The sequence below is a fragment of the Paracoccus sphaerophysae genome (genome assembly GCF_000763805.1).
Lineage (GTDB): Bacteria > Pseudomonadota > Alphaproteobacteria > Rhodobacterales > Rhodobacteraceae > Paracoccus > Paracoccus sphaerophysae.
In genome coordinates this window covers 1-55,543 of sequence record NZ_JRKS01000008.1, presented here as the reverse complement: position 1 = coordinate 55,543, position 55,543 = coordinate 1, and the positions used below count along the sequence as shown (strand labels likewise).

At 69.2% G+C, this 55,543-nt stretch carries 57 protein-coding genes and 4 pseudogenes (1 of these 61 cut by a window edge); 40 read left to right on the top strand and 21 right to left on the bottom strand.

Annotated features, from left to right (window positions below; genetic code table 11):
- The 4 genes from ugpB to ugpC form a co-directional block, all read left to right on the top strand.
- A protein-coding gene (gene ugpB, locus IC63_RS04390; RefSeq protein ID WP_052041873.1) for a sn-glycerol-3-phosphate ABC transporter substrate-binding protein UgpB crosses the window boundary here: on the top strand, window positions 1–298 show its 3' portion. The gene continues 1,022 nt to the left of window position 1, outside the view; the window shows 298 of its 1,320 coding nt (coding positions 1,023–1,320); its start codon lies off the left edge, out of view; it ends in the stop codon at window positions 296–298.
- Between the two features lie 73 nt (window positions 299–371).
- Window positions 372–1,250 (top strand): sn-glycerol-3-phosphate ABC transporter permease UgpA, encoded by an 879-nt coding sequence (ugpA, locus tag IC63_RS04385; RefSeq protein ID WP_036717224.1) that lies wholly within the window; start codon window positions 372–374, stop codon window positions 1,248–1,250.
- On the top strand, window positions 1,250–2,098 hold the full coding sequence (gene ugpE, locus IC63_RS04380; protein WP_036717222.1) for a sn-glycerol-3-phosphate ABC transporter permease UgpE: 849 nt from the start codon (window positions 1,250–1,252) through the stop codon (window positions 2,096–2,098). Before ugpA ends, ugpE begins: the two co-directional genes overlap by 1 nt.
- Before the next feature lies 1 nt (window position 2,099).
- Window positions 2,100–3,107, top strand: a complete 1,008-nt coding sequence (ugpC, locus tag IC63_RS04375) for a sn-glycerol-3-phosphate ABC transporter ATP-binding protein UgpC (RefSeq protein ID WP_036717221.1) — start codon at window positions 2,100–2,102, stop codon at window positions 3,105–3,107.
- 148 nt (window positions 3,108–3,255) lie between these two features.
- Here the strand turns inward: ugpC and IC63_RS04370 are convergent, their stop codons facing one another.
- The 7 genes from IC63_RS04370 to IC63_RS17895 are packed head-to-tail and all read right to left on the bottom strand — an operon-like array spanning window position 3,256 to window position 9,413.
- Complete coding sequence (locus IC63_RS04370; RefSeq protein WP_036717219.1) at window positions 3,256–4,983, bottom strand: ABC transporter substrate-binding protein; 1,728 nt, start codon at window positions 4,981–4,983, stop codon at window positions 3,256–3,258.
- A 36-nt stretch (window positions 4,984–5,019) separates the two neighbouring features.
- On the bottom strand, window positions 5,020–5,418 hold the full coding sequence (locus IC63_RS04365) for a DUF2160 domain-containing protein (RefSeq protein WP_036717218.1): 399 nt from the start codon (window positions 5,416–5,418) through the stop codon (window positions 5,020–5,022).
- Window positions 5,418–6,239 carry a carbohydrate ABC transporter permease gene (locus IC63_RS04360; RefSeq protein WP_036717216.1) on the bottom strand — a complete coding sequence of 274 codons (822 nt, stop codon included), beginning with the start codon at window positions 6,237–6,239 and terminating at the stop codon, window positions 5,418–5,420. Before IC63_RS04360 ends, IC63_RS04365 begins: the two co-directional genes overlap by 1 nt.
- Window positions 6,239–7,105 (bottom strand): carbohydrate ABC transporter permease, encoded by an 867-nt coding sequence (locus IC63_RS04355; protein WP_036717215.1) that lies wholly within the window; start codon window positions 7,103–7,105, stop codon window positions 6,239–6,241. The genes IC63_RS04360 and IC63_RS04355 overlap by 1 nt, the downstream gene beginning before the upstream one ends.
- Window positions 7,105–8,184 carry an ABC transporter ATP-binding protein gene (locus IC63_RS04350; protein ID WP_036717213.1) on the bottom strand — a complete coding sequence of 360 codons (1,080 nt, stop codon included), beginning with the start codon at window positions 8,182–8,184 and terminating at the stop codon, window positions 7,105–7,107. The genes IC63_RS04355 and IC63_RS04350 overlap by 1 nt, the downstream gene beginning before the upstream one ends.
- A 3-nt stretch (window positions 8,185–8,187) precedes the next feature.
- Window positions 8,188–9,261 carry an ABC transporter ATP-binding protein gene (locus tag IC63_RS04345; RefSeq protein ID WP_036717212.1) on the bottom strand — a complete coding sequence of 358 codons (1,074 nt, stop codon included), beginning with the start codon at window positions 9,259–9,261 and terminating at the stop codon, window positions 8,188–8,190.
- Window positions 9,258–9,413, bottom strand: coding sequence for a hypothetical protein (locus IC63_RS17895; RefSeq protein WP_156965352.1), 156 nt, complete (start codon window positions 9,411–9,413; stop codon window positions 9,258–9,260). Before IC63_RS17895 ends, IC63_RS04345 begins: the two co-directional genes overlap by 4 nt.
- 128 nt (window positions 9,414–9,541) lie before the next feature.
- Between IC63_RS17895 and IC63_RS04340 the strand changes: the two genes are divergently transcribed.
- Window positions 9,542–10,330, top strand: coding sequence for a DeoR/GlpR family DNA-binding transcription regulator (locus tag IC63_RS04340; protein ID WP_036717210.1), 789 nt, complete (start codon window positions 9,542–9,544; stop codon window positions 10,328–10,330).
- Window positions 10,331–10,568: 238 nt separating this feature from the next.
- On the opposite strand, the gene IC63_RS04335 is transcribed toward IC63_RS04340, so the two are convergent.
- Window positions 10,569–11,504 carry a TPM domain-containing protein gene (locus IC63_RS04335; RefSeq protein WP_198026248.1) on the bottom strand — a complete coding sequence of 312 codons (936 nt, stop codon included), beginning with the start codon at window positions 11,502–11,504 and terminating at the stop codon, window positions 10,569–10,571.
- The gene (locus tag IC63_RS18430; protein ID WP_198026247.1) at window positions 11,386–12,147 is read right to left on the bottom strand and encodes a hypothetical protein; all 762 of its coding nucleotides are present in this window, start codon (window positions 12,145–12,147) and stop codon (window positions 11,386–11,388) included. Before IC63_RS18430 ends, IC63_RS04335 begins: the two co-directional genes overlap by 119 nt.
- Window positions 12,148–12,662: 515 nt before the next feature.
- Here IC63_RS18430 and IC63_RS04325 point away from each other — a divergent pair.
- Together IC63_RS04325 and IC63_RS04320 are read left to right on the top strand one after the other, a co-directional pair.
- Window positions 12,663–14,645, top strand: coding sequence for a PhoX family protein (locus tag IC63_RS04325; protein WP_036717206.1), 1,983 nt, complete (start codon window positions 12,663–12,665; stop codon window positions 14,643–14,645).
- Window positions 14,646–14,717: 72 nt separating this feature from the next.
- Entirely contained in the window at window positions 14,718–16,664 is a 1,947-nt protein-coding gene (locus IC63_RS04320) for a hypothetical protein (RefSeq protein WP_036717204.1), read from the top strand.
- Window positions 16,665–17,135: 471 nt separating this feature from the next.
- Here the strand turns inward: IC63_RS04320 and IC63_RS04315 are convergent, their stop codons facing one another.
- Window positions 17,136–17,831 (bottom strand): GntR family transcriptional regulator, encoded by a 696-nt coding sequence (locus tag IC63_RS04315; RefSeq protein ID WP_036717202.1) that lies wholly within the window; start codon window positions 17,829–17,831, stop codon window positions 17,136–17,138.
- Window positions 17,832–17,987: 156 nt separating this feature from the next.
- Here IC63_RS04315 and IC63_RS04310 point away from each other — a divergent pair.
- From IC63_RS04310 to IC63_RS16885, 5 genes and pseudogenes are all read left to right on the top strand, one after another.
- Window positions 17,988–18,956 (top strand): annotated as a pseudogene (locus IC63_RS04310) (ABC transporter permease).
- A gap of 4 nt (window positions 18,957–18,960) precedes the next feature.
- Window positions 18,961–19,818 (top strand): ABC transporter permease, encoded by an 858-nt coding sequence (locus IC63_RS04305; protein WP_232222507.1) that lies wholly within the window; start codon window positions 18,961–18,963, stop codon window positions 19,816–19,818.
- Between the two features lie 3 nt (window positions 19,819–19,821).
- Window positions 19,822–21,289: pseudogene (locus IC63_RS04300) on the top strand (ABC transporter ATP-binding protein).
- Window positions 21,290–21,415: 126 nt separating this feature from the next.
- Window positions 21,416–21,562 (top strand): M14 family metallopeptidase, encoded by a 147-nt coding sequence (locus tag IC63_RS19045; protein WP_198026246.1) that lies wholly within the window; start codon window positions 21,416–21,418, stop codon window positions 21,560–21,562.
- A gap of 2 nt (window positions 21,563–21,564) precedes the next feature.
- Window positions 21,565–21,810: a M14 family metallopeptidase gene (locus IC63_RS16885; RefSeq protein WP_052041872.1), complete on the top strand. Its 246-nt coding sequence runs from the start codon at window positions 21,565–21,567 to the stop codon at window positions 21,808–21,810.
- Here the strand turns inward: IC63_RS16885 and IC63_RS04290 are convergent.
- Window positions 21,743–22,546 carry a LysR family transcriptional regulator gene (locus IC63_RS04290; protein WP_052041871.1) on the bottom strand — a complete coding sequence of 268 codons (804 nt, stop codon included), beginning with the start codon at window positions 22,544–22,546 and terminating at the stop codon, window positions 21,743–21,745. The two genes, IC63_RS16885 and IC63_RS04290, sit on opposite strands and share 68 nt — an antisense overlap.
- 338 nt (window positions 22,547–22,884) lie before the next feature.
- Between IC63_RS04290 and IC63_RS04285 the strand changes: the two genes are divergently transcribed.
- The 5 genes from IC63_RS04285 to IC63_RS04265 all read left to right on the top strand — a co-directional run bounded on the left by IC63_RS04285 (window position 22,885) and on the right by IC63_RS04265 (window position 28,717).
- Complete coding sequence (locus IC63_RS04285; RefSeq protein ID WP_052041870.1) at window positions 22,885–24,228, top strand: ABC transporter substrate-binding protein; 1,344 nt, start codon at window positions 22,885–22,887, stop codon at window positions 24,226–24,228.
- 262 nt (window positions 24,229–24,490) lie between these two features.
- Complete coding sequence (locus IC63_RS04280; RefSeq protein ID WP_084115481.1) at window positions 24,491–26,026, top strand: circularly permuted type 2 ATP-grasp protein; 1,536 nt, start codon at window positions 24,491–24,493, stop codon at window positions 26,024–26,026.
- Window positions 26,023–26,994: an alpha-E domain-containing protein gene (locus IC63_RS04275; RefSeq protein ID WP_198026245.1), complete on the top strand. Its 972-nt coding sequence runs from the start codon at window positions 26,023–26,025 to the stop codon at window positions 26,992–26,994. Before IC63_RS04280 ends, IC63_RS04275 begins: the two co-directional genes overlap by 4 nt.
- Before the next feature lie 3 nt (window positions 26,995–26,997).
- The gene (locus tag IC63_RS04270) at window positions 26,998–27,831 is read left to right on the top strand and encodes a transglutaminase family protein (RefSeq protein ID WP_036717200.1); all 834 of its coding nucleotides are present in this window, start codon (window positions 26,998–27,000) and stop codon (window positions 27,829–27,831) included.
- Window positions 27,832–27,865: 34 nt separating this feature from the next.
- A complete protein-coding gene (locus tag IC63_RS04265; protein WP_156965351.1) occupies window positions 27,866–28,717 on the top strand; it encodes a peptidase in 852 nt (283 codons plus the stop codon).
- Window positions 28,718–28,897: 180 nt separating this feature from the next.
- Here the strand turns inward: IC63_RS04265 and IC63_RS16880 are convergent, their stop codons facing one another.
- On the bottom strand, window positions 28,898–29,536 hold the full coding sequence (locus tag IC63_RS16880) for a TetR/AcrR family transcriptional regulator (protein ID WP_052041869.1): 639 nt from the start codon (window positions 29,534–29,536) through the stop codon (window positions 28,898–28,900).
- 198 nt (window positions 29,537–29,734) lie between these two features.
- Between IC63_RS16880 and IC63_RS16875 the strand changes: the two genes are divergently transcribed.
- The 3 genes from IC63_RS16875 (at window position 29,735) to IC63_RS18415 (ending at window position 30,769) form a co-directional block, all read left to right on the top strand.
- Entirely contained in the window at window positions 29,735–29,947 is a 213-nt protein-coding gene (locus IC63_RS16875) for a catalase family protein (protein WP_052041868.1), read from the top strand.
- Between the two features lie 89 nt (window positions 29,948–30,036).
- On the top strand, window positions 30,037–30,501 hold the full coding sequence (locus IC63_RS18420) for a catalase family protein (RefSeq protein WP_198026244.1): 465 nt from the start codon (window positions 30,037–30,039) through the stop codon (window positions 30,499–30,501).
- 52 nt (window positions 30,502–30,553) lie between these two features.
- Window positions 30,554–30,769 (top strand): hypothetical protein, encoded by a 216-nt coding sequence (locus IC63_RS18415; RefSeq protein ID WP_198026243.1) that lies wholly within the window; start codon window positions 30,554–30,556, stop codon window positions 30,767–30,769.
- Here IC63_RS18415 and IC63_RS18410 read toward each other — a convergent pair.
- A complete protein-coding gene (locus IC63_RS18410) occupies window positions 30,766–31,926 on the bottom strand; it encodes a hypothetical protein (protein WP_198026242.1) in 1,161 nt (386 codons plus the stop codon). The genes IC63_RS18415 and IC63_RS18410 overlap by 4 nt on opposite strands.
- A gap of 49 nt (window positions 31,927–31,975) precedes the next feature.
- On the opposite strand from IC63_RS18410, the gene IC63_RS16860 reads away from it, so the two are divergent.
- Entirely contained in the window at window positions 31,976–32,185 is a 210-nt protein-coding gene (locus IC63_RS16860; protein ID WP_052041865.1) for a hypothetical protein, read from the top strand.
- A 75-nt stretch (window positions 32,186–32,260) separates the two neighbouring features.
- On the opposite strand, the gene IC63_RS17890 is transcribed toward IC63_RS16860, so the two are convergent.
- The 3 genes from IC63_RS17890 to IC63_RS19040 all read right to left on the bottom strand — a co-directional run bounded on the left by IC63_RS17890 (window position 32,261) and on the right by IC63_RS19040 (window position 32,899).
- On the bottom strand, window positions 32,261–32,437 hold the full coding sequence (locus IC63_RS17890) for a hypothetical protein (RefSeq protein ID WP_156965349.1): 177 nt from the start codon (window positions 32,435–32,437) through the stop codon (window positions 32,261–32,263).
- A gap of 33 nt (window positions 32,438–32,470) precedes the next feature.
- Window positions 32,471–32,668: a hypothetical protein gene (locus tag IC63_RS04235; RefSeq protein ID WP_036717198.1), complete on the bottom strand. Its 198-nt coding sequence runs from the start codon at window positions 32,666–32,668 to the stop codon at window positions 32,471–32,473.
- A 99-nt stretch (window positions 32,669–32,767) separates the two neighbouring features.
- The gene (locus tag IC63_RS19040; RefSeq protein WP_269634669.1) at window positions 32,768–32,899 is read right to left on the bottom strand and encodes a hypothetical protein; all 132 of its coding nucleotides are present in this window, start codon (window positions 32,897–32,899) and stop codon (window positions 32,768–32,770) included.
- A gap of 17 nt (window positions 32,900–32,916) precedes the next feature.
- Here IC63_RS19040 and IC63_RS04230 point away from each other — a divergent pair, with 17 nt between their 5' ends.
- The 3 genes and pseudogenes from IC63_RS04230 to IC63_RS17880 all read left to right on the top strand — a co-directional run bounded on the left by IC63_RS04230 (window position 32,917) and on the right by IC63_RS17880 (window position 35,457).
- Entirely contained in the window at window positions 32,917–33,117 is a 201-nt protein-coding gene (locus IC63_RS04230) for a hypothetical protein (RefSeq protein ID WP_036717197.1), read from the top strand.
- A 27-nt stretch (window positions 33,118–33,144) separates the two neighbouring features.
- Window positions 33,145–35,199, top strand: a pseudogene (locus tag IC63_RS18685) (tripartite tricarboxylate transporter permease).
- A gap of 108 nt (window positions 35,200–35,307) precedes the next feature.
- A complete protein-coding gene (locus IC63_RS17880) occupies window positions 35,308–35,457 on the top strand; it encodes a hypothetical protein (protein WP_156965347.1) in 150 nt (49 codons plus the stop codon).
- A 170-nt stretch (window positions 35,458–35,627) separates the two neighbouring features.
- Here the strand turns inward: IC63_RS17880 and IC63_RS04215 are convergent, their stop codons facing one another.
- Window positions 35,628–36,578, bottom strand: coding sequence for an NAD(P)-dependent oxidoreductase (locus IC63_RS04215; RefSeq protein WP_036717196.1), 951 nt, complete (start codon window positions 36,576–36,578; stop codon window positions 35,628–35,630).
- A 248-nt stretch (window positions 36,579–36,826) separates the two neighbouring features.
- Here IC63_RS04215 and IC63_RS04210 point away from each other — a divergent pair, with 248 nt between their 5' ends.
- From IC63_RS04210 to IC63_RS04200, 3 genes are read left to right on the top strand one after another with little or no spacing between them, the layout of a single operon-like run.
- A complete protein-coding gene (locus IC63_RS04210) occupies window positions 36,827–37,714 on the top strand; it encodes an NAD(P)-dependent oxidoreductase (protein WP_036717194.1) in 888 nt (295 codons plus the stop codon).
- The gene (locus IC63_RS04205) at window positions 37,714–38,046 is read left to right on the top strand and encodes a hypothetical protein (protein ID WP_036717192.1); all 333 of its coding nucleotides are present in this window, start codon (window positions 37,714–37,716) and stop codon (window positions 38,044–38,046) included. Before IC63_RS04210 ends, IC63_RS04205 begins: the two co-directional genes overlap by 1 nt.
- Window positions 38,047–38,077: 31 nt before the next feature.
- Window positions 38,078–39,163, top strand: coding sequence for a LacI family DNA-binding transcriptional regulator (locus IC63_RS04200; RefSeq protein WP_198026239.1), 1,086 nt, complete (start codon window positions 38,078–38,080; stop codon window positions 39,161–39,163).
- Here IC63_RS04200 and IC63_RS04195 read toward each other — a convergent pair.
- From IC63_RS04195 to IC63_RS04185, 3 genes and pseudogenes are all read right to left on the bottom strand, one after another.
- On the bottom strand, window positions 39,132–40,112 hold the full coding sequence (locus IC63_RS04195; RefSeq protein ID WP_036717191.1) for a DctP family TRAP transporter solute-binding subunit: 981 nt from the start codon (window positions 40,110–40,112) through the stop codon (window positions 39,132–39,134). The genes IC63_RS04200 and IC63_RS04195 overlap by 32 nt on opposite strands.
- Window positions 40,113–40,142: 30 nt before the next feature.
- Window positions 40,143–41,387: pseudogene (locus IC63_RS04190) on the bottom strand (TRAP transporter large permease); the annotation flags it as partial.
- Between the two features lie 31 nt (window positions 41,388–41,418).
- Window positions 41,419–41,916: a TRAP transporter small permease gene (locus tag IC63_RS04185; protein ID WP_232222506.1), complete on the bottom strand. Its 498-nt coding sequence runs from the start codon at window positions 41,914–41,916 to the stop codon at window positions 41,419–41,421.
- A gap of 299 nt (window positions 41,917–42,215) precedes the next feature.
- On the opposite strand from IC63_RS04185, the gene IC63_RS04180 reads away from it, so the two are divergent.
- The 13 genes from IC63_RS04180 (at window position 42,216) to urtE (ending at window position 53,862) form a co-directional block, all read left to right on the top strand.
- Entirely contained in the window at window positions 42,216–42,995 is a 780-nt protein-coding gene (locus IC63_RS04180; RefSeq protein WP_232222505.1) for an urease accessory protein UreD, read from the top strand.
- 9 nt (window positions 42,996–43,004) lie between these two features.
- Window positions 43,005–43,307: an urease subunit gamma gene (locus tag IC63_RS04175; protein ID WP_036717186.1), complete on the top strand. Its 303-nt coding sequence runs from the start codon at window positions 43,005–43,007 to the stop codon at window positions 43,305–43,307.
- Between the two features lie 10 nt (window positions 43,308–43,317).
- Window positions 43,318–43,878, top strand: a complete 561-nt coding sequence (locus IC63_RS04170; protein ID WP_052041861.1) for a HupE/UreJ family protein — start codon at window positions 43,318–43,320, stop codon at window positions 43,876–43,878.
- Window positions 43,875–44,189, top strand: coding sequence for an urease subunit beta (locus IC63_RS04165; RefSeq protein ID WP_036717185.1), 315 nt, complete (start codon window positions 43,875–43,877; stop codon window positions 44,187–44,189). The genes IC63_RS04170 and IC63_RS04165 overlap by 4 nt, the downstream gene beginning before the upstream one ends.
- Window positions 44,179–45,882, top strand: coding sequence for an urease subunit alpha (gene ureC / locus IC63_RS04160; RefSeq protein ID WP_036717183.1), 1,704 nt, complete (start codon window positions 44,179–44,181; stop codon window positions 45,880–45,882). The genes IC63_RS04165 and ureC overlap by 11 nt, the downstream gene beginning before the upstream one ends.
- Before the next feature lie 15 nt (window positions 45,883–45,897).
- On the top strand, window positions 45,898–46,362 hold the full coding sequence (locus tag IC63_RS04155; RefSeq protein WP_036717181.1) for an urease accessory protein UreE: 465 nt from the start codon (window positions 45,898–45,900) through the stop codon (window positions 46,360–46,362).
- Window positions 46,334–47,023: an urease accessory protein UreF gene (locus IC63_RS04150; RefSeq protein WP_036717180.1), complete on the top strand. Its 690-nt coding sequence runs from the start codon at window positions 46,334–46,336 to the stop codon at window positions 47,021–47,023. Before IC63_RS04155 ends, IC63_RS04150 begins: the two co-directional genes overlap by 29 nt.
- An 11-nt stretch (window positions 47,024–47,034) precedes the next feature.
- Window positions 47,035–47,670, top strand: coding sequence for an urease accessory protein UreG (ureG, locus tag IC63_RS04145; RefSeq protein WP_036717178.1), 636 nt, complete (start codon window positions 47,035–47,037; stop codon window positions 47,668–47,670).
- Between the two features lie 263 nt (window positions 47,671–47,933).
- Window positions 47,934–49,220: an urea ABC transporter substrate-binding protein gene (gene urtA / locus IC63_RS04140; RefSeq protein WP_036717258.1), complete on the top strand. Its 1,287-nt coding sequence runs from the start codon at window positions 47,934–47,936 to the stop codon at window positions 49,218–49,220.
- Between the two features lie 59 nt (window positions 49,221–49,279).
- Window positions 49,280–51,181: an urea ABC transporter permease subunit UrtB gene (gene urtB, locus IC63_RS04135; protein WP_036717177.1), complete on the top strand. Its 1,902-nt coding sequence runs from the start codon at window positions 49,280–49,282 to the stop codon at window positions 51,179–51,181.
- 15 nt (window positions 51,182–51,196) lie between these two features.
- A complete protein-coding gene (gene urtC / locus IC63_RS04130) occupies window positions 51,197–52,420 on the top strand; it encodes an urea ABC transporter permease subunit UrtC (protein ID WP_036717176.1) in 1,224 nt (407 codons plus the stop codon).
- Window positions 52,417–53,157, top strand: a complete 741-nt coding sequence (gene urtD, locus IC63_RS04125; protein WP_036717175.1) for an urea ABC transporter ATP-binding protein UrtD — start codon at window positions 52,417–52,419, stop codon at window positions 53,155–53,157. Before urtC ends, urtD begins: the two co-directional genes overlap by 4 nt.
- Window positions 53,158–53,160: 3 nt before the next feature.
- Window positions 53,161–53,862: an urea ABC transporter ATP-binding subunit UrtE gene (gene urtE / locus IC63_RS04120; protein ID WP_036717173.1), complete on the top strand. Its 702-nt coding sequence runs from the start codon at window positions 53,161–53,163 to the stop codon at window positions 53,860–53,862.
- 75 nt (window positions 53,863–53,937) lie between these two features.
- Here the strand turns inward: urtE and IC63_RS04115 are convergent, their stop codons facing one another.
- Window positions 53,938–55,200, bottom strand: coding sequence for a hypothetical protein (locus IC63_RS04115; RefSeq protein ID WP_156965346.1), 1,263 nt, complete (start codon window positions 55,198–55,200; stop codon window positions 53,938–53,940).
- Between the last annotated feature and the right edge of the window lie 343 nt (window positions 55,201–55,543).

The following is a 55,543-nucleotide window of genomic DNA, read 5'->3' as shown; positions in this document are numbered from 1 at the left end:
CTGGCACCAGTTCTCGGGCTATCTGCCGATCACCCGGGCGGCGGAGGACCTGACCAGGCAGCAGGGGTTCTATGAAAAGAACCCGGGTTCGGACGTCGGCGTCCGGCAGATCACGCTGAACGAGCCGACCGAGAACTCCAAGGGCCTGCGCTTTGGCAACTACGTGCAGATCCGCACGATCATCGACGAGGAGTTCGAGCAGTTGCTGGCCGGCAAGAAGGACGCCCAGGGCGCGCTGGACGCGGTCGTGGAACGCGGCAACGCCCTGCTGGCCGAGTTCGAGGCGCAGAACAAGTAACGCGGCACCTCGCCCTGTTCCGGGCCGGCGCCCCCGCGCGCCGGCCCCTTCCTTCGCAGAAGGCTCCCTCCGGATGAAGCGCGCGCTGTTTGGCAACCGACTGCTGCCGTGGCTGCTGCTGGCGCCCCAGCTAGCGGTGACGGCGATCTTCTTCCTGTGGCCCGCAGCGCAGGCGATCCGGCAAAGTTTCCTGCGCGAGGATGCGTTCGGGCTGAGCACCAGCTTCGTCGGGCTCGCCAACTATGCCGCCTTGTGGGGCAGCGCCGAGTATCTGAACGCGGTCCGCGTCACCGCGATCTTCGCTGTCGCGACCACCTTGCTGTCGCTGGGCGTTGCCCTGGTCCTCGCGTTGGCCGTCGACCGGCTGGTGCGCGCCGGCAAGGTCTATACCACGCTGCTGGTCTGGCCCTACGCGGTCGCCCCGGCGGTCGCGGGCATTCTGTGGTGGTTCATCTTCAACCCGACCGTCGGCCTGCTGCCCTATGTCCTTGACCGCGTCGGCTATGACTGGAACCACCTGATGCGTCCGCGCGACGCCATGATCCTCGTGGTCCTCGCCAGCGCCTGGAGCCGGATCAGCTATTGCTTCCTGTTCTTCGTCGCCGGCCTGCAATCGATTCCGCAAAGCCTGCACGAGGCAGCGGCCATCGACGGCGCCGGGCCGGTCAAGCGGTTCTTCACCATCACCCTGCCGCTGCTGTCGCCGACGACCTTCTTCCTGCTGGTCGTCAACATCGTCTACGCGATGTTCGAGACTTTCGGCGTGATCGACGCGACCACCGAGGGCGGCCCGGCGCAATCGACCAACATCATGGTCTACAAGGTCTGGTTCGACGGCTTCATCGGCCAGAACCTCGGCAGTTCCGCCGCGCAGTCGGTGATCCTGATGCTGATCGTGATCGCCCTCACCGTCATCCAGTTCCGCTGGATCGAAAAGCGGGTCGCCTACTGATGGTCGAGGATCGCCCGCTGCTGAACCTGCTGGCTCATCTGGTGCTGATCGTCGGCGTCGCGGTCGTCGCCATGCCGCTGTGGATCGCCTTCGTCGCCTCGACGCATGGGCCGAACGATTTCATGTCGGGCGTGGTCCCGATCCTGCCGGGGCCCCACCTGGTCGAGAACTATTCCCGCATGTTCAGCACCGGCGTCAGCACCTCGGGCATGCCGCCGGTGGGGCGGATGCTGCTGAACAGCGCGATCATGGCCCTGTCGATCTCGATCGGAAAGATCGCCATCTCGATCCTGTCGGCCTTCGCGATCGTCTATTTCCGCTTTCCGCTGCGGATGCTGGCCTTCTGGGTGATCTTCGCCACCCTGATGCTGCCGGTCGAGGTGCGGATCGTGCCGACCTACAAGGTGGTCGCCGACCTTGGCCTGCTGAACACCTATGCCGGGCTCTCTATCCCGCTGATCGCCTCGGCCACCGCGACGTTCCTGTTCCGCCAGCTGTTCCTGACCATGCCGGACGAGCTGACCGAGGCGGCCCGCATCGACGGCGCCGGCCCGATGAAGTTCTTCCGCGACATCCTGCTGCCCCTGTCGCGGACCAACATCGCGGCGCTGTTCGTCATCATGTTCATCTACGGCTGGAACCAGTATCTGTGGCCGCTGCTGGTGACGACCAGCAGCGACAAGTACACCATCGTCGCCGGGATCAAGCGCATGGCCGACGTCGCCGACGCGCAGCCGCAATGGCACCTGGTGATGGCGACCGCGATCCTCGCGGTGCTGCCGCCGCTGCTCGTCGTCGTCCTGATGCAGCGGCTGTTCGTCAAGGGCCTGGTCGAGACGGAGAAGTAGATTGGCGCGCATCACCCTCAACGGCGTCGGCAAGGTCTATCCCGGCGGCACCCGTGCGGTCGGCGGCGTCGATCTCGACGTCGCGGATGGCGAGTTCGTGGTCCTCGTCGGCCCGTCGGGCTGTGGCAAGTCCACGCTGCTGCGGATGATCGCGGGGCTGGAGACGATCACCGAGGGGACCGTCTCGATCGGGGACCGGGTGGTCAACGACATCGAGCCCGCCGGCCGCGACATCGCCATGGTGTTCCAGAACTATGCGCTTTACCCGCATATGAGCGTGCGCCAGAACCTCGCCTACGGTCTGAAGAACCGTCGCACCCCTGCGGCCGAGATCGCCCGCCGCGTGGACGAGGCCGCGCGGATGCTTGAACTCGCCCCCTATCTCGACCGCAAGCCGCGTCAGCTGTCGGGCGGCCAGCGTCAGCGTGTCGCCATGGGCCGCGCCATCGTGCGCGAGCCGGCGGCCTTCCTGTTCGACGAACCGCTGTCGAACCTTGACGCCAAGCTGCGCGGGGTCATGCGGTGGGAGATCAAGACCCTGCAGCGGCGGCTGGCCACGACCGCGATCTATGTCACCCACGATCAGGTCGAGGCGATGACCCTGGGCGACCGGCTGGTGGTGCTGAACGGCGGCCGGGTGGAACAGATCGGCACCCCGCTCGAGGTCTATCGCCGCCCGGCCTCGGTCTTTGTCGCAGGTTTCATCGGGTCGACGCCGATGAACCTGGTGCGGTCGGACGTGCTGCCCGGGCTGGCTCGGCCCGGCACGACCGTCGGCATCCGCCCCGAGGATCTGGTGCCGTCCCCGGACGGCGCGCTGTCCATGCAGGTGAGCGGGATCGAGGAACTGGGCGTAAGCCGCCTGGTCCACGGCGTGATCGGCGGCGAGCGCGTGTCGGTGGTGGTGCCGCCCGATTTCCAGCCGTCCGAGCCGCTGAGGCTTTCCGTGCGGCCGGGTGCGATGCACCTGTTCGATGCCGCCACCGGCCTGCGCCGTGAGGGCTCCTGATCGATCGCAAGGCGGACGCGGACCCCGGTCCTCGCCCCTGGGGCGGGCCCGCGGGGTTTTGACAGACCGTCCGGTCGGGTCACAAACGCGAATGCCGGGGCCCGGTATGGGCCCCGGCGGACAGGTCGCGGATCAGCAGGTCAACCGATCACTTCTGCCAGCTTTTCACCAGCTCGTCATAGTTGACGGTCTGCGGCTCCGGGTCCTCGTTGTCCAGCTTCAGCTGGGGGGCGATGCCACCCGCCTTGACGGCCTCGGCGTTCCACCAGGCGAGGTCATGCTCTTCGGCCAGCTTGGGGCCGATGTCGCCCTGCACCCCGGCCTTTTCCAGCCGCGCCATCACCTTTTCCTGTTCGGCGCACAGGCTGTCCATCGCCTCTTGCGCGGTCTTGGCGCCGGAGGACGCGTCACCGATCGCCTGCCACCACAGCTGCGCCAGCTTGGGATAGTCGGGCACGTTGGTGCCGGTCGGCGACCACTGCAGGCGGGCCGGCGAGCGATAGAACTCGATCAGGCCGCCCAGCTTGGGGGCGCGGTCGGTGAAGGACTGGTGGTCCAGCGTCGACTGGCGGATGAAGGTCAGGCCGGTGTGGCTTTTCTTCACGTCGACGGTTTTCGAGGTGACGAACTGCGCGTACAGCCAGGCGGCCTTGGCGCGGTCGTCCGGGGTGGACTTCAGCAGGGTCCACGACCCGGCGTCCTGGTAGCCCAGCTTCATGCCGTCCTTCCAGTAGGCGCCGTGCGGCGAGGGCGCAAAGCGCCACTTCGGCGTGCCGTCCGCGTTCACCACCGGTAGGCCGTCCTTGACGAAATCGGCGGTGAAGGCGGTGTAGGTGAACATCTGCTGCGCGACCTCGCCCTGGCTCGGCACCGGGCCGCTTTCCGAGAAGGTCATGCCCTGTGCGGCCGGCGGCGCGTACTTGCTCATCCAGTCGAGGTATTTCTGGATCGCATAGACCGAAGCCGGCCCGTTGGTGTCGCCGCCGCGCGCGACGCAGGACCCGACCGGGCGATCGTTCTCGTCCACGCGGATGCCCCATTCATCGACCGGTTTGCCGTTCGGGATGCCCTTGTCGCCGTTTCCGGCCATCGACAGCCACGCATCGGTGAAGCGCCAGCCGAGCGAGGGGTCCTTCTTGCCATAGTCCATGTGGCCGTAGACCTTCTTGCCGTCGATCTCGCGGCCGGTGAAGAACTCGGCGATGTCCTCGTAGGCCGACCAGGTGACAGGGACGCCCAGGTCATAGCCGTACTTGGCCTTGAAGTCGTCCTTGTTTTTCTGGTCGTCGAACCAGTCCTTGCGGAAGAAATAGAGGTTCGCGAACTGCTGGTCGGGCAGCTGGTACATCTGCCCGTCGGGCGCGGTGGTGAACGACTTGCCGATGAAGTCGTCGATGTCGAGTTTCGGATTGGTCACGTCCTTGCCGGCATTGGCCATCCAGTCGGTCAGGCTGCGGGCCTGTTGATAGCGCCAGTGGGTGCCGATCAGGTCGCTGTCGTTGACATAGGCGTCATAGACGTTCTCGCCCGACTGCATCTGGGTCTGCAGCTTTTCGACGACGTCGCCCTCGCCGATCAGGTCGTGGGTCAGCTTGATCCCGGTGATCGCGGTGAACGCCGGGGCGAGGACCTTGGATTCGTATTCATGGGTGGTGATCGTTTCCGACACCACGTTGATCTCCATCCCCGCGAAGGGCTTGGCGGCGTCGATGAACCATTGCATCTCGGCTTCCTGGTCCGCGCGGGACAGGGTCGAGAGATCGCCGATCTCCTTGTCGAGGAAGGCCTTGGCCTCCTCGATCCCGGCCAGCGCCGCGCCGGGCGCGCCGGTGGCCATCAGCGCCAGCGCGATGGCCGTCGTCAGGTGCAGTTTCATGTTCCGTCCTCCCTGATGGGCCGTTCCGGCCCGTTGTCACACCCAGCGGAACACCGCGAGGGCGTAGATGCAAGAAATAGCCAGCCCGCCCCAGTCCGGGCTTCCCCCGAACCCGACCCAGGCGAGATTGATGAAGGCGCTGCCCAGCAGGCTGATGAACAGCCGGTCGCCGCGCGTCGTGGCGATCCCCAGGATGCCGCGGCGGGGGGGTTCGGGGTCGCGGATGGCCAGCCATGTGAAGGCCAGCAACAACGCCGCGATGATCCAGTAGAACAGCGCGGTCGGAAAGGTCCATGCCATCCAACCGCCGGGGTTGAGGCTGCCGAACCAGTCCCGCTCGCCGTCCTCGGCCGGCACGATCGAGACGAGCCAGCCGAGAACGCCCAGCATCGCAAGGGCGGCGACGGCGAAGCCGGTGTTGACGGCGCGGGTCATCACACCCTCCCCAATGCAAAGCCCTTGGCGATGTAGTTCCGCACGAACCAGATCACCAACGCGCCCGGAATGATCGTCAGCACGCCCGCCGCGGCCAGTACCCCCCAGTCCAGCCCCGAGGCCGACACGGTGCGGGTCATCGTCGCGGCGATCGGCTTGGCGTTGACCGAGGTCAGCGTGCGCGACAGCAGCAGCTCGACCCACGAGAACATGAAGCAGAAGAACGCCGCCACCCCGATTCCCGAGGCGATCAGCGGCATGAAGATGCGGACGAAGAAGCGCTGAAAGGAATAGCCGTCGACATAGGCGGTCTCGTCGATCTCGCGCGGGACGCCCGACATGAAGCCTTCCAGAATCCACACCGCCAGCGGGACGTTGAACAGGCAATGCGCCAGCGCCACGGCGATATGGGTGTCGAACAGGCCGACCGCCGAATAAAGCTGGAAGAACGGCAGCGCAAAGACCGCCGGCGGCGCCATCCGGTTCGTGAGCAGCCAGAAGAACAGGTGCTTGTCGCCCATGAACCGGTAGCGGCTGAACGCATAGGCCGCCGGCAGCGCGACGGCGACCGAAATCACCGTGTTCAGGCCGACATAGATCATGCTGTTGACATAGCCCATGTACCAGCTGGGGTCGGTCAGGATGGTGCGATAATTGGCGAAGGTCAGGTGGCGCGGAAACAGGCTGAAGTCGCCGGTGATCTCTGCGTTCGTCTTGAAGCTCATGTTCACGAGCCAGTAGATCGGGACCAGCAGGAACAGCAGGTACAGCGTCATGACCAACGCCGATCCCCAGCCCTTGTGATCGCGCGGGGCAGCCATCACAGCGTCTCCTTCTGGGCGGTCATCACGGTGTAGAACACCCAGGAAATCAGCAGGATCACCAGGAAATAGATCAGGCTGAAGGCTGCGGCCGGCCCCAGGTCGAACTGGCCGATGGCGGTCTTGACGAGGTCGATCGACAGGAAGGTGGTGGCGTTGCCGGGACCGCCACCGGTCAGCACGAACGGCTCGGTATAGATCATGAAGCTGTCCATGAACCGCAGCAGCACGGCGATCAGCAGCACGCCCGACATCTTGGGCAGCTCGATATAGCGGAACACGCTCCACCGGCTGGCCTGATCGATGCGCGCGGCCTGGTAATAGGCGTCGGGGATGGATTGCAGCCCAGCATAACACAGCAGCGCCACAAGGCTGGTCCAGTGCCACACGTCCATTACGATGATCGTGACCCAGGCGTCGACGGGGTCGTTGACGTAGTTATAGTCGAACCCCATCGCCGCCAGCGCCCGGCCCAGCAGGCCGATATCCACCCGTCCGAACACCTGCCAGATGGTGCCGACGACGTTCCACGGGATCAGCAGCGGCAGAGCCATCAGCACCAGGCAGAGGCTTGCCCAGAAGCCGCGTTTCGGCATGTTCAGCGCAACGAAGATGCCAAGCGGGATCTCGATGGCGAGGATGATGGCCGAGAACAGGATCTGCCGGCCGAGCGCGGCGCGGATGCGGTCGCTGCCCAGCACCTCGCGGAACCAGTCCAGGCCGTTCCAGAAGAACTGGTTGTTCCCGAACGTGTCCTGCACCGAGTAGTTCACCACCGTCATCAGCGGGATGACGGCCGAGAAGGCGACCAGCAGCAGGACCGGAAGGACGAGCAGCCAGGCGCGGTTGTTCAGCGGCTTGTCCATCAGGCGGCCCTTCCCTGCGGCTCGACGCGCCAGTCGTCGACGAAGACTCCGACCCGGGCGGGATCCAGGATGACGCGGTCAGGCGCCGCCGGGATCGTTCCGCCCTCGGGCACTGTGACGTTGAAGGGCTGGCCGGCGACCTGCCCGCGGACGATGCGGTGACGGCCCACATCCTCGATGCGGGCCGCGTGAAACGGCAGGCCCGGCCCGCCCTCGGCCAGCCGCACGGCGTCCGGGCGGATGCCGATCTGGCCCTGGGCCGGGGCGTAAAGGCCGTCCAGCGGCACGCTCGTCCCCGCCACGATCGCCTGCGCGCCGTCGATCCGGGCGGGCAGCAGGTTCATCCCGGGCGAGCCGATGAAATAGCCGACGAAGGTATGCTCGGGCCGGTCGAACAGCGATTGCGGCGTGCCGGCCTGCACCACCCGGCCCTCGGACATCACCACCACCTCGTCGGCAAAGGTCAGCGCCTCGGTCTGGTCGTGCGTCACATAGATCATCGTGTGCCCGAATTCGCGGTGCAGCGCCTTGAGCTGGGTCCGAAGCTCCCACTTCATGTGCGGGTCGATGACCGTCAGCGGCTCGTCGAACAGGATCGCGTTCACGTCCTGGCGGACCATGCCGCGGCCGAGGCTGATCTTCTGCTTGGCGTCCGCCGTGAGCCCGCGGGCGCGGCGGTCCAGCTGCGTCTCCATCCCGATCATGCGAGCGATGGCGTCCACCCGCGCGGCGATCTGGGCGGCAGGAACGCCGCGATTCCGCAGCGGAAAGGCGAGGTTCTGGCGCACCGTCATGGTGTCGTAGACGACCGGGAACTGGAACACCTGGGCGATGTTGCGGTCCGCCGTTGGCAGCCGCGTCACGTCGCGGTCGCCGAACAGCACCCGCCCCCGCGACGGGGTCAGCAGCCCCGAGATGATGTTCAGCAGCGTCGTCTTGCCGCAGCCCGACGACCCCAGCAGCGCATAGGCACCGCCGTCCCGCCAGGTCATCGTCATCGGCTTCAGCGCATAGTCGGCCTGCGACCGGGGGGTGGGCAGATAGCTGTGGGCGAGATCGTCAAGGGTGATGCCGGCCATCGCTCAGGCTGCCTGTGCATAGGGGGCGGGGCGGGCCAGAAGCCCGTCCGAGCCGAACAGATAGACATGGGCCGGATCCAGCCAGACGGTCAGCGCCTGGCCCGGCTCGGGCCGGTGGACGCCGTCCACCAGCGCGATCCAGCGATCGCCCGAATGGTCGAGATGCAGATAGCTTTCGGCCCCGGTGACCTCGCTCGCCCGCAGCCGGGCCGGCAGGGCGAGTGCCCCCGGTGCGCCTCCCGAAAGCCGGAGGTGGTTCGCCCGGAAGCCCGCCTGATAGGTCCCGTCCGGCAGGCCCGGCACGTCCCATTCGGCCTCGCCCAGACGCGCGCGACCGTTGCGGATCACGGCCTGGGCAAAATTCATCGGCGGGTCGGAAAACACCCGCGCCGTGGTGGCGTCGCGGGGGGCGCGATAGACCTCGGGGGTGGGGCCGAACTGGGTGATGCGCCCTTCCCACAGGGTTGCGGTGTTGCCGCCCAGCAGAAGCGCTTCCTCGGGCTCGGTCGTGGCATAGACGAAGATCGCGCCGGATTCCGAGAATATCCGCGGGATCTCGGCCCGCAGCTCTTCGCGCAGCTTGTAGTCGAGGTTTGCCAGCGGCTCGTCCAGCATCACCAGCCCCGCGCCCTTGACGAGGGCGCGCGCCAGCGCGGTGCGCTGCTGCTGGCCGCCCGACAGCTCCAGCGGCCGGCGTTCCAGCATCGGGGTCAGGCGCATCATCTCGGCGGTCTGGCGCACGCGGCTGTCGACCTGCGCGCGGGGCACCCCCTGCAGCCGCAGGGGCGAGGCAATGTTGTCGTAAACGCTCATCGAGGGGTAGTTGATGAACTGCTGATAGACCATCGCCACCCCCCGGTCCTGCACCCGGACCCCGGTGACATCGGCGCCGTTCCACAGGATGCTGCCGCTGGTCGGCGCGTCCAGTCCGGCCATCAGCCGCATCAGCGTGGTCTTGCCCGCGCGCGTCGGACCCAGCAGCACGTTCATCGTCCCGGGCAGCAGCCGAAGATCGGTCGGATGGATCCAGACCTCGTCGCCGATTGCGCGGCTGATGCCCTGCAGTTCCAGCGTCATGCCGCCGCCCTCAGCCGAAGCGGTCCGGAAAGCCGGCAAGCGGTCATGGCCGTGTGCTTTCTTCCGGGCCTGCAGGCGCCGGCGGCGTTGCGGGCGATGCCGCATCCGTCGATCCCGCCTGGGGTGATGAACAGGTCCGTGGTGTCGCGCATTCCAGCCCCTTCTGATGAGCAGATCGATCACGAGTGCGGGCGGGCTTGTCAACGGTTTTTCGTTTTCGCGCGCAAATTTTCGTTTGCACGCGGAGGATCCCCTGCTAACGGTCGGCAGGGGAGATCACATGGTGCACAGCCTCAGACAGCTCGATATCCTCAAGCTTGCCCGGGCCGCTGGCTGGGTCGAGGTCGAGGATCTTGCACAGCGTTTCGAGGTCTCGGCCCAGACGATCCGCCGCGACCTGGGCGAGCTTGCCGATCAGGGGCTGCTCGACCGGGTGCATGGCGGGGCGGTTCTGGTCGCCGGGGTCAGCAACCTGGGCTATGAGGCGCGCCGCGTGATGCACGAGTCGGCCAAGGACCGGATCGGCCGGTCCTGCGCCTCAATGATCCCCGACAACTCGTCGCTGATCCTGAATATCGGGACCACCACCGAAGCGGTGGCCCGGGCGCTGCTGGAGCACCGGAACCTGACGGTCGTGACCAACAACATGAACGTCGCCAACACGCTCATCGACAACGAAAGCTGCGAGGTGATCGTCGCCGGCGGCATCGTGCGACGGTCGGATGGCGGACTGGTGGGCGACCTGACCAGCGAGTTCCTGGCCAACTTCAAGGTCGACTTCGCCGTCGTCGGATGCTCGGCGCTGGAGATGGACGGCGACGTGCTGGATTTCGATCTGGCCGAGGTGCGGGTCAGCCGCACCATCCTGCGGCAGGCGCGCACCCGGCTGCTGGTCACAGACCTCAGCAAGCTGACCCGGACGGCGCCGGTGCGGATGGGGTCGCTGGCCGACATGGACGCCGTCGTGACCGAAGCGCCCCTGCCCGCGGAACTGCAGGACCGCTGCGCCGGCTGGGGCACGCAATGCGTAACCGAGGCTGTGCACAACGGCGAAACCGATGCGGGGTGACGCCCGCGGCGACAGTTTGGACCGCGCCGTGAGCCTTCGCAATATGGCAGCGGTCCGGTGAACGATCGCGTAAACATCCACCCACCCCGTTCCGGCGATGAGAACGGGCGATGCTCCGGTCTTGTCGGATGGCAAGTCTAGAGAAGACTGTCGCGGTCCACGCGGCTATCCTCGGCCAAAGCCGCCCTGCCGTTCTCCGAGCCCCCCCTGATCCCTACCTCTCGCCGGTGAATCCCCGTCACTCGAGCAGGTCATAGCTGATCACGGTGAAGCTTGGCGGGTTGCCGTCGATCGTCTCCTCGCGGACGATCATCGAATAGCGGCGGCCCTCGCCAAGGGGCGCCGTCATCAGCGGTTCCACGCTGGGCGGGACATACAGCATCAGCGTCTCGTCGGCGGTCGAGCGGGCCAGCATCGGGGGCGCGTCCTCGGCCATGGTCGGGCTGATCCGCTTCGCCCATTCGGCGTCGCCCTGCGCGGAGCGGTTGGTCACGGTGACCTCGATGCGGGCGAGCTGGCCCGAGACGGGATCGCGGGCCGGGTCATAGCTCTCGCCGGTCGCCTCGCGCCGGGCCTTTTCGTCGGCAAAGGCCGTCTGCATGGCGGCGAGGTTCGGAAAGCGGACCTCCCAGTCCTTCACCGACTGGTCGCGGATGATGCGGTCCGCACCCAGCCCGGCCTGCTCGCTGACCAGCGGCGCCGCGGGATCAGCCCCCGAGGCGACGCTGTCAAGAAAGCCCTGCGCATAGCCGCGCAACTGTTCGGCGCCGGCGGCGTCGCCGTATTCGGTGGCCATCCCCGGCCCCAGCGCCAGGCCGACCTTGCCGCCCTTGGGGTCCATGACGAACACGGCCCCGTTGCCCACGTCCATCTTGCCGACCCGCAGCTGGCGCAGCATCGCGGCGGCGAAGGCGTCGGGCTTCATCCCGTGCAAATCGTCGGTGACGATGCTGACCACCTCGATGCCGTGATCGCGGGCTGCCTCGAACGCCTGCTTTTCCATCCGCCCCTTCACCTCGGGGTTCAGGATGCCCAGCGTGTCATAGACGAAGCGGTCAGTCTTGCGGGGGATTGCCTGGGGGTCGGGGGCCGGCAGCAGGTCGCGCGGCGCGGTCGCCTCCAGCCGGGGGGCCGCCTGCACGACCTTGACGCCGCTCTGGTTCGCGATCGCCACGGTGACCGCCTCCATCCGCGCCCCGATGACCCCCGATCAGCTCGGCCTCGAGCTGTTCGGGGGTCATCGCCAGCAGCGCCGGATCGGCAACGATCTCGGCGCCCGGCTGGGCGGGCGGAGCGGCCGCCACGTCGGGCGCCGTAGCCGCGCCGGCCGGCTGCCCGCTGTCGCCGGGGGCGGCCATCTCGGGCGGCGGCGCAGCCGCCCCGGACCCGGCGGCCCCCGCGGGCTCGCCCCCGCCGGCAGCGGGTGTGTCGCCGGCCACGGCCGGGGGTTCCGCCCGCGCCGCCGATGCGCCGCAATCCGTGCCGCCCGCCTGTTCGCAGCTGTCGGTCCAGCCCGATTCAACCTCCGCGAGGCGGCGGGCCCGACCGGGGTGGGTCTCCCCGTCCTGTTCTGGGGTCAGGGTGCGGATCGCCTGCTTGGTCTGGTCGAGATCCGCGCCCATCTTGTGCAGCACGAAGCCCGAAAAGCGGTCCGCCTCTAGCTCGATCGGCGGTTGACTGCCGCCCGGCACGAGCGTGTGGCCGCCGAGATGGTGGCCGAAAGACGATGCAGCTGAGCAAGAGCTTGAACGGGTGGACATAGCGGTCCGCGCGCCCAGCACATAGGCCCGGGCGGCGCAGCCTGGCGCCAGCGCCACCGCGCCCATCGCCTTGAGCAGGCTGTATTCGAACCGGCGGACGTTTTCCCACGCCAGCGCGGTGACGTCCTTGCGCCCCAGCCGGGCCGCCCGCTTCTGCCCGCAGGCGGCGCAGTATTTTCCGGCCAGCTCTGCACCGCAGTTGCGGCACGAGTCGGTGTGGACGGCGTGGTGTCCGCCTTGTCCTTGGGCAGGGATTGAAGCGGAACGCGCGCCACGCCGGATCTTCCGTGGAAAGAGAGCGCCATCGTCGCATCGACGGGGCGGCGCCCCAACATCTCGTCGTCTGAAGCGCCACTTCTCACGCCTGGGCGGGTCGCCTGCCTTGCAGGACCTCCGGGACTGCCCCCCAAGTGCGCCGGTGCTGGCGATGATCGGGCGCTGGCGGCCCCTGCGCTACCTGCCGAGGGCCCTGCCCCGGCCAAAGCCGTCATCGTGACATCCTAGCGTCGTATTCCTGTCACCTGTTCCGGCTACGCGGGCCGGGAAGCGGACCAAACGCGAAAGGGCCTCCGATGTTCATCCCCTCCCGTCTTTCCATCCTGCTTGGCAGCGCCGCGCTGGTGGCGTTGCCCGGCCTGACGATGGCGGCCGACGTGACCGCGGTCGAATTCAGCAGCACGCCCGCCCCCGCGACGGACGAGGCGATGCTGCGGCCGGTCACCTCGTCGGTCGCCAAGGTCACCTATGCCGACGGCACCACCAGGGATTTTCCGCTGACCTACAACGTGATCTTCAAGAACACCGACGCGTTCGACGGCAAGGCGGCAGGGCAGCTGTATGACGTCAAGGGCGAGCCAATCAAGGACCCGAACGGCGACCTGGTGATCGCCGAGACGCCCGACGCCAACAGCCTGCTGTCGGTGGACGGCAAGCCGTTCCTGGTCACCCATTACGAATACGACTGGATTCTCGGCAATGGCGAGGAAGGCCGCAAGGCCGAAGGCTGGCACGGCCGCATGCCGATGAGCATGACCGTCGCCGCGCTGGCCCAGGGAGAGGACGGCAAGCTGACCCCGACCAGCGTCAAGCCGATCGACTTTTCCAGCGTGGACGGGCTGTGGATCCCCTGCGCCGGCGGCCCGACGCCCTGGGGCACCCACCTGGGGTCGGAAGAGGACTATGACCTGTATTTCACCGTCGCCTCGGGCGAGAAGGAGCTGAAGAAGACCACCGCCGGCGTCAAGGCGCTGAGCGAGGTCTATTTCCGCGGCGAGAAGCAGGCGAACCCCTATGCCTACGGCTTCATCCCGGAAGTCACCGTCAAGGGCGACGGCTCGGCCGCGGTGGTCAAGCATTACTCGATGGGTCGGGCGACGTGGGAACTGGCCCGGGTGATGCCCGACAACCGCACCGCCTATTACGGCGATGACGGCACCAATGTGGGGCTGTTCATGTATGTGGCGGACGCGGAAAAGGATCTGTCGGCGGGAACCCTCTATGCGGCCAAGTGGACGCAAACCTCGGCCGACAACGGCGGTGCCGCCGACATCACCTGGATCAAGCTGGGCCACGCGACCGACGCTGAGGTCAAGGCGCTGATCGACAAGGGCATCACCTTCGACGACATCTTCGAAAGCAAGGCTCCGCCGGCGCCCGTCGAAGAGAAGACGGCCGAGGCTGCCGCAGCCCCCGCCGCCGCCCCCGCCGGCGAGGCGCCCAAGGCCGAGGCTGCAACCGACGCCACCGCCCCGGACCATGCCGCCGAGGGTTTCACCCGGATCCGCGCCGGTCATGGCGGGGACGAATGGCTCAAGCTCAAGCCGGGCATGGAACAGGCCGCCGCGTTCCTCGAACCGCGCCGCTACGCCGCGATGCTGGGTGCGACGACCGAGTTCAACAAGATGGAAGGCGTGGCCGCCGACGACCGGAAGAAGAATCTCTACGTCGCCATGTCCTATATCGAAAAGGGCATGACCAAGGACGAGACGGGTCCCCGGGACGACATCCAGGTCGCCAAGCTCAAGGCCGGCGCGGTCTATGAACTGCCGATGGCCGGCGGGCAGAAGGACCAGAACGGCGAGGCGATCAATTCCGACTGGGTCGGCAACAAGATGGCCGTTCCCGCCGCGCTGCTGGGCGTGGACATCGAGGCCGACGCGCTGGGTAACGTCGCGGACCCGACGAAGATCGCCAACCCCGACAACCTGTTCTTCTCGCCCAAGATGCGGACGCTGTTCGTGGGCGAGGATTCGGGCACTCATGTCAACAACGCGGTCTGGGCCTGGAACGTCGATACCGGGGCGCTGGCGTCGATCCTGTGGCAGCCGTCGGGCGCCGAGGCGACCGGGCTGCAGGTCGTCGACGACATGAACGGCCACGCCTACATCATGGCCAACAACCAGCATCAGGGCGAATGGATCGAGTCGATGCCCGAGGAAGTGTCGAAGCGGCTGGAGGAGCTGGCCCGGACCAGTTTCGGCAGCAACGACAAGGGCACGGCCAAGTTCATGCTCGAGGCCAATATCGGTTATCTGGGCGGCCTGCCGGGGCTGTGATCGCCTGACCGCACGACGGCCGGGCGCCCTTGGGGGCCCGGCCCCTGCCATTTCCGAACCGGGGATCCGTCCATGCTGCGCGCGCTGATCGTCTTTACCGCCCTTGCCGCCGTGCCGGCGCTTGCCGAGGACCCGCCGCGCCCGCCGTTGAAGGGCACGCATCTGTCCCGCGCGCAGATGCCGAACCCCTATGCCCATATCCCGGCCCAGTGCCATGTCGAAACCGCGGGGGGCACCCAGAACGCCTGCCAGTACTGCCACACCGACGGGCTGGCCGGGCGCCGTTTCGGCAACAACGTGCCACAACGGGGCGCCTCGAACGTGCTGGGCGACCTGACGGCCGATTACGCCTTTGCGGCGATCAACTGGCCGTTCACGCCCAACGGCTCGATCAACCCGTGGGAAAACACGCTGCACCCGGAACGGCTGGACGCGGCGCTGGCGGCGACGGGCCAGGACGCGGCGGCCTGGGACATGGCCGCATGGGTGCGTCAGGACAACTGGACCGCCGCGCGGGCCAGGCGCCCCGGCGATCCGCGCCAGTGGGACGGGGCGCGGCTGGACGACCCGTTCCGGCTGTTTCCGGCGCTGAACCCGGCCGACCTGCCGGCGGGCGACGACGGCTTCGTGCGCAGCGCTACCCCGGCCGGGGCGTTCTTCGACGACGGCCGGGGCTGGATCACCGGCTGGCGGTCGGTGAACTTCACCCCCTACGGCATCTTCACGCCGCTGACCGGTTCGGTCTCGGGGATCTATGTCCGCCTGCCGGAACGCTTCATGCGGGACGCGGGCGGGCGGTTCGACCTGGCGACCTATGCCGCGAACCTTGACCTGCTGTCGCAGGCGGTCCAGGACCGGCTGACCGACGCCTCGCCCCGGACCTATGCCGGCGGTGCCGCGGACGATCCGCTGCTGCCCGGGATATACCCGATCGGCACCGAGTTCGCCCATCCGCTGCATTACGTCGACGTCGCGGCCGACGGGTCAAAGGGCGCGCCCTCGCGCTATCCCGGCGCGCGGGCCGAGCGGGTCAAGGAAATCCGCTACATGTACAAGATCCGCCGCTTTGACCCCGAATATGGCGGCCCGCAGATGAAAGAGGAATCCGCCCCTGCCTATGCCAACAGCCGCGAAGGCTGGATCGACAACGGCGCCGGCTGGATGCTGGCCGGCTGGATCGAGGACGCCGGCGGCGCGCTGCGCCCGCAGACACCGTCCGAGCTGGTGCAATGCGTCGGCTGCCATTCCGGCCACATGCCGCAGCCGGAAACCGGCGGCTGGCCGGATTTCCAGTCGGGCGTGGGCGTCACGGTGGACAGCACCTGGGCCCTGCCCCGCCGCCTGCCCGGCGCCGACGGCTGGCGCGAGATGGACTCGATGGGCTACCGCGCCCCCCCCGAGGGCGACGGCATCGGCACCGCCGGCCGGTCCGACCCCGTCAACCGCAAGCTCGGGGTCGGCGAGTTCCGGCATTTCCTCGAATCGGTCGTCGGCGTCAGCCTTTACGGCGACATGCCCGCCAGCGTCGAGCGCTGGCTGGCGGCCACGATCCGCGCGGATGCGGGCTACAGCGCCGATTGGCCCCGCCTGCCGCTGGACGACGCTGCTGCCTATCAGGCCGCGCAAGCCGCCCGCGCCACGCTGCTGCGCGAACTGACCGCGCGCGGCGGCCATCTGGACGCCCGCGGCAACCTGCAGGGTGTGCTGCTGTATCCCCCCGAATCCCAGGCGCTGGAGGCCGCCCGCCGCTATCGCAAGGTGGTGGCGACGCAGCGCCATGATTTCGGCAAGGATGTCTTTCCCGCCACCCCCGCCAGCTTCCGGTATTTCCGCACCGATGACGGGTTCGCCCATCAAGACGGTAGCGCCTATCGCGTCGGTGAGGTCATCACCGACCGCGAGATCGACGGCGACAGGGTCAGCCTGACCTGGGGCGTCGGCATCACCCCGACCGGCATCGACGATTCGCCGGATTACGAGCCGCTTCTCGATTGGCTCGAGGGGGTCGATAACGACTGAAGACGCCTGGTGGGCCGGGCTGCTGGGCTCCCGCACCTGCTCTCCGAACGCTTGCCGGCGACCGCGCCCTGCCTCCGATCGCGCCCTGCCAGCGATCGCGCCCCACCCACGATCGCGTCGGCCAAGGGCGCGCCCCCCCCGATCGGACACCGCCGCCGTCACCGCAGGCCGGTTCAGTAGTTCCCCGGCCGGTCCGCCCGCGCCTCGCCAGACCGGCACCCGACCGAGGCGCATCGACCCGGGCCCGGCGGATATCTGGAAAAAGCATCACCCAAGGATGATGCCGCGGGTCGGCGGCCGGACGCTGCCACCGGCACTGGCCGGCCCGCTTGCGCGATGCGGCCTTGCGGCAACGTGGGTTCAGGGACACCCTTCGCCGCCCCCTCCGGCAGGCAGCCGGCGCGGCGGCCTGATAGCGTGTCGTCATTCGATAGCCACGGTGATAGGTCAGCCGGAAGAAGGTCAGGCAGCCTAATAGCGCGCCGTCATCCGATAGCCGCGGTGATAGGTCAGCCGCACGAAGGTCAGCTCGCGCCCGTCCCACGAGGTCTGGCGCTCGACCCGGAACAGCGCGTCGCCCAAGGCGCAGCCCAGGTGCTGGGCCTGCTCGGCGTCGGCGGCGGTGGCGGAAAAGCTGATCTCGACATTGCTGTAGGGCACCTGCCGGACCAGCCACTCGTTCGGCCCCTCGGCGGTGAAATCGGCGGCGCGGGCGTCGGGCGCCGAATCGAGGCTGATCCAGCGGTCCTCGAACTGATAGGGCTGGCCGTCGGCGAAATGCATGCACAGGATGTGCCGGACCTCGCCGCCCCCCGGCAGCCCCATGCGGGCGCGCAGCCAGTCGGGCGCCGCCCCGACATGCGAGGCGACCAGCGCATAGCGATAGACGGCGCCCTGATCCTCGACCTCGACCCGGACCAGCGGGATGTCCAGCCGTGCCTGGCGCAGCGGCATCTTGCGCACGCGGGTGCCGGCCTTGCGCTTGCGTTCGACCAGGCCATCCTCGACCAGGTCCCGCATCGCGCGGCTGACGGTGGCGCGGGCGGTGCCGAACTCGGCGGCGAGTTCCACCTCGCTGGGCAGCAGCGCCCCGGGAGGCCACGCGCCCCCCTTGATGCGATCGAGGATCGTCGCCTTGACCTCGCGATAGGTGACGTGTCCCGCCATCTTCGCCCTCCCCTTCCCCCAGCCGCCGATCTGGCTTAACCCAAACCATCCGCAGCGGCGCTAAAGAATCGGACAGACGCCCTAAGCAGACGCCGCTGGACGGACCGCCCGGCTTCACGGTTATATCTAGTCATAAACCGGGGCTTGTGCAATCATATGACATCTCGCCGCTCTCTGCTTCTGCGCCTCGTGCTGCGTAGGCTGGCCATCGGCCTGCTGACCCTGCTGCTGGTCTCGGCACTCATGTTCTGGGCGGTCGAGCTGCTGCCCGGGGACATCGCCACCGAGATCCTCGGCCAGTCCGCGACGCCCGAGACGCTGGCCGCGTTTCGCGACCGCTTCAACCTGAACGATCTCGCGCCGGTGCGCTATGTCCACTGGCTGGGCGGGGCCCTGACCGGAGATTTCGGCCTGTCGCTGGCCAACCAGCGGCCGATCACCCAGCTGATCTCGGACCGGGCCTTCAACACCTTCTTCCTCGCCGCCTATGCCGCCGCCATCGCGGTGCCGCTGGCGGTGGTGCTGGGGCTGGTCGCGGCGCTGTATCGCGGGTCGGTGCTGGACCGCTTCATCTTGTGGTCGACGCTGGCGGTGATCTCGTTTCCGGAATTCTTCGTCGCCTACATCCTGATCCTGATCTTCGCCCAGCACCTGCACTGGTTCCCCAGCCTGGCAACGATCCGCCCCGGCATGGGGCTGGCCGACCGGCTGTATGTCACCTTCCTGCCGGCGATGACGATGGTGCTGATCGTGACCGCCCACATGATGCGGATGACCCGCGCGGCGGTCGTGAACCTGCTGTCGCTGCCCTATATCGAGATGCCGCATCTCAAGGGCCTGCGCCGCTGACGGGTGATCGCGGTCCACGCGCTGCCGAACGCGGTCGCCCCCATCGTCACGGTGGTCGCCCTGAACCTCGCCTATCTGATCGTCGGCGTGGTGCTGGTCGAGGTGGTGTTCGTCTATCCCGGCCTCGGCCAGCTGCTGGTCGACAGCGTCGCCAAGCGCGACATCACCTTCGTGCAGGCCGCCTGCCTGATCTTTGCCGCGACCTATATCCTGCTCAACCTGGCAGCGGACATCCTGGGCATCCTGTCCAATTCGCGCCTGCTGCATCCGAGGTGACGGCGTGGGACGCTGGCTGACACTTCTGCGCACGGCGCCGCTGTCGGCGCGGGTCGGGATGGCGCTGATCGTGCTGTATGCGCTGACCGCGATCCTCGCGCCTTGGATCGCGCCCTACCCCGAGGCCGAGGTCGTCGGCCCCAAGTACCTGCCCTGGGCCGGTCCGCACTGGCTGGGCACCGACGCGCTGGGGCGCGACGTGCTGTCGCGGCTGATCTATGGCGCCCGGAATACCGTCGGGATCGCCCTGCTGACGACCGTGCTGGCATTCGTGATCGGGACCGTGGGCGGGTTGCTCGCCGCGACGCTGGGGGGCTGGTTCGACATGGTCGCCTCGCGCGTCGTCGACGTGCTGATGGCGGCGCCCTCGCTGATCTTCGCGCTGCTGCTCCTGACCATCACCGGCACCTTGGTCACCGCGCTGGTGCTGGTGATCGCGGTGCTGGACAGCACCCGGGTGTTCCGGCTGTCCCGCGCTGTCGCGCAGGGCGTGCTGACGATGGACTATATCGAGGTCGCGCGGATGCGCGGCGAGGGGCTGGGCTGGCTCATCGGCCGCGAGGTGTTGCCGAACGTCACCGCCCCGCTGATCGCCGAATTCGGGCTGCGCTTCTGCTTCTTCTTCCTGTTCATCTCGGCCCTGTCCTTCCTGGGGCTGGGGCTGCAGCCACCGACCGCGGACTGGGGCTCGATGGTGCGCGAAAGCGCCAAGCAGATCGCGTTCGCCAATTTCTCAAGCTGGAAGGCGGCGAGCTTCGGCCTCGCGCCGCTGCTGCCCGCCGGGGCCATCGCCATGCTGACGGTGGCGGTCAACATGGTCGTGGACTGGGTGCTGCGCCTGTCCAGCGGGCTGAAGGACTGAGCCATGACGCATCTGCTGGACATCACCGACCTGCATATCGGGGGCCGCTCCGGCGACACCTGGCACGAGATCGTCAAGGGCGTCGACCTGACGCTGGACCGCGGCGAGATCGTCGGGCTGTTCGGTGAATCGGGGGCCGGGAAATCGACGCTCGGGCTGGCCGCGATGGGCTATGTCAAGCCGGGCTGCCGGATCACCGGCGGGTCGATCCGCTTTGACGGGCAGGAACTGGTGGGCACGCCCGCCAGCCGCCTGCGCGACCTGCGCGGCCGCCGGATCGGGCGGGCAGTTGCAGCGGGCGATGACGGCGATGGCGATGGCCTGCAAGCCCGACCTCATCATCTTCGACGAGCCGACCACGGCGCTGGACGTGACCACCCAGATCGAGGTGCTGGCCGCGATCCGCGACGTGGTCCGCGAACACCACACGGCGGCGATCTACATCACCCACGACCTGGCCGTGGTCGCCCAGATGGCCGACCGCATCAAGGTGCTGCTGAAGGGCTCCGAGGTCGAGGAGGCGCCCAGCCGCCAGATGCTGTCCGCCCCGCGCGAGGCCTATACGCGCTCGCTATGGGCGGTGCGCGACTTCCGCCCAGCGCCGCGGACGGGCGAGACCGCCCCGGCGCCGATCCTGCGGATCGAGAACGTCTCGGCCAGCTATGGCGCCGTGCCGGTGCTGCATGACGTGTCGATCGCGGTGCCGCGCGGGCGCACCGTCGCGGTGGTGGGTGAAAGCGGGTCGGGCAAGTCCACGACGGCGCGGGTGGTGATGGGGCTGCTGGCCCCGACCCGCGGACAGGTGGTCTTCGACGGCCGGCCCTTGCCTCCCGCCAGCCGCGCCCGGCCGCGCGACCTGCAGCGGCGGATGCAGATGATCCACCAGATGGCCGACACCGCGATGAACCCGCGCCAGCGTATCCGCGACATCATCGGCCGGCCGCTGGATTTCTTCCTGGGGCTACGCGGCCGCGCCCGCCAGGACCGCATCCGCGAACTGCTGGCCGAGATCGAGCTGGAGCCCGACCGCTTCATCGACCGCCTGCCGGGCGAGCTGTCGGGCGGGCAAAAGCAGCGGGTCTGCATCGCCCGCGCGCTGGCCGCCGAGCCGGACTTCATCATCTGCGACGAGGTCACCTCGGCGCTCGACCAGCTGGTCGCCAAGGGCATCCTGCGCCTCCTCGACCGGCTGCAGCGCGAACGCGACCTGAGCTATCTCTTCATCACCCACGACCTCGCGACGGTGAAGTCCATCGCCGACGAGGTGGTGGTGATGCAGCAGGGCCGGGTGGTGGAAAGCGGCCCCAAGGAGGCGATGTTCACCCCGCCGCACCATCCCTATACCGAGCTGCTGCTGTCCTCGGTCCCCGAGATGGACCCCGACTGGCTGACCGGCCTGCTGGCCGAGCGCGCCGCCGGGCGGATCGCCGACGCGGAGGCCGCGGCGCAGGCATCGCTGGGCGGGGCATGAGCGGCTGTCCTTTGGCCCCGTTTCCTGCGCGCTGGACCTCGGCAGTCCCGGCAAGCGCGCCGGCTGGGTCGATCTGGGCCATCCGACGACCGCCACGCCTTTTCCGCGATCCGCAGCCCGATCGGCGTGATCCGCGGAGGCGAGGGCCCGGTGGCGCTGGTCACCGGCGGCAACCACGGCGACGAATACGAGGGGCAGTTGATCGCCCGCCGCCTGTTCGCCCGGCTCGAGCCCGCCGACCTGCCCGGCACGCTGATCGTGATGCGGCGCTGAACATGGCCGCGGTGCTGGCGGAAAGCCGGGTCTCGCCGCTGGACGGCGGCAACATGAACCGCGCCTTTCCGGGCGGCGCCGATGCCGGCCCGATCCGCGGGTTGGCGGGCTTCGTCACCGCGCATCTGCTGCCGGGGGCGGACCTGGTGCTGGACATGCACTCGGGCGGGGCGGGCATGGTCAGGCTGTGCGGCGACAGCCGCACCAGCCGCCCGCTGCGGATATGGTCGTCGGCAAAGGCGGCCTGAGCCAGCACCGCCCCCTGCCCGTCCACCGCCGCATCCAGCGCCAGCGCCGACAGCGAATAGACCGCGACCAGCCGGACCGGCGGCGCCGGGCGCACGCCTTGGGATTCGAACCATTCGCGCCATTGCGGCTCGCTGGTATAGCCGCGCCCCAGTCGATGCCGACCAGCGGCACGGCGGCCAGCCCCTCGGGCGTCACGGCCTCGGGGAAGCGCTTGAGGAAATCGGGCGAGCAGGCCGGAAAGCAGTGATCGGTGAACAGCACCCGCGAATAGGGATAGGGGCGCGCGGCGTCGCCATAGGTCAGGCGGAAGTTCTGCTCCATCAGCTGCGGATCGGATTCCTGGTGGGTGGCCACGACCCGCACGGCGACCCCGTCGCTGCGGCGCTGGAAGTCGGGCAGCAGCGGGTTCAGCCAGCGCTGCATCAGCGTCGGCATCCCCGAGATGGTCAGCTCCTCGACCTGGCGCTGGGTGGACAGGTATTCCTGCGCCTGCATCAGCCGGCCGAAGCCCTGCACGATCAGCTCGTGGTATTTCCGCCCCGTCGGGGTCAGCGTGGCGCGCCGGCCTTCCTTGACGATCAGCAACAGCCCCGCGTGATCTTCCAGCAGCCGCAGCTGCTGGCTGACCGCGCCGGGGGTGACGCCAAGCGCCCGCGCGGCGGCTGTGACCGAGCCCAGCCGGCCGAACGCCTCGAATGTCTGCAGGGCGCGCAGGGGCGGCAGGGTGCTGGTCATCGGGGCTCGCCTTTGGGCCAACGGATCGTGAGTCTTGGTTTAGGGAAGCTGTCGCATCGGTCAACCAATCTGATTTGTCGCACTCCCCGCCCTCGCCCTAGTATAAGACTAGACATAAGGACCGATCGGGTCAACGTCGCCGCAGGACGCATCCTGCGACCACAGCAGGGAGAGCACCCATGACATTGCTGACCACACGCCGTTCGCTGCTTGTCGGCGCGGGCGCGTTTTCCGCCGTGGCGGCACCTTCCGGCTGGCCGTCGCGGATTTCGACACCGCAGACACGTTGGACCCGCAGGTCAACGAGACGCGGTTCATGATGGCAGCTGCAATACCAGTTGCGGAACTGCCTGATCGAGGTCGGGCCGGGCGGCAAGCTGGTCCCGGAACTGGCGACCGAATGGGGCTCGAACCCCGACCTCACTGCCTGGACCTTCAAGATCCGCCCCGGTGTCGAATTCCACAACGGCAAGACGCTGGATGCCGAGGACTTGGTCTATTCGATCAACCTGCATGGCGGCGAAAAGACCATCTCCGAGGCCAAGGCGCTGCTGACCGAGATCACCGGGGTCAAGGCGACCGCGCCGGGCGAGGTCACGGTCACGCTGGCCGCGCCGAATGCGGGCTTCCCGTCGCTGATGAGCCTCGTGAACCTGCTGATCGTGCCCGCGGGCGACGCCGAGTTCGACAAGGGCATCGGCACCGGCGGCTATACGCTGGAAAGCTATGAGCCGGGTGTCGGCAGCGAGGTCAAGCGCTTTGCGAACTACTGGAAGGAAGGCCGCGCCTGGTTCGACGAGGTCGAGACGCGCTGCATCGCCGACGTGAACGCCCGCACCGCCGCGCTGCAGACCGGCGAGATCGACGCGGTGGCCTTCGTCGACACCACCACCGTCGACCTGCTCGCCTCGGCGCCGGGGCTGAAGCTGATCCAGACCAAGGGCAAGCAGCATTATGCGTTCTCGATGAACTGCAAGGACCCGCTGTTCATCGACCCGAACGTGCGGATGGCGATGAAGCTGGCCATCGACCGGCAGGAGATGCTGGACAAGATCCTGTCCGGCCGTGGCTCGATCGCCAACGACCAGCCGATTTCCGAGGCCTACGAATACCACAACCCGAACCTGGAACAGCACAGCTACGACCCCGAAAAGGCCAAGGCGCTGCTGGAAAAGGCCGGGGTTGCGGGCCTGACGGTGCCGCTGCACGTGGCCGACACGCCGTTCACGGGCGCCACCAACATGGCCCAGCTTTACGCCGACCAGGCCGCGAAGGCCGGCATCACCATCGAGGTCAAGCGCGAGCCCGATGACGGCTACTGGTCCTCGATCTGGGGCAAGCGGCCGATGTTCGCGACGAAATGGTCCGGCCGCGTGAACGAGGACGTGATGCTGACCACGGCCTATGCGCGCGAGGCCATCGGCGGTTGGAACGAGACCAGCTGGGACAACGCGGCCTTCAACAGCGCGCTGGTTGCCGCCCGCGGCGAAAAGGACGAGGCCAGGCGCAAGGAGCTGTACTGGGAATGCCAGCGGCTCATCAGCGAGGACGGCGGCATGGTGGCGCCGGTCTGGGCCGACTTCCTGGACGCGACCACCGACAAGGTCGCCCACGGCGAGCTTGGCAACGACTGGGAGCTTGACGGCGCCCGCGCCTCGGAACGCTGGTGGTTCACCGAGTGACCCGGCTGGGGCGTGCGGCGGTCCGCTGCCGCGCGCCCACATGTTTGGCGGGAGGCCATAGGCTCGGGCGCTGGTCGAGGAAGACGCCCGCCATAGCGCCGCCGTGCTGCTGCCGGACCCGTCCTGCGCCAGACGCCCCCCGCACGGACCGCACACCCACCGCCCACATCTTGGGCACTGACGCGATGAAACCCCCGCAGTGCCCGATCGCTCTTTTCACCCCGCCGAAAGCCGGGCTAGGCTTTTCGTGATGAGGTGACAGATGACCGCTTTCGACGAGATGATGGCCGGTGACGGTACCCGCCCGCCCTATGCCGAGTTCCACCGCTGGCTGTCGGGCCAGCCCGACGACCTGCTGGTGACCAAGTCCAGCGACGCCGAGGAGGTGTTTCGCCGCACCGGAATCACCTTCGCCGTTTACGGCGAAGAACAGGCCACGGAACGGCTGATCCCCTTCGACATCCTGCCGCGCATCCTGTCGGCGGCGGAATGGGCCCGGCTCGCGGCCGGGATCGAGCAGCGGGTCCGGGCCATCAACTCGTTCCTGCATGACATCTATCACCGGCAGGAAATCATCCGGGCCGGCATCGTCCCGCTGGACCTGATCGCCACCAACGACGCCTTCCTGCCGCAGATGATCGGCCTGACCCCGCCCGGCGGCATCTACACCCATATCGTCGGCACCGACATCGTCCGCACCGCCGAGAACGAGTTCCAGGTCTTGGAAGACAACTGCCGCACGCCCTCGGGCGTCAGCTACATGCTCGAGAACCGCGAGACGATGATGCAGCTGTTTCCCGAGCTGTTCATCCAGAACCGGGTCGAGCCGATCGAGGATTACCCCAAGCATCTGCGCCGCTCGCTGGCCGCGGCCCGGCCGCAGCGGACGACGGACCATCCCACGGTGGCGGTCCTGACGCCGGGGGTCAACAACTCGGCCTATTACGAACACGCCTTCCTGGCCGACCAGATGGGGGTGCAGCTCGTCGAGGGACGCGACCTGCGGGTGGTGGACGGCCATGTCGCGATGCGTACCATCGAAGGCTATCGCCGGATCGACGTGCTGTATCGGCGCATCGACGACGACTACCTAGACCCGCTCAGTTTCCGGCCCGACAGCGTGCTGGGGGTGCCGGGGATCATGGACGTCTATCGCGCCGGCAAGATCACCATCGCCAACGCGCCGGGAACCGGCGTGGCCGACGACAAGGCGGTCTATTCCTACATGCCCGACATCATCCGCTTCTACACCGGGGATGCGCCGATCCTGTCGAACATCCCGACCATGCGCTGTTCGGAACCCGACACGCTCGCCCATGTGCTGGACCGGCTGGACGAGCTGGTGGTCAAGGAGGTCCACGGCTCGGGCGGCTACGGGATGCTGGTGGGGCCGGCGGCCAGCTCGGCCGAGCGCGCGGCCTTCGCCGAAAAGCTCAAGGCCCGGCCGGCAAACTACATCGCCCAGCCGACGCTGGCGCTGTCCACCTGTCCGGTGCTCACCAAGGCCGGGCTGGCGCCGCGGCATGTCGACCTGCGGCCCTTTGCGCTGGTCGGGGACGGGATCCGGATCGTGCCCGGCGGGCTGACTCGGGTGGCGCTGAAACCGGGCTCGCTGGTGGTGAACTCGTCGCAGGGCGGCGGGACCAAGGACACCTGGGTGCTGCGCGACGGCCCCGGCGGAACGGCGACCGCCGCCGCCAGCGCGCCCGGCATCCGCTTTCCCGCCCCGCAGCAGCCCGACTTCCCCGATCCCGCGGCAGCCCCCGCCCCGCCAAGCCAGACGGAGGCCGGACAATGACCGCGACGCGCACGATCCTTCTGGGCCGCACCGCCGACGGGCTGTTCTGGATGGCCCGCCATATCGAGCGCGCCGAGGCGATGGCGCGGCTGATCGACGCGGGCCTGCACATGGCCCTGACCCGCGGCGCGGCCGAGGCGAACTGGCGTTCGGTCCTCGACAGCGCCGGCATGGCGGGGGCCTTTGCCGCCCGCCATGGCGAGGCCGAGGGCGAGCCCGACCCCGCCGCCGCCATCGACTTCCTGCTGCGCGACCCCGACAACCCGTCCAGCGTCAGCAACGCGCTGACGCAGGGGCGCACCAATGCCCGGATGGTGCGCACCGCGCTCAGCCGCGACGCGTGGGAAGCCGTGAACGAGGCCTGGCGCCGGGTGTCGGCCGACCTCGCCCGCCCGGTGCCAGAGGCGAACCTTCCCGCCGTGCTGGCGCGGGTGAAGCAGGCGACCGCGCTGATCCGCGGCATGGTCGAGAACACCATCCTGCGCACCCCCGGCTTTCAGTTCATGCGGCTGGGGCTGCATCTGGAACGCGCTGACACCACCGCGCGCATCCTCGACGTCAAGTATTACCACCTGCTGCCCTCGTCGTCCTGGGTCGGATCGGCGCTGGACCAGACCCAGTGGGATTCGCTGCTGCGATCCGTGTCGGCGCACAAGGCCTATAAATGGCTGTACGATGCCGACATCTCGGCGGCCAACACCGCCGATTTCCTGATCCTCAACCCGCGGATGCCGCGCTCGCTGGCCTTCTGCCACGCAGAAATCTCGGCGGCGCTGGACCAGCTGGCCCGCGATTGCGGCGCCCGGCCACCCTGCCATGACGAGGCCGACGCCATCCGGCGGATGCTGACCGAGCGTGACATCGACGAGGTGTTCGAGGAAGGGCTGCACGAATTCCTGGTGGGCTTTCTCGCCGACAACGCGCGGCTCGCCGCGGGGATCGCCCGCGACTATCGCTTTACGGAGTAAGCCATGCTGCTCACCATCGCGCATCGCACGACCTATCGCTATGACGCGCCGCCGCCCTACGGGGTGATGCGCCTGCGCGTCTGCCCCCGCAGCCTCGGCCCGCAGCGGGTGCTGGACTGGCAGATCGACATCGAGGGCGCCGACCGACAGGTGAGCTACCGCGATCACATGGGCAACGAGGTGTGGCTGATCTCGACGACGGGCGCCTCCGACCGCATCGACGTCACCGCCCGCGGCCGCGTCGAAACGCGCGAGACGCATGGCGTCTTTGGGCCGCACCGGTCGCTGGCGCCGCTGTGGCTGTTCACCCGGCAGACCCGGCTGACCGCGCCCGGCGACGGCGTGGCGCGGCTGATCCAGGGGATGGCCGACGAAACGGGTCGCCCGCCCGCGGATCGCGGCGCCCGGGCCGGCGGCCTGCCGCTCGCGCACCGGCTGATGGAGCGCGTGGCGCAAGCCGTCGCCTATGACACCGACGACACCCATCCGGCCACCACCGCCGAAGAGGCGCTGGCCCGCGGCACCGGGGTCTGCCAGGACCACAGCCACATCATGATCGCCGCCGCGCGGCAGCTGGGGATTCCCGCCCGCTACGTCTCGGGTTACCTGCGGCTGGACGACCGTGAGGACCAGACCGCCACCCACGCCTGGGCCGAGCTGCATCTGGACGGGCTGGGCTGGGTCGGGTTCGATGCCTCGAACCGGATCAGCCCGGACGAGCGCTATGTGCGGATCGCCTCGGGGCTGGACTACGACGACGCCGCGCCGATGGGCGGGGTCCGCTACGGGTCCGCCGCTGAAAGTCTGGACGTCCACCTGTCGATCGGCGAACAGTGAGCGTCCGCGTCACGTCCAGAAGGAGCGCCCTGTCATGACGTATTGCGTGGGAATGATGCTGGACGGGGGCCTCGTCTTCATGTCCGACACCCGCACCAATGCCGGCGTCGACAACATCTCGGTCTTCGGCAAGACCCGGGTCTGGCACGAGCCGGGCGACCGGACGCTGGTGCTGCTGTCGGCGGGCAACCTCGCCACCACCCAGGCGGTAACGGGCCGGCTCGAGGAACGCCCGATCGCTCCCGAGGGGCGCAGCCAGTCGCTGATGCACCTGCCCTCGATGTTCGCGACGGCCGAGATGATCGGCGCCACCCTGCGCGACGAGATCCAGCGGTTCGATTCGGCGGCCGGACCGGCCGCGCAGGGGCAGTTCTCGGCCAGTCTCATCCTGGGCGGCCAGATCGCCGGCGGCCCGCCGCGGCTGTTCCTGATCTATCCCGAAGGCAATTTCATCGAGGCGACGGTGGACACGCCGTTCTTCCAGATCGGCGAGACCAAATACGGCCGCCCGATCATCGTCCGCGCCTATCGGTCCGACATGACCTTCGACCAGGCGATCAAGCTGCTGACCGTCAGCTTCGATTCGACGATCAAGGCCAACCTGTCGGTCGGGCTGCCGCTGGACGTCACGCTGGTCGAACGCGATACGCTGGCGGTGACGGGGGCGCGGATGACCGAGGCCGACCCCTATTACGCGATGATCTCGTCGCGCTGGGGCGAGGCGCTGAGCGAGACCCTGCACGCGCTGCCCGATCCCGCCATCGCCCGCACCCAAGGCGTCCCCGCCGCCAGCGCCGGAGAGATGGGATCGCCCCCCACGAGCGACGCGCCCGCGACCCTCGCCGCGGCACCCAGCGGCGCGCCCGGACGGTCGGACGGCGTGTGATCGCACCCGGGGCGGCCCGCCGCCTGGGCGGCCCGCCAGCGGCGCGGCATGCCGGCCAGCCGCATCAGCCGCTTGAGCGCTGCGATGCGGAACGGCTAGTTCGGTGCGCCGTAACCATCATGGCCGCCGATGCGCTGGACGATTTCCGCGAAGAACCCGCCAGACAGCGGCCTGCCGCGCTCAGGACGCCTGCACCGAGGCGCTGTCCCCGCTCTTCGGTTGCGCATGGCGGATCGCGGCGCGGCAGGTCATCGCCAGCGCCTCGCGGAAGTCGTCCGAGGCCTCGTTGCCCTTTACGACGCCGCCCAGCCACAAGGTGTGGATCATCCGCGGACAACGCCGCGCGTCGATCAGCAAGGTGCAGTCGGCCCTGTCGGCCAGCGCCTGCAGCACCTCGGAAAAGCGGCTGTAATAGACGTCCAGCAGGCGCTGATGCGGCGCGCTGAACGCCGGGTCGCGCTGGGCGTGCAGGTGCAGCTCCACCGCCAGCCGCGCCGCGACCGTGTTCTCGCCCAGGCCGACGACGGTCGCCACCAGCCGATCGACCACCTCCGCGCCCGCCGGCGCCGGCTCGGTCAGGAGCGCCTCGATGCCGGAGATCGCCTGCTGCATGTTCTCGTCCAGCAGCGCCAGCAGCAGGTCGTCCTTGCTGGCAAAGCTGGTATAGAACGCGCCCTGCGAAAACCCGGCCCGCTGGCAGACGCCGCGGATCGTCGCCTCCGCCACACCGCCCTGGGCGATGATGTCGGACGCGGCAGCCAGAGGACGCTGCCGAGTCTCTTGCAGCCGTTCGGCGCGGGTCTTGCGCGAGGTCGTCATGGCGGTCCCCTGGTGACGTGGCGGCAGCGGGTATGTCACGAACCGCCCGCCCGCCAACGGGCGGTTATCCGGGCCGGAAAAGTAATTATATCATTTGAATTATTGTTGGAAACCGGAGCCGCCCCGGCCGCGTCGACCCGAGACCCCACAGGCTTCGCCACGCCCCGCGCCGGGCCATGAAAGCAACCGCCAGCCGCCGTGGCGCGCGGGCTGGAAGCCGCGACCGAGCGGGTCGGGCTGGACAGCGCCACGCTGCAGGGGCTCGCCTCGGACAGCCACCACCTGCTGGGAGAGACCTACTTTACCCAGGGCGTGCTGCGCCATGGCGACCATATCGCCAAGCTGTCGGTCGCGCCCGTGTCGGACAATGCCCGCGCGCTGACCGGCGTGGACATGCCCGACCTGTCGTAGTCGGGCATCGAACGCGCGGTGGCCAAGGCCGTCCGCGACCAGCCGGTCAGCTTCCACCTGCGCGTGCGCTGAACACCGACCTCGACGCGATGCCGGTCGAGGACGCCGCGATCGAATGGGACGAGGCGGCCTCGCCCTTCGAGGTGGTGGGCACCATCACCTTTCCGCTGCAGGACAGCTTTTCCGATGCGCGCCGGGTCTGGGCCGATGACGTGCTGGCCTTCAGCCCGTGGAACGGGGTCGAGGCGCACCGGTCGCTGGGCTCGATCATGCGCATCCGCCGCCACGTCTACCAGATGTCGCAGGACCGCCGCCGCGGGATGAACGACGTCGCCCGGCCGAGCCGCGATCCGCCGCCGACATTCCCGCCTGATTCATGGACCAAGGAAATTATCCGAAAACCAAGGGAACCAAGGAAACCACCGGCGACCCGCGCTTTGCCGACGAAAGCAAGCTGCAGGAAATCCGCCGCCGCATCAACGAAGTCGCCGCCGACGCGCCGCACAGGTCGCCAAGATCGCGCTCGAGGCGCTGATCCGCGACCGCAACCCTGACCTGAAGGGCAGCGCCAAGTCCGCGGGCCGCGCCGGGCTGCAGTCGGGCAACGTGTCGGAACTGACCGCCATCGCCGACCTCAAGCCAGGCGGGGCCGACCGGCTGCGCCGCATCCTCGACCTGACCGTCGGCAACATGGACGGCGCCCAGCGCGTGTCCACGCTGCACGACATGCGCTTCGTGATGTTCGACAACGACGCCAGGATCCTGTTCGCCACCGCCTATGACGGCGACTGGGATGCCTACATCAATGACTTCGCCACCTAGATCCCCGAGCTGATGGACCTGCTGTTCCAGAACGTCGAGGGCTGGCCGGGCATCGACAGCCCCAAGGTCAAGGACTTCATCGCCGAGCACCAGATCGACGCGCCGGCTGGTTCGTCGCCAACCCGCAGGTCACGGTCGTGGACGTGCGCCGCTATCAGCGCATGGATCACGCGCTGCAGGATTTCCTCGACACCATGGACGCCAACAAGGATGTCGATGAAACCACCCGCAAGGCGTTGGAAAGCTGACCGACGAGCTGGCGAAACCCGAGCCGGTGGATTACTGACATGGGCCTTATCACCGCAAACCGCGACCGCTTCCGGCGCGAGGACGTGACGCTGCAGCTGGATGACATCCAAGCGCTGATCCTGCGCAACCGGCCCGAACCCCATGTCGGCATCCATGCGATGCTGCATATCGACGACACCTACGGCGGCCGCGACCTGATCGCGCGGCTCGCCCCCCACATCCCTTCGGCCGAGGGCTTCCACGACGATCTCGACTCCTGGACCGGCGTCGCCTTCAGTCATTAGGGGCTCAAGGCGCTGGGCGTCCCCGAGGCGACGCTGAAGACCTTTCCGCTGCCCTTCCAGCAGGGGATGGCGGCCCGCGCCGAGATCCTGCGCGACTTTGGCGAGAACGCGCCGGAAAACTGGGACGCGCCGTTCCAGGGCCAGCAATGCCACGTCGCGCTGACCATCTATGCCGTGGACGAGGCCGCCCGCGACCGCGCCGTCGGCAGGGCGATGGGCGAACTGGAGGCCTCGCACGGCGTAACGCTGCTCGGCACGCATGAATTCGGCGCCGACGAGGAGGCCAAGAACCTCTTCGGCTTCCGCGACAGCATCGCCCCAGCTTGGCCAGGGCGGCCAGGACAACCCCGCCCTGATCGCGGCCGAGGCGCAGCTGGAAAAGGCCCAGCTGGACCTTGCCGGCCCGCAGGTGGTGGCGCCGCATCTGGGCGTGGTCACGAACCTTACCCTGTCGCCGGGCCAGTTCGCATCCACAGGCACCCCGGCGCTGACCTTGTCGACGCCGAGGCGGCCTGGATCACGGCGGACCTGCGCGAGAACCAGCCGGGCAACGTCGATCCGGGCGACCCGGCGATCATGCTGTTCGACGCCCGCCCGGGAGAGCTGTTCGAGAGCCGGGTGCAAAGCGTCGCCTGGGGCATCGACCCCGGCCACAGCCGGCAGGGGCGGCCTGGTGGTGAACCAGCCCGCCAGCCGCTGGTTCGAACCGGCCGGCCGCATCCCCGCCCGCATCGAGCTGACCGGCGGGATGGAGCGATGGCCCCGCGACGTCCCGGTCGGCGGCAAGGCGACGGTGACGGTGCTGGCCGAGCCGGGCGGCCCGGTCGGCTGGCTGGCGCGGGCGACCATGCGTCTGCGCAGCGTCGCGAGCTATCTGCACTGAGCGCGCGATGTCCCGCCGCGCCCCGACCCGGTCGAGGACCCGCTATTCGGCATCCGGCTGGCGCTGACGGCTGCCCTATCTGGCCGTCGCCGTTTTCGACCCGGCGATGCCGTCGATCATCGCGGCCCTGCCCATCGGGCTGATCGGCGGGCAGCGGCGCCGCTTCACTTGGGGCAACTCCATCTGCAGGCCCGGTGCCATGATCGTGCTCAGCCATGTCATGGTCTGGATCGTCAGCCATCTGCAGGCCATGCCGCTGGTCTATGTCGGCGCCATGTGGCTGACCTATTTCCTGTGCTTCCTGATGATCCTGCGCACCGGGGCGCAGCTCGGCATGCTGATCATCATCATCGCCGTGCTGGTGTCGGTGATGGGCCTGAACAGCATCGCCGCCGCCGAGGCGATGCGCGACGGCTTTACCCAGGCATCGCTGCTGTCGCTGGTGCTGGGGCGGCTGGTCCATGCGCTGCTGCCCGCGCGCACCGCCGAACTGCATGTCAGAGACCCGCAGCCGGCGCCGGGCAATGTCGGGGTCGGCGCGGCGATCCGCGCCTCGCTTCTGCTGCTGGTCAGCCTGTGGCTTTACACGGTGCTGCAGCCCTCGGACATCATGTTGGCGATGATCACCGCGATGGTGCTGGTCTTTCCCACCGGCAAGGCGGCGCTGGCCGAGGCGAACGAGCGGGTGCTGGTGACGCTGTATGGCGGGGCCATGACGGCCGTGGTGCCGCGTGGACCACCAGCGGACCCGAGCCTATATCGCCAGCGCCGCCTATGTCGCCTTCAACGCGCGGTTCCGGGGCGGCTACCGGGGGCCGACGTCGCTGGCGGTCGGGATCGCGTTTTCGGCGCTGTTGTATGCGGTGTTCGAGCTCGCCTTCAAGGTTCTGCTGCTGAAGGGCCCGCTGGAGCCGCTGCTGGGCATCCACTGAACCGCGCCACGCGAGGAGACACCGGCGATGGAAAATTTCAGTCTGCTCATGTCCGGTCTCGGCACCGCGCTGACGCCGTTTCACATCGCGCTGATGGTCGGCGGCGTCCTCTTGGGCCTCGTCGTCGGCGTGCTGCCGGGGCTGGGGGCGCCCAACGGGGTGTCGCTGATGATCCCGCTGACCTTCAGCCTGGACCAGACCTCGGCCATCATCCTGCTGTCGTCGATGTACTGGGGGGCGCTGTTCGGGGGCTCGACCACGTCGATCCTGTTCAACATCCCCGGCGAGCCAAGCTCGGTCGCCACCACCTTCGACGGCTATCCGATCGCCCAGGGCGGCGAGGCGACGCGGGCGCTGACGCTGGCCTTCATGTCGACGGGCTCCGGCGCGCTGCTGGGCGCCGTGGTCATCACCCTGCTGGCCGGATGGGCCGCGAACTTTGCGCTGCGCTTCGGCGCGCCGGAATATTTCGCCGTCTATTTCCTCGCCTTCGCGGCCTTCGTCGGGATGGCAGCAGTGCGCCGCTCAAGACCCTGACCTCGCTGGCGGCCGGGTTGCTGCTGTCGACGGTGGGCATGGACAGCGTGACCGGGGGTGGTGCCGCTGACCTTCGGCTTCAGCGACCTGCTGGGCGGGGTCAGCTTCCTCGTCGTGGTGATCGGTCTGTTCGGGCTGGGAGAGATCCTCGCCACCGTGCAGGAGGGGCTGCGCTTCCGCGGCGTCGCCAGCCGCATCCGCCTGCGCGACGTGCTGGCGACGATCGCCGAGCTGCCGCGCTATTGGGCGACGCTGCTGCGGTCCGGCGCGGTCGGGACGTGGATGGGCATCATCCCCGGAGGCCCCACCGCGGCGTCCTTCATGTCCTAGGGCATCGCCCGGCAGGCGTCGCGCAAGGGCGGCCGCCCCTTCGGCACCGGCCAGCTCGAGGGCATCGTCGCACCCGAAGCCGCCGACCACAGCGCCGGCACCTGCGCGATGCTGCCGATGCTGGCGCTGGGGGTGCCGTCCTCGGCCAACGCCGCGGTGATGATGGGCGGGCTGATGATCTGGGGGCTGACGCCGGGGCCGATGCTGTTCGCGACCAAGCCCGATTTCGTCTGGGGGCTGATCGCGAGCATGGATGTCCCGAACGTGGTGGGCGTGATCCTCGTGCTGGCGACGGTGCCGCTGTTCGCGGCGCTGCTGCGCATCCCCTTCGCCATCATCGGGCCGATCATCGTCGCGATCTGCCTCGTCGGCGCCTATACCGTTTCCGGCAAGGATTTCGACCTGTGGCTGGCGCTGGTCTTCGGGCTGGTCGGCCATCTGCTGACCCGGCTCGACTATCCGCTGGCGCCGCTGATCCTGGCGATGGTGCTGGGCCACAAGGCGGAAAACGCCTTTCACCAGTCGATGATCCTGTCGGACGGGTCGCTGTCGATCTTCTTTTCCAACCCGCTGGTGGCAACGATCGGTCGTCGGACTGGCGCTGATGGTCCTGCCGCGGCTGGGCAGCCTGCGCCGCCGCACCCCGCCCGAGGTCGTCGAATGAACCACCACCGCTATTTCGCCCGCCCCGAAGGCCGGGTCGTCGAAACCTGCATCCTGGGGACCAGCGGGTTCGGGCAGAGCTATCTGGCCCAGGCCGGGCGGGTGCCGGGGCCGTCCTGCCGGATCGCCGTCGATCTGGCTGCCGCCCGCGCCGCCGCGGCGCTGGCCGCCACCGGCGCGGACCCGGCGCATCGCCCTGTGCCGTTTCGCCGCCGGGGCGCAGGTGGTCTGGGACCGCGGCGTGCTGATCGCCGCCGGGGATTTCGCAGATGTCGCCGCCCTGCCCTTCGAGGTGGCCGTCGAGGCGACCGGCGACCCCGAGGCCGGCACCAGCCATGCCTTGCTGGCCATCGCGGCGGGTCACCATGTCGTCATGGTCACCAAGGATACCGACAGCGTGGTCTGCCCGGAACTCAGCCGTCGGGCCGCCGCCCGCGGTCTGGTCGTGACCCCCGCCGATGGCGACCAGCCCAGCCTGCTGATCGGGCTGGTCACCTGGGCCGAGGTGCTGGGCCTGACCATCATCTGCGCCGGCAAGTCCAGCGAGTATGATTTCGTGTCCGACCCCGACACGGGTGCGGTCACGTCGAATGGCCGCACCGTCGCCGCCCTGGGCTGGGCGACTGGCTCGACCCGCGGGAACGCCAGTGGGCCGAGGTCGTGGCGGCGCGGTCGGCGGCCGCGGCCGACCTGCCGCAGCGAGCCGTTCCGGACCTCTGCGAACTCGCGCTGGTGGCCAACGCCACCGCGTTGTCCCCCGACCGGCCGGACCTGCACGCGCCGATCCTGCGCATCCCCGAGATCGGTTGACCCCAGCGCAACCGTTCGGCCCCTCGGCGACGGTGCCGTATTACCTGGCTGCCAGGGCGACCCTGGCGCCTCCCGTCCGCGCCGGGACGACCCTGTCAGGCGCGAACCTGCGGCTGCCCCCGACGGCGCGATGCTGAAGTTGCGGACAGCCGGCGCCTGACCGCCGGAGGTCAGTTCACCGGCGTCGGCGGCCGTTCGCCCTTCAGCACCGCCGCGATGTTGCGGCGCTGCAGGGCGGCCATCTCGGCCCGCGTCTCGACCGTGGCCGACCCGATGTGCGGCAGCAGCAGGACGTTGGGCAGCGTCAGCAGCCGCGCATCGGGGTCCGGCTCGTTCCGCATCACGTCCAGGGCCGCCCCGGCGATCCGGCCCCCCGCCAGCGCCTCGATCAGCGCGTCCTCGTCCACCGTCGAGCCGCGCGAGATGTTGACCAGCACGGCGTCGCGCGGCATCGCCCCGATGACCCCGGCCGAGACCATTCCTTCCGTCTCGCGCCCGCCGACCAGCGCGACGACCAGGAAATCGCTGTGCGCCGCCAGCGCCGCGGGCGTCTCGTGCGCCGTCCAGCCGGGCGGCACGGACTTGGCCGAGCGCGACCAATAGTGGATCGGACAGCCGAAGGCCGCCATGCGATCCGCGATCTCGCGCCCGATGCGGCCAAGCCCGAGGATACCGACCCGCGCCCCCGAGACCTTGCGCCCCAGGGGCAGCGGCCGGCCCCGCGCCCATCCACCCGTCGCGACATGCGCCGCGCCCGCCACGAGGCCGCGCGCGTGCGCCAGGATCAGCGCGACGGCAAGATCGGCGACGTCCTCGGACAGCACGTCCGGGGTGTTCGTCACCACTACGCCACGCGCATCCGCCGCCGCCACGTCGATGGCGTCATACCCCACGCCATAATTCGCGATCACCCGCAGCGCCGGCAGCAGGTCCATCTGCGCCCCGCCCAGCGGCGCGTGGCCCATGTAGGCCAGCGCCTCGACCCCTGCCCGGTCGCGCTGAGGCAGGTCGGCCAGCGCGGCCAGGCCGGGCAGCACGACCGCGCCCAGTTCGTCGACCAGGGCGCGATGGTCGGTCTCGCTGTAGGGGCCGATGGCGAGAGTGCGCGAGGTGCTGTTCATGGGGGGGGCTCCACCTTGGTCTGACGGGCTTGCTGCGGCGTCGGGGCATCCGATCCGCGGTTGACGGACTTGTTAACGATACCATACCTTGAGCCCGTGGCCGGGGAAAGAGCGATGACGATAGTGGACCTCTTCGATCACAGCGGGCGACAGCCGCCCCGCACTGGCGCCCGCCCGGCGGACCGGCGGGCGGCGGGCAATTTGCGGTTCGCCGCCGTCACCGACCGCACCCAAGCAGGAGCCTTGCCATGACCGCGCAGCTTGCGCTGATCGGGGCGGGCGCGATGGGCGGCGCGATCGGGGCGCGGTTCCGCGCGACCGGGCACCTGCTGCGGGTGTTCGACCTCGACTCGGCCCGGGTCGCCACGCTGACGGCGCAGGGCGCGGTCGCCGCTGGCTCGGCGGCCGAGGCCGCCCGGCAGGCACAGGCGGTGATTCTCAGCCTCAACAGCGCCCGGATCGTCGAGGTGGCGGTGTTCGGGCCGGCCGGCGTGGCCGAGGGCGCGGCGGCCGGGACGCTCATCATCGACATGTCGTCGATCGACCCCGCCGCCACCCGCAATCTCGCGCAGCGCGCGGCCGAAGCGGGGCTGGCCTGGGTCGACGCGCCCCTGTCCGGCGGCGCGCCCAAGGCCGCGACCGGCGAGCTGACCCTCATGCTCGGCGGGGCCGACGCCGACGTGGACCGCGCCCGCCTGGTACTGGCCGCCGTCGCCGCGAACATCACCCATATGGGCCCGGCGGGCGCGGGGCAGGCGACCAAGCTCATCAACCAGGTGCTCTGCGGGCTGAACTTCCTGGCCGTGGCCGAGGCGACGGCCCTGGCCGAGGCGGCCGGGATCGCCGCCGAGCGCATCCCCCTGGCGCTGAGGGGCGGGCGCGCCGACAGCGCCATCCTGCAGGAATACATGCCGCGCTTTGCCACCCGCGACTATCGCCGGACCGGGCGGATCGACAACATGGTCAAGGACCTCGACGGCGCCCTGGCCGTGGCCCGCGCGACGACCACGGCGATGCCGCTGACGGCGGTCTGCGCTGAAGTCCACCGGATGCTGACCGCCGCGGGCCTGGGCGGCGAGGACCAGGCCGCGCTGATGGAATATTTCAGGCCCCGCCTGATGCTGGAGAACGACTGATGCTGACCCGCTACGCGATCTTCGAAGGCCGCCTTGTCCCCGGAACCGAACAGGATTTCCGCCGCGTGGTGATCAACCGGTTGGTGCCGATGTGGCGCCAGTTTGCGGGCCAGACCGGCCTGCGGATCACCTTTGGACTGGAACGCGACGAGGGCGCCCCGGAATATCCGTTGATCCTCGCCATCACCTATCCCGACCGGGCCACGATGCTGGCCGCGCTGGACTACCCGGTCCGACTGGAAAGCCGCGCCGCCACGCAGGCCGCGATCGCCGGCCGGTTCGAGGGGCGCATCCACCACCACGTCACCGAGATGCTGGATTTTCCAGCCTGAACCGCTAAGCCCCGCGCAGGAGGGGCACCGAATGAAACCCACGATGAAGGATGTCGCCCGGGCGGCCGGCGTGTCGGTGATGACCGTCTCGCGCGCGTTCCGTCGCGACGCCTCGATCAGCGCGACGACGCGCGACCGGATCCGGGCCGTCGCCGACGAGCTGGGCTATGTGCTGGACAGCGTCGCCTCGAACCTGCGGTCGCAGCGCAGCGGCTTTGTCGCCGTGGTGATCCCGTCGATCAACAACGCCAACTTTGCCGACACCGTTGGGGCGCTGACGACCGAAATCGAGGCCGCCGGGATGGAGGTGCTGCTCGGCCGCTCTAACTATGACATGGCCGAGGAAGAACGCCTGATCGGCCAGCTGCTGCGGCGCCAGCCCGAAGCGCTGGTGGTGACCGGCGGCCGGCATACCGACCGCGCCCGGCAGATGCTGGCGGGCGCCGGCATCCCGGTGGTCGAGACCTGGGACGAGCCGGCCCGCCCGATCGGCCACACGGTCGGGTTTTCCAATGCCGCGGCGGCGGCGATGATGGTCGGGCACCTGGCCGAACGCGGCTATCGCCGGATCGCCTTCATCGGCGGCGACAGCTCGTTCGACACCCGCGGCGCCGACCGCCGGCGCGGCTTCGTCGCGGCGATGGAGGCGCGCGGGCTGGATGCCTCGCGCCTGATCACCGTCGGGCCGCCGCCGGTGTCGATGCGCGAGGGCGCGGCGGCGATGGCGATGTTGCTGGACACCCTGCCCGACACCGAGGCAGTCATGGCGGTAGCCGACCCGGCGGCGTTCGGGGCGATGATGGAATGCGCCCGCCGCGGCATCTCGGTCCCCGGGGACATGGCGATCGCCGGCTTCGGCAATTTCGAGATCGCGGCGGTGGCCGAGCCGTCGCTGACCACCATCGACCCCTTCCCGGCCCGGATCGGGGCCGAGACCGGCGCGCTGATCGTGCGGCGGCTGCGCGACGGCGCGGGCGACGGCCTGGGTGACGGCCTGGGTGACGGGGTCCCGACCCTGATCCGGGTCGAGCCGCAACTGGTCGTCCGCGCCTCGACCGGCGCGGACATCTTCCCCGACGGGGCGATCACTTCGCCGTGGCTTCCTCGATCTGCTTGAGCAGCGCGTCGCCGTTTTCGGCCACGTAGGTGTCCCAGACCGGCCGGATCGCCGCCTGGAAGGCCGCCACGTCGACGTCGCGTATGACCTGCATCCCCTGGCCTTCCAGCTCGGAGATCATCTCTTCCTCCTTGGCCTGGACCAGGCCGCGTTGCATCTTGATGGCCGCAGCCGCGGCCTCGGTGATGGCCGCCTGCTGGTCCGGCGTCAGGCCGTCGAACCTGGCCTTGTTCATCGTCATCCCCAGCGCCGAGTAGGCGTGCTGGGTCAGGCTGAGAAATTTCTGCACCTCGTTGAACTTGAACGACCAGACGATCCCGATCGGGTGGTCCTGGGCGTCCACGACGCCGGTTTCCAGCGCCGTGTACAGCTCGGCCACCGGCAGCTGCTGGGGGTTCGCGCCCAGCAGGTTGAACATGTCGTTCAGCGCCTTGGAGTTGTTGACCCGCATCCGCAGGCCCTTGAGATCGTCGGGCACCCGGATCGGGCCGCGGTTGTTGGTCATGTTGCGATAGCCGTTCTCGCCATAGCCTAGCAGCTTGAGCCCGCTGCCCTCCATCTCGGCGGCGACGGTCGCACCGGGCGCGCCATCCAGCACCTTGTAGGCGATCTCGCGGGTCGGAAAGATGAAGGGCAGCTCGAACGCGCCCGCGTCGGGCACGAGGCCGGTATAGTTGTTCAGACCGACCAGGGTGACGTCGATGATCCCCGACCGGGTGCCGTCGATCATCTGCTGGTCGTTGCCCAGCTGACCGTTCGGAAAGATCTGGACCTTGATCTCGCCGCCGGTCCTTTCCTCGACGATGCGCTTGAATTCCAGCGCGAGGTTCTGCTGCAAGTCGGTTTCCGGCACCGGGTGGGCGAATTTCAGCGTCGTCTCGGCCTGCGCGGCAAGCGCGCCGACGGCGATCAGGGCGGCCAGGCCGGCGCTGCGGAAGAACCTTGTCATCTGTGATGTCTCCTCGGGTTGGATTGCGATTCAGCCGGTGAGGATGTTCAGCGGCACGGTGATGAGCGCCGGGAACAGGATGAAGAGCCCCAGCAGGATCAGATAGGCGGTGACGAAGGGCAGCGTGCCGCGGACGACCTTGGACATCGGCGCCTTGCCGACGCCGCAGACGACGTTCAGCACCGACCCGACCGGCGGGGTGATGAGCCCGATGCAGGAATTGATGATGAACATCAGGCCGAAATAGACCGGGTCGATCCCCGCCATCTTGATGACCGGCAACAGCAGCGGCACCAGGATCAGTACCGAGGGCACCAGGTCCATGACCATGCCGAACAGGAACACCAGGATCATGACGACCAGCATCAGCAGCCGGGGCCGGTCGACCAGCGGCGCCAGCGCGTCGGCCAGCTGCTGGGGCAGCTGCGCGACGGTGATCAGCCAGGCCGCCACCATCGCCGCGCCGACGAGGAACATCACCATCGCCGTCGACCGGCCGGCCGAGATCAGCGTGTCGACCAGCATCCGCGAGGTCATCTCGCGATAGACCAGCATCGACACGGCGATGGCATAGACGGCGGCCACCACCGCGGCTTCGGTCGGGGTGACGATGCCGCTGCGGATGCCGCCCATGATGAGGATCGGCATGATCAGCGCCCAGACCCCGTCCCGCAGCGCGGCGAGCCGTTCGGCGCCGGTCGCGCGCGGGGTGACGGCCAGCGTCTCGTTCCGGGTGACCAGCGACCAGGTGACCATCAGCGCCGCCCCCATCATCAGGCCCGGCACGATGCCGCCGATGAACAGCTTGGCGATCGAGATGTTGCCGGCGACCCCCAGCACGATCAGCGGCAGCGATGGCGGGATGACCGGGGCGATGATCCCGCCGCGGCCAGCACCCCCAGCGAGCGGCCCTCGGGATAGACCGACTGCTTCATCATCGGATAGAGGATGCTGACCAGCGCCGCGGCGTCCGCCACCGCCGATCCCGACAGCCCGGCCAGCAGCGCCGAGGAGAAGATCGTGACATAGCCCAGGCCGCCCTTGCGGTGGCCGAGCAGGCTCGAGGCCAGCCGGACGATACGCCTGGACAGCCCGCCCGACGCCATTACCTCGCCGGCCACCAGGAAAAACGGGATCGCCAGCAGCGGAAAGTTGTCGATCCCGTTGACCAGCGACTGCGCCAGGATGTCGACGCTGAAGGTGTCGAGATGCACCATCAGCGCCAGCGCCGACAAGATCAGCGCGAATGCGACCGGCAGGCCTAGCAGAATCGATCCGATCAGCACGCCCAGAAACAGCGCGAGGGTCATTCGACGGGCCGTTCCGCCCCGTGGCCTCGCGGCGCGGGCGACAGGATCTGCAGCACCGCGACGAGGATCATCAGCACGCCCCCGGTGACCCCGGCGACATAGAACAGCGCCCGCGGCAGCCCCGTGACCTGGCTGATATCGGCCCAGTTCAGCATCATCTGCCGCCAGCAGCCGACGACGAACATGACCAGCAGTCCGATGATGATCGCGCGGGTGACCACCCACAGAACCGGCACGGCGCCGGGCAGCAGCGTTTTGACGACCTCGGTGATCGCAAGATGTTCGTTCGCCCGCAGCGCCAGCGCCGCGCCCAGCATCACGATCCAGACGAAGCCCAGCCGCGACAGCTCGATTGCCGGGCGTACGCCCGAGGCGAAGCCATAGCGCATGACCACGTTGGCAAACACCAGACCGATCATCGCCGCCATCAGCACCGCCATCAGCGCGGCGATCGCCTTCCACACGACAGCCCGGCCGTCAGCCTGCATCGCCATCACCCCCCCCCGACGGATCCGCTGCCGCGAATCTGTTCCTCCGGGGTCGATGGTATCGTTAACATCGGGATCGGTCAACGCGCTGGTGCCCTGTTGGGACCGGCGGCGCTTGCGGGCGGATCGCTGAGAGCACGCACCATCCCGAACCGGCGCGCGGCATGCCCATAAGGCGGTCACCGACCCGATTTTCTGGCGCCGTTCTAGGCAAACCTCGCGCGGCGATGGCGCCCGGACCCGCCGCCGCTAGAGCCTCGCCTCGGACGGCCCTAGTCGCTGGACCCATGACGAGCCAACCGCGAATGCAACGAAGTCATGGCCGGGCCCGGGTCGCGCTGGGACGCGCCGGCATTTCGGACCTGCACCAGCAGGGGTCGGCCAAGGTCTTCTCGACCGCGGGCCGGTCCGCCCCGGCCGAGATCGTCTTCCTCAACACCTCCGGCGGGCTGGCCGGGGGCGACACGCTGTCGCTTGCCGTCGACCTTGCCGAGCGCCACGGCGCCTGCGCCACGACCCAGACCGCCGAGCGGGCCTATCGCTCGAACGCGGGGACGGCCTGGGTCCGCGTCGCGCTGTCTGCCGGGGCGGGCGCGCGGCTGGACTGGCTGCCGCAGGAAACCATTGTCTTCCAGCGCGCCGCGCTTGACCGCGTGACCACCGTGGACCTGGCGGGCGATGCAGAATTCCTGGGGGTCGAGACGATCGTTCTGGGCCGCGCCGCGATGGGCGAGGTGGTGACCCGGCTGCACCTGCACGACCGGCGCGAGATCCGGCGCGACGGCCGGCTGGTCCTGGTCGACATCCTCAGGCTGGACGACGCCGCGCTGGCCGGGGGCGCCGCGCTGCTGGGCGGGGCGCGGGTCGTCTCGACCCTGATCCTCGCCGCGCCGGACGCCGAGGCTGCGCTGGCGCCGGTGCGCGAGGCGCTGGGGCAGCTGCCGGTCGACGGCGCCGCCTCGGCGCGGCCGGGTGCGCTGGTGGTGCGTCTGCGCGGGGCGGACAGCTGGCAGATGCGCGGCGCGATCGCGCGGCTGGTCCTGACCCTGCGGCCCGGCCGCCTGCCCCGCGTCTGGCAGCAATAGGAGCGTGCGATGAACCTGACCCCGCGGGAAAAGGACAAGCTGCTGGTCGCGATGGCCGCGATGGTGGCGCGCAACCGGCTGGCACGAGGGGTGCGGCTGAACCACCCCGAAGCGATCGCCCTGATTGCCGATTTCGTCGTCGAGGGCGCCCGCGACGGGCGCTCGGTGGCAGAGCTGATGGACGCCGGCGGCAAGGTCGTCCGCGCCGAGGACTGCATGCCCGGCATCGCCGCGATGATCGAGACCGTGCAGGTCGAGGCCACCTTTCCCGATGGCACCAAGCTGGTCACCGTCCACCACCCCATCCGCTGAAGGAAAACCCATGTTCCGCAAGACCCTGCTGGTCATGATCGCCGCCCTGACCCCCGCGGCGGCCCTCGCCCATCCGGGCCACGACCCCGGCGGAATCGCCGCGGGGCTGGCGCATCCGCTGGGCGGCGCCGATCACCTGCTGGCGATGATCTCGCTGGGGCTGCTGGCTGCGCAGCGGGGCGGACGCGCGACGTGGGCCCTGCCCGCGGGTTTCGTCGGAGCGATGCTCGCCGGCGGCGCCCTGGGCGCCGCGGGCGTGCCGTTGCCCGCGGTCGAGCCGGCGATCCTCGCCTCGGCCATCGTCATCGGGGCGATGGTCGCCGGGGCGCTGCGCCCGCCGCTGGCCGCTACCTTGGCCGGCGCGGCCCTGTTCGGGCTCGCGCATGGCTGGGCGCACGGGGCCGAGGCGCCGTCGGGCGCGCTGCTGCCCTTCATGGCGGGATTTGCCCTGGCGACCGCCGCGCTGCACGGGGTCGGCATCCTTGCCGGCCACGCAATCCCGGCGATGCTGCTGCGGGGCGCCGGGGCCGCGGCCACGCTGGCCGGGCTGATGCTGGCGGTAGCCGGATGATCCCGGGCGAGATCATCCCCGCCGCGGGGACGCTGACCCTGAACGCGGGGCGCGAGTCCATCGCGCTGATGGTCGCCAATACCGGCGACCGGCCGGTGCAGGTGGGCAGCCATTACCATTTCGCCGAAACCAATCCGGGGCTGGATTTCGACCGCGTCGCCGCCCGTGGCCGGCGGCTGGACATCCCCGCCGGCACCGCGATCCGGTTCGAACCGGGCCAGCGGCGCGAGGTGCGGCTGGTCCCCTTCGCCGGCGCCCGCGCCGTCTGGGGGTTCAACGCGCAGGTGATGGGGGCGCTCGATGCCGGTTGAGATCTTGCGCGCCGATTATGCGGCGATGTTCGGGCCGACCAGCGGAGACCGGGTTCGGCTGGGCGACACCGACCTGCTGATCGAGGTCGAACGCGACCTGACCATCCTGGGCGAAGAGGTCAAGTTCGGCGGCGGCAAGGTGATCCGCGACGGCATGGGCCAGTCGCAGCTGTCCCGGGCCGAGGGCGCGATGGACACCGTCATCACCAACGCGCTGATCCTCGACTGGACCGGCATCATCAAGGCCGACATCGGGCTGCGCGACGGGCGCATCGCGGGGATCGGCAAGGCCGGCAACCCCGACACTCAGCCCGGCGTCACGCTGGTGATCGGTCCGGGGACCGAGATCATTGCCGCCGAGGGCCGCATCCTGACCGCCGGCGGCATCGACTGCCACATCCACTTCATCTGCCCGCAACAGGTTGACGAGGCGCTGGCCTCGGGCATCACCACGATGATCGGCGGCGGCACCGGGCCGGCGCACGGCACGCTGGCCACTACCTGCACGCCCGGCCCGTGGCACATCCGCCGTATGCTGGAAGCCGCCGACGCCCTGCCGATGAACATCGGCCTCGCCGGCAAGGGCAACGCCAGCCGCCCCGCGGCGCTGGACGAGATGGTCCGCGCCGGGGTCTGCGCGCTGAAGCTGCACGAGGATTGGGGCACCACCCCCGCCGCCATCGACTGCTGCCTGACTGTGGCTGACCGCCACGACGTCCAGGTGATGATTCACACCGACACGCTGAACGAAAGCGGATTCGTCGAGAACACCCTCGCCGCCATCGCCGGGCGCACGATCCACGCCTATCACACCGAGGGCGCGGGCGGCGGGCACGCCCCCGACATCATCCGCGTGGTCGGATCGCAGAACGTCATCCCGTCCTCGACCAACCCGACCCGGCCCTACACCGTCAACACGATCGAGGAACATCTCGACATGCTGATGGTGTGCCACCACCTCGACCGCAAGATCCCCGAGGACGTGGCCTTCGCCGAATCCCGCATCCGGCGCGAGACGATCGCGGCCGAGGACATCCTGCACGACCTCGGCGCGTTCTCGATCATCTCGTCGGACAGCCAGGCGATGGGCCGGGTGGGCGAGGTCGTGACCCGGACCTGGCAGACCGCCCACAAGATGAAGACGCAGCGCGGCCGGCTGGAAGGCGAGACGGGCGCGAACGACAACCTGCGCGCGCGCCGCTACGTGGCGAAGTATACCATCAACCCGGCAGTGGCGCACGGCATCAGCGCCCATGTCGGCAGCGTGGAACCCGGCAAGCGGGCCGATCTGGTGCTATGGCATCCGGCGTTCTTTGGCGCCAAGCCCGAGATGGTGCTGATCGGCGGCCAGATCGCGGCGGCGCAGATGGGCGACGCCAACGCCTCGATCCCGACGCCGCAGCCGATGGCGATGCGGCCGATGTTCGGCGCGCTGGGGCCGGCGCGCCACGCCGCGGCCGTCAGCTTCGTCAGCCGCGCTGGGGTCGAGGCCGGCGCGTGCGACGGGCTGGGCAAGGCCGCCGTCGCCGTCGAGGGCACCCGCGGCATCGGCAAGTCCGACATGCGGCTGAACGACGCCACGCCCCGGATCGAGGTCGATCCCGAAACCTACGAGGTGCGCGCCGATGGCCAGCTGCTGACCTGCGAGCCTGCGGCCGAACTGCCGCTGGCGCAGCGCTATTTCCTGTTCTGACCCAAGGAGGTTATCATGCTGCCTGCTTACGACGACAGTCTTGGCACCGCGGTCGCGACGGCACCTGCGGGGCACGGCCGCAAGATCGTCGGCCGGGTGGTCCTGGACCACGACTCGCGCTGCCTGCGCCGCAGGCGGCTGATGACCGAGGGCGGCGCATCGTTCATGGTCGACCTGCCGCAGGCGGTCTCGCTGGACGGCGGCGACGCGCTGGTGCTGCAGGACGGCTGCGCGGTCGAGATCGCCGCCGCGCGCGAGCCGGTGCTGCGGATCGAGGGCGACCTGCCCCGCCTCGCCTGGCACATCGGCAACCGTCACTGTCCCTGCGAAATCCACGCCGATCACCTGGTGATCCGCGCCGATCACGTGCTGGAAGCGATGCTGGCGCAGCTGGGCGCGCGGGTGACGCGCAGCCTGGCGCCCTTTCGCCCCGAGGGCGGGGCTTACGGTCATGGACGCACCTTCGGCCACACCCACTGACCGCGCCGCCGCCCGGCTGCTGGCCGTGCAGATGCTGTCACCGGCCTTTCCGACCGGAGGCTTCGCCTATGCGCAGGGGCTGGAATGGGCGATGTCGCAGGGCGTCGTCGCGGACGGTGCGGCGCTGGCCGAATGGCTGCGCGACCTGCTTGCGCACGGTGCGCTGTGGTCCGACGCGGTGCTGCTGTCGCTGGCCCTGCGCCGGGACGCCGATCCCGCGGCGCTGGACGACCTCGCGCGGGCGCTGTGCCAGTCGGCCGAGCGGCTGACCGAGACGGTGGAACAGGGGGCGGCCTTTGCCCGCACCGCCGCGGCGCTGTGCGGCGCCCCGTCCCTGCCCGCCGCCCTGCCCGCCACCCTGCCCGCCACCCTGCCCGTCGCGGTCGGGCGGGCGCTGGGGCCGCTGCCGCTGCCTCCGGCCGAGTTGATCGCGCTGTTTCTGCACGGGCAGGCGCTGAACCTGGTCCTGGCCGCGGTGCGCTTCATGCCGCTGGGCCAGACCCAGGGCCAGACGGTGCTGGCACGGCTGGCACCCGATATCCTGCGCGCCGCGGACCGCGCCGCGGTCGCCACCGACGCCGACCTCGGCGGCTGCGCGATCGGTGCCGACATCGCCCAGATGCGCCACGAAACCATGCAGACCCGGATCTTCCGCAGCTGAAGGAGACGACCATGAGCAACGGACCCCTGCGCGTCGGCATCGGCGGCCCGGTCGGCGCCGGCAAGACAACGCTGACCATCGAGCTTGCCCGCCGCCTGGCCCCGCGCCTGTCGATGGCGGTCATCACCAACGACATCTACACGCGCGAGGATGCAGAGGCGCTCATGCGCGCGCAGGTGCTGCCCCTGGACCGGGTGCGCGGGGTCGAGACCGGCGGCTGCCCGCATACCGCGATCCGCGAGGATGCCTCGATCAACCTGGCCGCCATCGCCGATCTGACCGCGGCCATCCCCGACCTGGACCTGATCCTGATCGAATCCGGTGGCGACAACCTGGCCGCCACGTTTTCGCCGGAACTGGCCGACCTCACGATCTATGTGATCGACACGGCCGCGGGCCAGGACATCCCGCGCAAGCGCGGGCCGGGGCTGGCGCGGTCGGACCTGCTTGTGGTCAACAAGACCGACCTGGCCCCGCATGTGGGCGTCGATGCGACGCTACTGGAAACCGATGCCCGCGCCGCGCGCGGCGGGCGCCCGGTGGTGATGGCAGCGCTGCGCCACGGGCGGGGCGTGGACGAGGTGACGCGGTTCATCCTCGACGCCGGGGGGCTGCGTCCCCGGGCCGAAACCGAAGCTGCCTCATAAACGGGCGCTCTGCCTTGTCCGAGACGCCGGATGCGCCGGTTGCCCGATCCGGGGGCAAAGTTGCGGCGCAGGCGGTTGCCCGGTCAGGTTGCGCTTGCTTTTCTGCAGGTGCGAACGGCCGATGCGGGCCGGAAGTGTGCGGCGATCCGGGGTCTGGACAACACGGGACCGCCGCACGGGTGCAACGATGCTGCCGCGCCATTCTGTCACCGCCGCCCCCTGCGGGCAAGCGGGCCGATGCGGCGCGGCCAGAGGGAATGACGATGAGGAAACTGAACTTCACCGTGGCCGGCGCCGCGCTGTGCTTGGCCATGGCCGGCACCGCCTGGGCGCAGGACGGCGACACGATCAAGATCGGCGTGCTGCATTCGCTGTCCGGCACGATGGCGATTTCGGAAACCACGCTCAAGGACACGGTCCTGATGATGGTGGACCAGCAGAACGCCAAGGGCGGGCTTTTGGGCAAGAAGATCGAGGCGGTGGTCGTCGACCCCGCCTCGGACTGGCCGCTGTTCGCCGAAAAGGCGCGCGAGCTGATCTCGGTCCAGGGGGTGGACGCGATCTTCGGCTGCTGGACCAGCGTCAGCCGCAAGTCGGTGCTGCCGGTGGTCGAGGAGCTGAACGGGCTGCTGTTCTATCCGGTCCAGTACGAGGGCGAGGAGTCGTCGAAGAACGTCATCTACACCGGCGCCGCGCCGAACCAGCAGGCGATCCCGGCGGTCGACTACATGGCCGGCGAACTGGGCGTCGAGAAATGGGCGCTGCTGGGGACGGACTATGTCTACCCGCGCACCACGAACACGATCCTGGAAAGCTATCTCAAGGGCAAGGGCGTGGCGCAGGGCGACATCTTCGTCAACTACACCCCCTTCGGCCATTCCGACTGGTCCAAGATCGTGGCCGACGTTGTCGCGCTCGGCAAGGACGGCAAGAAGGTCGGGGTCGTCTCGACCATCAACGGCGACGCCAATGTGGGCTTCTACAAGGAACTCGCCGCGGCCGGCGTGTCGGCGGACGACATCCCGGTCATGGCCTTCTCGGTCGGCGAAGAGGAGCTGTCGGGTCTGGATACGGCGAACCTCGTCGGCCACCTGGCCGCCTGGAACTATTTCGAAAGCGCCGACACGCCCGAAAACAAGGCCTTCATCGAGAGCTGGCACAAATTCACCGGCAATGCCGAACGGGTGACGAACGACCCGATGGAGGCGACGATGATCGGCTTCAACGCCTGGGTGCAGGCGGTGGAAAAGGCCGGCACCACCGACACCGATCCGGTGCTGAAGGCGATCGTCGGCGTCGAGGTGCCGAACCTGACCGGCAGCATGGCTAAGGTGCTGCCCAACCACCACCTGACCAAGCCGGTGCTGATCGGCGAGATCCGGGATGACGGCCAGTTCGACATCGTCAGCCAGACCGACCCGGTGCCGGGCGACGCATGGACCGACTTCCTGCCCGACTCGGCCAAGCTCGACGCCGACTGGCCGGGCAAGGAATGCGGGATGTGGAACACCGAAACCAATGCCTGCGTGCAGGTCCAGTCGAACTATTGACCTCCTCCCCCGGGGCGGCGGCGTGCGCGCCGCCGTCCTCGCCCGACAGGACCCGTGCGATGCGCCGACTTCTTACTCTTCTTCTGACGCTGCTGCTGGCAGGCCCGCTGGCCGCGCAGGACCTTGGCACCGTGCTGGCCACCCACCACGCCGAGATCACCCAACCCTCGCGCCAGACCATCGGCCCGGTCATCGAGGCGGTGGCGAAGGCAGGCGGGGCCGAGGTGCTGGCGGCCTGGGCCGAACGAAGGCTGGGGGTGGCCGACGACGGCCGCCTGGCGATCGTGCACGAGGGCGGCGCAGAGGATGCCCTGACCGGCGCGCCGGTCGCCGGCAAGGTCAAGACGCTGCGACCCAATTCCGGGGTGCGCAGCCTGATCGCCGCGGCGCTGGTGCCGGCGCAGCTGGGCGACCCGGACCCCGCGACGCGCGCCGCCGCGCTGGACGCCATCGCGCGGGCCCCGGATGCCGGCCAGCTGGCGGCGCTGCGCGATGCGCCCGCTGACCCCGATCCGGCCCTGGCCGCCCGCCGCGACCGTCTGCAGCGCCTGCTGGCGATCCGCTTCGATCCCGACCCCGCGGCCCGGACCGCCGCCATCGACAGCTTCGGCACCGATACCGGCGCCGATTTCCAGGCCGCGCTGAACCCGCTGTTGGCTACAAGCCGCGTGGCGGGCCCTGCCCTGCCCGCCGACGCCAACATCGCCCGTGAGCTGACCCCGGGCACGGACGACCTGCCCGCAGCGGATGCCTATCGGCTGCTGGTCGAGGCCGGGCTGGTCCCGGCGCGGCTGACCGATGCCGAACAGCGGGCGGCGCTGACGGCGCACGCTAAGAACGGCGCGGTCGGCGGGGTGCCGGTCGCCGAGCTGTCCGACCCGGCCCGCCGCGATGCGGCCTATGACGCGCTGGCCGCGCAGGGGCTCGTGCCCGCCGCCGCCACCGCGGCCGAGGCCGACGCGGCGCTGGCCGCGCACCGCTTTGCCGACATCTACGCTGAGCCTGACCCCGCGGTGACCGATGCCGCGCGCGGCGCGCTGCGCGCGATGGCCCTGCGCGAGGGCGCGGCGCGGACGGCGGACATGGCGCTGGACGCGATCTCGCTGGCGTCGATCTATTTCCTCGCCGCCATCGGGCTGGCCATCACCTTCGGGGTGATGGGGGTCATCAACATGGCGCATGGCGAATTCATCATGATGGGCGCCTATACCGGCTATGTCGTGCAGACGCTGATCGCGAACCGCACCCTGTCGCTGATCGTGGCCCTGCCGGCGGCATTCCTCGTCACCGCCCTAGCCGGCGTGGTGCTGTATCGGCTGGTCATCCGCCGGCTGGCGCGCCGGCCGCTGGAAACCCTGCTGGCGACCTTCGGCGTGTCGATCGCGCTGCAGCAGATCGCCAAAAACATCTTCGGCACCCAGGCCCGCCCGCTGACCGCCCCCGCCTGGCTGGAAGGGTCGGTCGGCTGGGGCGAGGCGATCTCGATTTCGACCATCCGGGTGGCGATCCTGGTGCTGGCGCTGCTGTTCCTGGCGCTGTTCCTGGTGGTGATGAACCGCACCCGCCTGGGGCTTCAGGTCCGCGCGGTGATGCAGAACCCCGGCATGGCCGCGTCGATGGGGATCAGCCCCGAACGCATCGCCATGCTAACCTTTGGCCTCGGCTCGGGCATCGCCGGCATCGCCGGGGTCGCGATCGGGCTGTTCGCCAAGGTCACCTCCGAGCTGGGCAACGACTATATCGTGCAAAGCTTCATGACCGTCGTCGTGGGGGGCGTCGGCAACATCTGGGGGACGCTCGCCGGCGCCGCGCTGATCGGCGGGCTGCAGAAGGGCATCGAGGTCCTGAACCCCGGCAACACGCTGGCCGCGCAGACCTTCATGATCCTGTTCATCATCGTCTTCATCCAGTTCCGGCCGCGCGGGATCATCCCGCAGCGCGGCCGGGCCGCGGCAGCCTGAGGAGGGACGTCCGACATGCTCATCCGCAGACACCCTGCCCTGCTGACCGCGCTGGCGATCCTCGCGCTGTTCACCCTGACAGTCACCCTGATGTCCGAGGCATATGGCAGCGGCGCGCTGGCCACCTCGACCGTCAAGCTGCTGGGCAAGACGCTGTGCCTGGCGCTGGCGGCGCTGGCGATGGACCTCGTCTGGGGCTATGCCGGGATCCTGTCGCTGGGCCACATGGCGTTCTTTGCCCTGGGCGGCTACATGATCGGCCAGTGGCTGATGTATGCCCGCACGGCCGAGATCGTCGGCCGCACCCTGGCGGCCGCGCCGATCCCGCCGACCCCGGCCGAGCTGCGCGACGGGATCGCGGGGCAGATCTTCGGCGTGGTCGGCTCGGCCGACCTGCCCTGGAGCTGGAGCCTCGCCGGGTCGTTGCCGGCGCAGCTGGTGCTGGTGCTGGCGGTGCCCGGTCTGCTGGCCCTGGGCTTCGGCTGGCTGGCGTTCCGGTCGCGGGTCAACGGCGTCTACCTGTCGATCCTGACCCAGGCGATGACGCTCGCGCTCGCGCTGTGGCTGTTCCAGAACGACGCCGGGTTCCGGGGCAACAACGGGCTGTCGGGACTGCAGAACATTCCCGGCCAGGCCCATGTCCCGCAATCGGTGATTGCCGTCCGCTTCCTGTGGGGTTCGGCCTTTGCGCTGGCCTGCGGGTTCCTGCTGGCGACCTGGATCACCGGCGGCAAGTTCGGCAGCGTGATCCGGGCGATCCGCGACGATGAGACGCGGGTACGGTTCCTGGGATATCCGGTCGAGACCTTCAAGCTGGCTGTCTTTACCCTGTCGGCGATGATCTGCGCCGTCGCGGGGGCGCTGTACTACCCGCAGGCCGGGATCATCAACCCGGCCGAGATGATGCCCATCGCTTCGATCTACCTGGCCGTCTGGGTGGCGATCGGCGGGCGTGGGCGGATCTATGGCGCGGTAATCGGCGCCATTGCCGTGTCGCTGCTGTCGAGCTGGTTCACCGGCGGGCGCGCGCCCGATCTGCGGCTCGGCGGATACACCGTCCACTGGGTGGACTGGTGGCAGGTGCTGCTGGGCCTCGGCTTCGTGGCCGTGACACTGTTTGTGCCGCGCGGCCTGTCGTCGATCTGGGACGCGACCGCCGGCCTGCGCCATCCGGCGCGCCGGGGCGCCGATCTTGGCCCCGATGCGGGCGCGCTGCAGGAACGGGAGGCCGAGGCATGACCGCCTTGCTGGAAGTATCGGGGGTGTCCAAGAGCTTTGACGGGTTCCGGGCGATCAACGACCTGTCCTTTGCCATCGGCCAGGCCGAATTGCGCGCAATCATCGGGCCGAACGGGGCCGGCAAGACCACTTTCATGGACATCGTGACCGGCAAGACCCGGCCCGATTCCGGCGACGTGCTGTGGGGCGAGCGATCCGTCTCGCTGGTCCGCATGTCCGAGGCGCGGATCGCCCGCGAGGGCATCGGCCGCAAGTTCCAGCGCCCGACCGTGTTCGAGGACCAGACCATCGCCGAGAACCTGACGCTGGCGCTGCGCTCGGCGCGCGGGCCGCTGTCGGTGCTGCGCTGGCGGCCCAGCCGGGCCAGCCGGGCCCGGGTCGCCGATCTCGCGGCCGAGGTCAATCTGGGCGGCGCGCTGCACCGCAAGGCCGGCGAACTGAGCCACGGGCAAAAGCAGTGGCTGGAGATCGGGATGCTGCTCGCCTCGGAACCGCGGCTGCTGCTGGTCGACGAACCGGCCGCCGGCATGACCCTGGCCGAACGCGAGGCGACCACGGCGCTGCTGCGCCGCCTGGCCGAGACGCGCGCCGTGGTGGTGGTCGAACATGACATGGATTTCGTCCGCCGCCTGAACTGCAAGGTGACGGTGCTGCATCAGGGCGCCGTCCTGGCCGAAGGCTCGCTGGACCACGTGTCGGCGAACCCGCAGGTGATCGAGGTCTATCTGGGACGCTGAGCGATGATCGAAGCCGAGAACGTGACACTTCATTACGGCGGAAGCCAAGTCCTGCACGGGGTCTCGCTGGCCGCGGCGCCGGGACAGGTGACCTGCGTGATGGGCAATAACGGGGTCGGAAAGACCTCGCTGATGAACCTGCTGGCCGGCCGGCACCCGCGGTCCGGGGGCGACTTGCGGCTGATGGGCGACCGGCTGGGGCGGGTGACGGCGCAGGAGATGGCCCGCCGCGGCGTCGGCTACGTGCCGCAGGGCCGCGCGATCTTTCCCATGCTGACGGTGCGCGAGAACCTGGAAACCGGCTTTGGCTGCCTGCCGCGCGGCCAGCGCAACGTGCCGGATGCGATCTATGACAGCTTCCCGGTGCTGGCCGAAATGGCCCAGCGCCGCGGTGGCGACCTGTCCGGCGGGCAGCAGCAGCAACTGGCCATCGCCCGCGCGCTGGTGATCCGGCCCAAGGTGCTGCTGATGGACGAGCCGACCGAGGGCATCCAGCCCAACATCATCGCCGCCATCGGCCGCGTCATCGCCGCCTTGCGCGACACCGGCGACATGGCGATCGTCCTGGTCGAACAGTATTTCGACTTCGCCTGGGAGCTTTGCGACACGCTGACTCTGCTGAACCGCGGCAGCACCGTCCTGTCGGGGACGAAAGCGTCGCTGGATCGGGATGTCGTCCGGGACCGCCTCGCGACGATCGGCTAAGCCGGACCGGTTGCGCCAGCGGGGGCGGCCGGGTTGCCGGCGAGACCGCCGGCACTCCCCCCCCCCGGCGCAGGATCAGGCCACGAACCTCCCCGCGCCCTGCGCCGGATCCACGGCCATCGAAAACCCGGGCACCCATTTGTGCAGCGTCCGGCCGGGCACCAGCATCGAGGGCTCGCCCCACTCTGTCCGCAGCGCGCCGCCGCCGACGGGGTAGAACGGCGGCCCCTCGGGGGGATCGCCCTTCTGGTTGCGATAGAACGCATAGTTCAGCGTGAACGGCTTTGCCGGCGTCTCGTCGAGGGTGATGGTGACGGTCGAGTCCGAGCTCACCTCGGCCCCGGCGATGCCGACCCCGGAGGGGACATGAAAGCCATGGGCGCCGATCGCCCGGGCGTCGGCGTCGATCCGCAGCGGCTCGGGCGTGTCGAAGTCGACATGCAGAAGCCCGCCCTCCAGCCGCCAGCCGGTGGGCATCGGCGTCAGCCACGGCTCGCCCGCGTCCAGCTGCGCGATGATCCGTCCGCACAGTTCGCCGATCAGGGCCTTGCCCTCGGCGCCGTAATGGATGTGGTCTGCCAGCGGATAGGGATACAGCGGCCCGGCAAAGATCAGCGTCGGGTCATCGGCCAGCGCCATCAGGATCCCGCGCCGCGACTGCCAGGCGTTGCCGTCCCCCCTGGGCGAAGTGCCGGCGGGCTGGGTCAGGATCCAGCGCGGGGTGAGCCCCTGTTCGGCAAGCCGCTGCGTGATCTCGGCGCGGGCCTCGCGGAACTGCGCGACATAGGCCTCGGCCGGGGTCGAGCGGTCGGCCTCGCCATGCAGGAACAGGATGTCGCAGCGGTCCGGGCGGACGCCGGTCTGGGCGCCGAGGTGGTCGGCAAGCTCGACGGCATCCTCGACCAGCCCGGTGACGATGGGCGAGATGCTGCCATCTGCCAGGCGGTAGATGCCCGAGACACCCTCGCGGTCCGGCAGCGACACGAACCGCAGCCCCCCCTTGCTGGCGGCGCGCACGCCGGTCAGCGGGGCGTTCGTCAGCGCCGAGGCGACGGCACCGGCAGACAGCAGCAAGGCGGTGCCCTTCGCTTCGTGATAGGTCGCCGGCAGCACGCGTGGCGCCCCCTCGTCCGCCACGCGCTTTCCGTCGATGGTGAATTCGGCGATGCGATTTTTGTGCAGCCTGCCATTCGGTGCATATGCGCGCCCGCGCACCCCCAGACCCGAGGTCAGGGTGATTACGGACATATTGGACAAAAGTTCGGAATCAAGCCGCGGCTTGGAGATATAACGGTCGGCATTCGACTGGCCATAGGCCATGATCAACAACGGAACCATCCGTGCGTCCTGCGATGAAGAAGCCGCGCCGCGCCTCGACGCCGTGGTCACTTCTCGCTATCGCGCCGGAAACTCTGCGGCAAGGGGGTCGATCCCGTTCCGCGAACGGGAGATTGAGATTCGCGCGCTTAGACTGTAAGTGCCGTTCCGGGCCGAGCGTTTCGGCGAGCCGTTCTCAGGGAGCCTTCCGATGTCCTTCCGCGACGACCTGATCGCGGCGTTGTTGCGCAACTCAGCTAGCGGCGTGAGCTGCCCCTTTCCCCGCTGAACTCAGCTGACGCGAACGATCTCGGCGGTGCCGAGGGCGGAGAAGCGGTTCATGAGAGCAATGCGGATGTGGATC

Coding starts and splice junctions, on each gene's coding strand:
- IC63_RS04165 (WP_036717185.1), top strand. CDS start 43,875: ATGATCCCGGGCGAGATCATCCCCGCCGCGGGGACGCTGACCCTGAAC.
- ugpA (WP_036717224.1), top strand. CDS start 372: ATGAAGCGCGCGCTGTTTGGCAACCGACTGCTGCCGTGGCTGCTGCTG.
- urtE (WP_036717173.1), top strand. CDS start 53,161: ATGATCGAAGCCGAGAACGTGACACTTCATTACGGCGGAAGCCAAGTC.
- IC63_RS04355 (WP_036717215.1), bottom strand. CDS start 7,105: ATGGACAAGCCGCTGAACAACCGCGCCTGGCTGCTCGTCCTTCCGGTC.
- IC63_RS04205 (WP_036717192.1), top strand. CDS start 37,714: ATGCTGACCCGCTACGCGATCTTCGAAGGCCGCCTTGTCCCCGGAACC.
- IC63_RS04195 (WP_036717191.1), bottom strand. CDS start 40,112: ATGACAAGGTTCTTCCGCAGCGCCGGCCTGGCCGCCCTGATCGCCGTC.
- IC63_RS04200 (WP_198026239.1), top strand. CDS start 38,078: ATGAAACCCACGATGAAGGATGTCGCCCGGGCGGCCGGCGTGTCGGTG.
- IC63_RS04325 (WP_036717206.1), top strand. CDS start 12,663: ATGTTCATCCCCTCCCGTCTTTCCATCCTGCTTGGCAGCGCCGCGCTG.
- IC63_RS04280 (WP_084115481.1), top strand. CDS start 24,491: ATGACCGCTTTCGACGAGATGATGGCCGGTGACGGTACCCGCCCGCCC.
- IC63_RS17895 (WP_156965352.1), bottom strand. CDS start 9,413: ATGCGCGACACCACGGACCTGTTCATCACCCCAGGCGGGATCGACGGA.
- urtA (WP_036717258.1), top strand. CDS start 47,934: ATGAGGAAACTGAACTTCACCGTGGCCGGCGCCGCGCTGTGCTTGGCC.
- urtB (WP_036717177.1), top strand. CDS start 49,280: ATGCGCCGACTTCTTACTCTTCTTCTGACGCTGCTGCTGGCAGGCCCG.
- IC63_RS18420 (WP_198026244.1), top strand. CDS start 30,037: ATGCCGGTCGAGGACGCCGCGATCGAATGGGACGAGGCGGCCTCGCCC.
- IC63_RS04365 (WP_036717218.1), bottom strand. CDS start 5,418: ATGACCCGCGCCGTCAACACCGGCTTCGCCGTCGCCGCCCTTGCGATG.
- IC63_RS04175 (WP_036717186.1), top strand. CDS start 43,005: ATGAACCTGACCCCGCGGGAAAAGGACAAGCTGCTGGTCGCGATGGCC.
- IC63_RS04210 (WP_036717194.1), top strand. CDS start 36,827: ATGACCGCGCAGCTTGCGCTGATCGGGGCGGGCGCGATGGGCGGCGCG.
- ureC (WP_036717183.1), top strand. CDS start 44,179: ATGCCGGTTGAGATCTTGCGCGCCGATTATGCGGCGATGTTCGGGCCG.
- IC63_RS04180 (WP_232222505.1), top strand. CDS start 42,216: ATGCAACGAAGTCATGGCCGGGCCCGGGTCGCGCTGGGACGCGCCGGC.
- IC63_RS04315 (WP_036717202.1), bottom strand. CDS start 17,831: ATGGCGGGACACGTCACCTATCGCGAGGTCAAGGCGACGATCCTCGAT.
- IC63_RS04360 (WP_036717216.1), bottom strand. CDS start 6,239: ATGGCTGCCCCGCGCGATCACAAGGGCTGGGGATCGGCGTTGGTCATG.
- IC63_RS04270 (WP_036717200.1), top strand. CDS start 26,998: ATGCTGCTCACCATCGCGCATCGCACGACCTATCGCTATGACGCGCCG.
- IC63_RS04155 (WP_036717181.1), top strand. CDS start 45,898: ATGCTGCCTGCTTACGACGACAGTCTTGGCACCGCGGTCGCGACGGCA.
- IC63_RS04290 (WP_052041871.1), bottom strand. CDS start 22,546: ATGACCAGCACCCTGCCGCCCCTGCGCGCCCTGCAGACATTCGAGGCG.
- IC63_RS04170 (WP_052041861.1), top strand. CDS start 43,318: ATGTTCCGCAAGACCCTGCTGGTCATGATCGCCGCCCTGACCCCCGCG.
- IC63_RS16880 (WP_052041869.1), bottom strand. CDS start 29,536: ATGACGACCTCGCGCAAGACCCGCGCCGAACGGCTGCAAGAGACTCGG.
- IC63_RS04185 (WP_232222506.1), bottom strand. CDS start 41,916: ATGGCGATGCAGGCTGACGGCCGGGCTGTCGTGTGGAAGGCGATCGCC.
- IC63_RS04265 (WP_156965351.1), top strand. CDS start 27,866: ATGACGTATTGCGTGGGAATGATGCTGGACGGGGGCCTCGTCTTCATG.
- IC63_RS04370 (WP_036717219.1), bottom strand. CDS start 4,983: ATGAAACTGCACCTGACGACGGCCATCGCGCTGGCGCTGATGGCCACC.
- IC63_RS04115 (WP_156965346.1), bottom strand. CDS start 55,200: ATGGTTCCGTTGTTGATCATGGCCTATGGCCAGTCGAATGCCGACCGT.
- IC63_RS04215 (WP_036717196.1), bottom strand. CDS start 36,578: ATGAACAGCACCTCGCGCACTCTCGCCATCGGCCCCTACAGCGAGACC.
- urtC (WP_036717176.1), top strand. CDS start 51,197: ATGCTCATCCGCAGACACCCTGCCCTGCTGACCGCGCTGGCGATCCTC.
- IC63_RS04320 (WP_036717204.1), top strand. CDS start 14,718: ATGCTGCGCGCGCTGATCGTCTTTACCGCCCTTGCCGCCGTGCCGGCG.
- IC63_RS19040 (WP_269634669.1), bottom strand. CDS start 32,899: ATGGCCCCGCCATACAGCGTCACCAGCACCCGCTCGTTCGCCTCGGCC.
- IC63_RS04350 (WP_036717213.1), bottom strand. CDS start 8,184: ATGGCCGGCATCACCCTTGACGATCTCGCCCACAGCTATCTGCCCACC.
- urtD (WP_036717175.1), top strand. CDS start 52,417: ATGACCGCCTTGCTGGAAGTATCGGGGGTGTCCAAGAGCTTTGACGGG.
- IC63_RS04345 (WP_036717212.1), bottom strand. CDS start 9,261: ATGACGCTGGAACTGCAGGGCATCAGCCGCGCAATCGGCGACGAGGTC.
- ureG (WP_036717178.1), top strand. CDS start 47,035: ATGAGCAACGGACCCCTGCGCGTCGGCATCGGCGGCCCGGTCGGCGCC.
- IC63_RS16885 (WP_052041872.1), top strand. CDS start 21,565: ATGGCCGCGGTGCTGGCGGAAAGCCGGGTCTCGCCGCTGGACGGCGGC.
- IC63_RS04275 (WP_198026245.1), top strand. CDS start 26,023: ATGACCGCGACGCGCACGATCCTTCTGGGCCGCACCGCCGACGGGCTG.
- IC63_RS04340 (WP_036717210.1), top strand. CDS start 9,542: ATGGTGCACAGCCTCAGACAGCTCGATATCCTCAAGCTTGCCCGGGCC.
- ugpE (WP_036717222.1), top strand. CDS start 1,250: ATGGTCGAGGATCGCCCGCTGCTGAACCTGCTGGCTCATCTGGTGCTG.
- IC63_RS04150 (WP_036717180.1), top strand. CDS start 46,334: ATGGACGCACCTTCGGCCACACCCACTGACCGCGCCGCCGCCCGGCTG.
- IC63_RS17890 (WP_156965349.1), bottom strand. CDS start 32,437: ATGGCCTGCAGATGGCTGACGATCCAGACCATGACATGGCTGAGCACG.